This window comes from Bradyrhizobium sp. 25ACV (assembly GCF_054863005.1).
The window spans coordinates 283513-338919 of record NZ_JAVAYO010000003.1; the positions used below are offsets into that span (position 1 = coordinate 283513).

Below are 55407 nucleotides of genomic sequence, written 5' to 3' on the forward strand. Positions count from 1 at the left end.
TGAGCCGTGGTGTGAAACGGCGTGGGGCCCCGACGCTGATCGGCACGATAAGTCTCTGATTCACATCACATTGAAGGGGGCATGCTTTGGTGCCGATTCACATCCCGGCCTTCCGCCGACCTGCACGCTCGTCGGCCGGACGTGCCGGGTGGTCTCGGGTCTCGCCGAGCATGCTTCGTCGCCGGGCCGTCAGGCGGCCGCTGTGCGACCACCGCAAATCCCCTGCCGCTTCGCCGGCGTGGGCCGCATCGTGTTGCATTGAGCGCCAGTAGATTCGTCTGTTCGGCAAGCCTCGATGGAGCTTGGCTTGACCGTCTGTTTTGCGCGCCGAACCGGGCGAGCGCTACGCCCGGACCCGACTTTCGATTTCGCCGCGCTCGATCATCAGCGTCACGTCGGCGACGGTCTCGAGCAGCTTCGGGTTCGACTCCGTGATCAGAAGGGTAATGTCCCGGTCCTGCGAACGAAGCCGACGCAGCGCCTCGGCGTACCTCTGCGCCAGCACTGGGGCGAGGCCCTGGAACGGCTCGTCCAGAATGACGAGGCGGGTGCCTAGCATCAGGGCGCGCCCGAGGGCGACCATCTTGCCTTGGCCGCCCGAGACGGAGCCCGCCGGGCGACTCGCCAGTTCCGTGAGCTCCGGCAGGACGGAGTAGGCTCGCTCCAGCCGCCGGCGCGCCTCGACCGCGCTAAGTTTCGCGACGCGACCGGGCAAAAGAATGTTTTCTTCCACCGTAAAGGCCGAGAAGAGACGACGGTCCTCGGGGGCGTAGCCGATGCCTAAGAAGGGCCGTCGGTGCGGAGGAACATGTCCCAGGTCCTGACCGCCCAGGCGCACGGTGCCGCTCGCTTTCGTGAAGCCCATGATGGTCCGTACCGTCGTGGTCTTGCCGGCGCCGTTTCGCCCGATGAGCGCGGCGGTCGCGCCCGGCGGCAGCGAGAAGCTGACGCTGCGCAGCACCGGCGCATCGGCGATCGCGACGTTGACGTTCTCGAAGTCCAGCATCGCCGTCATATGCCGATCACCTGTTCGCGGACCTTGGGATCGGCCAGAACATCCGCCGGCGTGCCGACCTTTTGGATCTTCCCGACGTTCCACACCGCGACTCGGTGGGCATAGCGCTCCACCATGTCCATGTCGTGCTCGACGAAGACCGAAGTCACCTTCTCCTTGGCGAGCGCCGACGTCAGGATGTCCATGATCTCCAGCTTCTCGGCGGAGGCGACGCCCGAGGTAGGCTCGTCCATCAGCAGCAGTCTGGGCTTCAGCGCGAGCGCCAGAGCGATGTCGACCAACTTGCGTTGTCCCTCGGGAAGCTCCCTCGCCTTGCGAGACGCGTACAACTTGACGCCGACGAGATCCAGAAGGCGCTCCATTTCAGGCAGCTCAGGCAGGGCGGAAAGAGCCGTGAAGCCGGAAGGGCTACCCAGCCGCGAGGCCGCGGCGATCAGCATGTTCTCCATCACAGTCTGATCGAGAAAAAGCTGCGGTATCTGAAAGGCCCGCGCGATGCCGAGCTTGGTGATCGTGCGCGGGAGCTGCGCCGTGATTTCCTGGCCTAGGAAGGTGATGCTTCCGGCCTGCGGCCGCAGATAACCCGTCGAGATGTTGAGGAAGGTGGTCTTTCCGGCGCCGTTCGGTCCGATGATCGCGAGGTTCTCGCCTTGGAGCACGTCCAGATCGATACCGTCGGCGGCGACGACGCCACCGAACCGGATCTTGATGCCCTTCGCGGAAAGGAGGACGTTGGCCATCAATGTCCTCCCTGCTTCGCCTGGCCGTAGCGCTGCCTGAGACCTATCAGTCCGTTGGGCGCATAGAGAATGATGACGATCAAGACCACGCCGAGGATCAGCTGCCAAGTGTCGGCCAGGTGGGCTGCCGCATAGAAGCGCACGCACTCGAACATCGCCGCGCCGGCGAACGCTCCGAAGGCGTGGGCGCTGCCGCCGAGGATCGCGATAAAGACGAACTCGCCCGACTTCGTCCAGAACCCGAACTCGGGCGTGGCGATCTGCTGGATGATCGCCACCAGCGTGCCGCCGATGCCGCCGAGAAAAGCCGAAATCACGTAGCCTATCAGAAGCACGCGCCGTGCGGACGTCCCGAGGTACTCGAGCCGGGTCTCGTTCGATTTGATGGCACGCAGCATGTGTCCGAGCGGGCTATCGAGATAGCGCTGCACGCCGTAGAAGGCGACGACCGCGATCAAGAGGCTCACGTAAAGAATGACGTACTGGAAGGTTTCGGGCGTAAACGACAGCCCCAACAGGGCCGGACGAGGGACCCGGATGCCGTCGGCGCCGTTGGTGTAATGAAACATCTTCTCCAGCAGCGACCACAGCACCATCGAAAACGCCAGATTCAGCATTCCGAAAAAGATTTCCCGGTAGCGCACGACGAAGAGCCCGACGATGAGGCCGAAGACGGCGGAGGTTATGCCGCCCAGCGCGATGAAGAGCACGATGTCGCCGCCACCGACGTACTTGGCCCAGAACGCCGCGGTATACGCCCCGGTAGCGAAGAACATTGCATGTCCGAACGACACCTGCCCCGCCTGCAGCAGAAGAATGATACCAAGAACGACGATGCCCTTCGCGAGGATCAACGCGAACAAGGTCGCCCAGCTCGATACCAAAAGGGGCGCGACGGCGCTGACCAGAAAGAAGATGATCGCGATCGTGGTGACCGGCTTGATGCGACCGCTCATCATATTTTCCTTACCTGCACGGCGCCGAACAGGCCGAATGGACGCACCAGAAGCACCAGCACCATCAGCAGATACGGAACGAGAACTTCGAATTCCGGCTGGAGATAGATCACGAAGGCACGGGTCAGGCCGATCATCAGCGCGGTGAGCGCGGAGCCCTCGATCTGGCCGAGACCCGCGGTCGCAGCGACGGCAAAGGAAAGCACGATCATATCGGCGCCCATACCGGGGACCAGCGAGGTGGTCGGCGAGGCCAGCGCTCCTCCCAACGCGGCCAGACTCGCGCCGATGACGAAGGTGACGAAATATACGCGTTTTGCGTCAATCCCGATGGCCGTCGAAGCTTCGCGGTCCTCCGTGACCGCAAGGATCACCGCTCCCGACAGCGTCCTGCGCAGGAAGTAGCGGAGCCCGAACAGCGTCGCCAATGCGACGCCGGGCAGCAGAATGACCTGGTACGACGTGTAGCTGACACCGAACACGGCGACGTTGGGAAGTAGTCTCAACGGCTCCGCGGCGAAGATGGGCTGCACGCCCCAGATCAGACGCTGCAGGTTGTCCATGATCATGAAGGCGGCGAAAGTGATCAGAAGCTGGAGGACGTCCTCCTGTCCGGAGAGCGGTCGCAGCAGAAACCGTTCGATGAAACCGCCGCACACGACGCCGATCACGATGGAGGCGGCCAGCAGCGCGGGATAGGTGAGCCAAGGCGAGATCGGCGCGATTGCAAGGCTGAACGTCGCAGCCAGGTAGGCGCCGAACGCGTACAGCGAACCGTGCGCGACGTTGACCACGCGCAGCACGCCGAAAATCAGGCTGAGCCCGACCGAGACCAAGAACACCAGTGCGGCGTAGCTGATCCCATCGAGGATAGCCAAAATAGCGAGTGTCGAGTTCATGATGGCCTTAAAAGGTCCGTCCTCCGGGACGCGGCTCGGAGGACGGGGATCAAAAGTCGAGCGTGCCGTTACTGAGCTTTGAAGGTCGGCACGTCCACCTTGACGAAGTCCGGCTTGAGCGTCTTGAGCCACTCAACCGACCGTACGCCCGCCGGGTTGGTGATCATCTTCGGATCGAAGATCATAATGTTGTCGAGCAGCTTGAAGTCGTACCCCGGAACGGATTTGGTGACGCCGACCAGCTGAGCTTCGAGACCCTGGTTGTCCTCGGGCCGCAGCGTAATCGGACGGCCGAAGCCGGTGGCGAACTCGATGCCCGCCGTCGCGTCGACGACCTGTTCGCGCGTGGGCCAGTTGCCGCCGTTGGACTTGATCGCCTTGTCGTAGGCCGTCTGCAGGGCCTTGAACGCCTGCGCCATGTGATAGACCGGGTAGATCGGCCATGCACCGGTCTTCGCCTTGAAGGCTTCATTGAACGCCTTGAAGGCCGCGTCGTTCTTCTTCTCGGGATGCAGGAACCAGTGGTCTCCGCGCGCGCCGACGATCAGGCCTTCAGGCAAGTCCTTGCCCAACCGCTGGATCGATGATTCGCCGATCCCGAGCACGAAGGTCGACTGCTGCAACAGGCCGCGCTGACCGGCCTGGCGGACCAGCGTGTCGAGATCTCCGCCCCAAGACGTGGTCAGAACCACATCCGGCCGCAGCGCCAACAGACGGGAAACCTCAGTGGAGTAGTCCGGTGCGCCGAACTTCGGGAAGAGCTCCGCGACGACTTGCACGTCCGGCTTCATCGCCTTGAGCGCGGTCGAAAAGATCTCCCAGCTCTCCCGACCCCATGCATAATCCTGATTGACCACCGCGATCGTCTTAAAGTCGGGCTTGGTCTTGAGCAGGTAAAGGAGCACGGCCAGCATTTCCGGCGTGCCGTTCGCCTGAGTCCGGAAATTGTACCGGTACTTCTTGGTTTCGAGGATGGAGGCCGCACCGCAGTCCCACATGAAATTCATGACTTTGAGGTCTTCGGCGACCGGCACCAACTGGGTGCAGCTGCCCGACGAGATCGAAGCAAACGTGGCATCGACCTTTTCGTCCTGCACCACGCGTCGGTAGTTCGAGACGAGCGCTTCGCCTCCCGCGCCTTCGTCGATGAAGGAGAGCTTGACCGGCACGCCGCCGATGCCGCCCTTCTTGTTGAGGTCCTCCGCGATCATCTCCGCCGCGGCCTTCGCCGGCACACCGAAGACTGACGCAGGGCCCGACAGGAACGTGGTGATGCCGATTTTGAGCTCCGAGGGCTTGCTCTGCGCAAGCGAGGTGCCCGTAAAGGTCGCAGCTACAAGCCCGGCCGCAACCGCAGCCTTGAGAAATTGCATCGAAAGTCCTCCCTGTTCTATGTGTCGCGCCCGGCTTCAGCCGCCGTGCGCTTCTTCTTGCAACAACGCTACTATAATTGTCGCATGTTGCCAGCCCTCTTGGCCGCCTCTTCGCATCCCCCGGGACAACCACCCGACCAGATCGCAGGGGCAGGTGGCCGGCCGGCGCGCCAAAGTAGGGTGTTCCTTACACCGTCGTTTGCCGCGATCCTTGGGCCCGCCGCATCGACAGCCTTGATCGACTCGTCAGGCTCCATGACAGGATTGAACGCGGGGATCGCTTCGTGACGCTCCTGGCACCCCTTGAAGCGCCCGGACGATCTCACGTAGACTGCCCGTGCGGGATCAAGCAGACTCCCGGCGAGACTTCGGTCCAAGTTCTACGCAGCACGCAACACGTGGAGCTTGCGCATGGATACCGAAAAGCAACTCTCTCCCCGACCTACAGTTGCCATCCTCTCGCGAGGAGATGCCGTCGCACGTCGAGAAGCCACCTGGAAAGGCGGCCGCTTCGTCGACGTCTTCGAAGCGCTCGCCGCCGTCGGCGTCGAAGGCCGGCCCGCCATCTATGACGAAAGCTTCGCCGACGCCGTCCGCGAAGAACTTCTCGTAGTGGATGGCGTGCTCGTCTGGGTCAACCCGATTCAAGACGGCCGAAACCGCGCTGGCCTCGACGCCCTGCTGCGCGACGTCGCCGCGCAGGGCGTATGGGTGAGCGCTCATCCGGACGTCATTCTCAAGATGGGCACCAAGGAGGCCCTCTATCGTACCCGCTCGATGAGCTGGGGAAGCGACACGGCGCTGTATCAAACCGCAGCAGCCATGCGCGCCGAGCTACCGAGCAGGCTCGCAACCGGTCCGCGGGTGATCAAGCGCAACCGGGGCAACGGCGGCCAGGGCGTCTGGAAAGTCGAAAAGCTGCCGAGTTCCTCCATGATCAAAGTCCTGGGCGCGACCAAGGACGCGCCCGAGGAGCTCACGATCGATGATTTTCTCCGTCGCTGCGCGGAGTATTTCGAGAACGGCAGCGTGATCGACCAGGCATTCCAGCCTCGCCTGAGTGAGGGCGTGGTGCGCTGCTACATGGCGGGCCATCGCTGCGCCGGCTTTGGCCATCATAAGGTCAAAGCCCTGGTCGACTCGCCGGCCGCACGTTCCGAGTCCGGACCGCGGCTCTACAGTTCGAATGCAGACCCCCGCTTCCAGCGGCTGCGGCGGTTGATGGAGGACGAGTGGACGCCGCAGCTCACCTCGTTGCTGGACCTCGCGCGAAGCGACCTGCCCGCGATCTGGGACGCCGACTTCATGCTCGGCCCCGTCCAGGCCGACGGGAGCGACAGCTACGTGCTCGGCGAGATCAACGTCAGCTCGGTGCATCCCTACCCGGACCAGGCGCCGGCGGAGATCGCCAGGCGGGTCGCCGACCGGCTGCAGCTTAAGCTCTGACGCATGCTGACGGTCAGCGGGCTCAAGCGCCTGCACCTCTCCGTATCATTCGACCTGCAGGACGGCGAATGCGTCGCCCTGCAGGGGCCTTCCGGAGTCGGGAAAACCTTGCTGCTCCGCTCCATCGCGGATCTCGATCCCAACGAAGGAACGGTCAAGCTGGACGGCACCCTCAGAGAGGCGATGCCTGCCCCGGCCTGGCGAACGCGGGTGACCTACCTCGCCGCCGAGCCGGGCTGGTGGTCCGACACCGTGCAAGAGCACTTCACGGCCTGGGATGATGCCCTGCCGCTGGTCGCGCGCCTGGGGCTGCCGGACGGCTGCGGACCGTGGTCGATCCAAAGACTTTCGACAGGCGAGAGATTGCGCTTGGGACTTGTGCGGGCGCTCATGCTGCGATCGCGGGTACTTCTGCTGGACGAGCCGACCTCGGCCCTCGACCCGGCAGCCGCTGCAGCCGTGGAAGGTGTGATTGCCGAACGCGTCTCGGACGGAACAAGTGTCCTCTGGACTACCCACGACGGCGCCCAAGCGCGCCGCGTCGGTGCTAGGATTTTTGTGATGAGACCCGACGGCAGGATCGAGGAAAACCGGCCGTGACCTACATCCAGCTTTCGTACAGCGACCTGGTCCTACCCGCGCTCCTTGTCGTCATGGACGGCGTCTTCTCGCTTATTCTCCGCCTCGAGCTTGAGAAGCAACTCGCGATTGCGACCATACGCATGGTGGTCCAGCTCGTCCTCGTCGGATACGTGCTGACGTTCCTGTTTGCCGCGGTGTCGCCGCTCTGGACCGCTCTCGCCGCCCTGATCATGGTCCTCTTCGCCTCGCGGGAAATCGTCGCTCGGCAGAAGCGGCGCCTTCAGGGCGTTTGGAAGTACGGCCTGGGCGCGGGATGCACGCTGCTCGCCGCGGGTACGGTCACGATGTTCGCCCTCCTGACGGAGCTACGTCCCGATCCTTGGTATCATCCGCGCTATGCGCTGCCTTTGCTGGGCATGATGCTGGGCAACACCATGACCGGAATTAGCCTCGGCCTGGACGTGCTGACGAACAGCCTGGTGCGCGAGCGGGCCGCCGTGGAAGCGTGTCTCGCGCTCGGCGGCACCCGACATCAGGCACTGCTGCCTGTGATACGGGACGCCTTAAGAAGCGGCTTCATGCCGATCATGAATAGTATGGCGGCGATCGGCCTCGTCTCCTTGCCGGGGATGATGACCGGCCAGATTCTCGCGGGCGTCGAGCCGGTCGATGCAGTGAAATATCAACTGCTGATTATGTTCTTGATCGCCGGCGGGACCGCGCTAGGGACGCTGGCGGCTGTCCTGGGTGGCGCACGCCTCCTCACTGACCATCGGCATCGACTACGTCTCGATCGCATAGACGCCGGGAAGTCCGCATAGAACGGGCATGGCGGTGGGGAGCCTTCGATCGTCTCGAAATCGGCCGAGATTGACCTCCCGAATGGCGGGCCAGGTGGTACACAGCGGTGGTCACAAATTCCGACCGGGCTTTTCAGGAATCCTTGTTTTTCGGCGGTATGCGCGCATGCGGCGCTGTGAGGCAGAGAGTCCCACTCTCTCCGCCACCTCCGATTTCAGCGTAGCGCTCGCCGGATGACGCTTCTCGAAATGACGCGCTACCTCCGCCAGAAGCGGCGCTCGCTCGGCCTGGCCGCTTGACCTAATTTTGGTACCTTCTTAGCTGCATCTGCGTCGTAGGAACTTATCGCGAGATCGTGCGGCGCCTCTCGGGCGCCACTCAGGCCCCTAACAGCGACAAGCTATGGTCGCTTCAGTGCAACGTTGCCTCCAACCGTGACCAGCCAACCCGCCGCATCCCCTCGCGGATAGTGCGCAAGACCAGCGCGAGAGTTTCAGTCTCGGTCAGCACTTCCACTTCGCCGTTCGAACGAATACGAAAGCCGACGCGCGGCTCGCTCTCAAGCCACGTCGGAGATCTCATTTTCTTCTTTGTCATCATGATCGCCTTTATGGGTTTCGTCGAACTTGCTCACAAAGCCCGCAGCCGTCATGCGCGCAGCAGTCCAGGCAGGATCAGCAATTTCTTCGAGGGCCGCCCGAACAGCATCGTCTACGACCTGAAAGCATTCCTCCTGCCGACGCATGGCGAGCAAATAGGCTGTCTCGCCGGGTAAATTGAGCAGCCGATTGCGCATGCTGACGAGAGTTTCCTCCAGACAACGGCAGACGGATTCAAGCTCCACAAGTTGCCCGGCCTCGAAAGCATCCCGGCGCTCCTCGCGGCGACGTTTCGCGGCGACAAGGCGCGTGCGCTCCTCAGTTAGATTATTGCCCGCCGCCCCTCCCCGACCGGCCGCGACCGAACGCAGGTGTGCCAAAACCTCGCGACGCACTTGGTCGAGATCATATTTGCCGGAAGGCTGCCGGGTGATCACGCCCTCAGCCAGGTATGAATCAAACTGGGAGCGTGAACAGCAAATATGAGCTGCCGCTTGCGCTATCGTCGCCATTTTCCTACTGACCCCCTATTTTATACTATACGGTACAAATATGCTGAGCGCAAGTGCGATCCGCAGTGGCCGGGGCCTGGAAAGGACCCATTCGAGACCAGTTTTCCAGGCAGCGAATCCCGCGTACTGCACTTGGCTAAAACCTCGCTAGGTAGCATCGCGCAGCTGCTGCGCCATCGCTTCGGCTCTAGCTTTGGGCATCGTATGCAGGATCAGCTGCGGCTCCGGTCCTGCCTCCTCCACATCGGTAGAAGCGACTTTCCGGACGGCTTCCAGAGCCGCTTGAGCCGTCACCGATTCCGGGACGGACATGTGATAACGGCCGCCCTTGAGGATGAAGAAGCCGAATTCCACGAGGATCGCGAACTCCGTCCCGAAATTGCCTGTCAAGTCACCGATTTCAATGGCCAAAGCGATGTTCGGGTTGGTGGCATGGAAGGGCCAGACAGGATCATGCCGCAACGCGCTTACAACCTCCAAAGCGGCGGCTTCGATGGTCGGTTCAGTAGCCATGTTGGAAATGAGACGCGCGAACGTGGGATTCGACCGCATTTGAGAGACTAAGGCTGCCGCTTCTGCCACTCTGAGGAGCCACGATCCCACAAAACGACAATCGGGCGCTGGTGGCATTTCAACCACTATGTGAAACCGATCGAAAAATTCATCCATATTCATTCTGCCTCCAATAGCCGGGACTGCCTCGAACCGAGCGTGACGCGTCCCCTCGCCTGCGCCCGCCCACGCCGGGGAACCTGCCGCAGTTGAGTTTGGCCCCGTGGGCTGCGGCCCGATTTGAATCGCAATAGCTGCCCATCTGGGCGGGTCTCGGTTAAGGTTCATCGACGATCACCTCGAACGCGGCGAGCTCGCCGAGCGCCGCTTCAATCCGCTCGCGCGCGTCACCGATGCTGGCGGCGTCAACCATCGCAATCCGAGATTTCTGCCCCGGACCTTTGGGTTGATAGCGGATCAGAGGAGTGTGACTCTCCCTTATAAATCTATATTTATAAGGACCTGTCACACTCCTCCGGCCGGCAACGGCGCCGTCGTCTTTATCAGAGGCTGTCACAGTCCTCCTGCGATTGCGCGCCACGTTGAGGCCGTCGCGGCTGTAAGCCTTCCGGGCCGCCTGCGACGTCGGCCAGAGGTCGGGATAGAGCTTCGCCGCATCTGCCGAGAACGCGGGAACAACGCCGCGCTCGATCATGTCGTCGATCTTGTTCGGTTCCAAATCGGCGAACTCAGCCACGGCATCGAGCGCCAACGGCACAACCGTGTCGCTCAAGATCATCCAGATCTCGACCGGGTTCTCGGCCGACCGATTGACGCCGCGGGCTCTGCCGACGGCCTGCACGATCGCCGCCTCCGTCACGGCTTGTCTGATCAGCTCGACCTCGGGCTGCTCGAACACGCGGGCGGTCAGCATAACCTCCGTGCCGTTCTTCAGGCGCACGGCCCGCTCCTGCTCGATCATCGACTGAGGCCGGCCACCAGGGCGCTTCGGCGGCAGCGAGCGCAGCGATATCGGCTTGCCAGTCAGCGCTGCGGCCATGTGCTCGATTGCATCCGGCGCCGGCAGCGGTCTGCCGATCGTGATGAGACATTCGACATCGCGCCACCGGTCAATGCCTTCAACCGCGTTGAAATGCGCGGTTTCCATGTGGGGCACCGCCCGGTCGAATTGCTCCTCGAGCTCCTTGTTCGTAATCAGCAGCGTGCGACGGCCCGCAGCCAGTTTGCGGACAGTCTTGAGTAAACGCTCCCGCTTGTTGCCGACACGTTTCTCCTCTGCGGTGCTCCGCTTTCCGGGCTCCAATTTTGACAATGAACTCTTGCCAACCGGCAGCCCGATGACGTGCGTGATGTGCTCGTGGGGCGCCATAACCTTGAGATCGAGCGCCACCTCGATCCGCGGGAAGAAGTACTTCAGGATCTCCAAGTGGAGGGTCGCATCGAGTACAATGACCGGCAAAGCGCCGATCCGTTCATGGATCTCGCGACGACCGTTGATGCGCAAGCAGAGCACCGCGCCGTCCTTGGTGTTCTTCATAACGATGCGCAGCCGGCCCGTCGCATCGTCCGGGCCGGAGAGAACTTCCTCGACGGCACGCCACATCGCGGCACGCTTGCCGATCTGCCCAAGGAATCGGAATTCCTTGACACGCGCTTTTGCTGTCTCTTCACTGCTCTGGGGCGTCAGATCGACATCGACCTTGCGCCGCCACTCGAGCTTGGCCGCTACCGCACCCGAGCCTTCTTCATAGCTGTTGCTAGGGAGCAAGCCTGCCTCAAGAAGCGCGGCTTTCGTTAAATAGCCATCATCACGCGCGTAGTCGCCAACGCCACACACTTGCGCTCCTTGCGCCAATCCAATCGCCATCTTCAGCCGCTCGATCAGATCGGCCAGATGCGCCGTGTCGTCGATATTCTTCTCGTGTCCGTTGTTGCGGACCGGAAATGCCTGGAGTTCGGCGTCCAAGGCATCGACCGCAATATATGAGAACGAGAGACCGGCCTGCCAGAAGCTCTCATCAATCACCGCAAGCCCAACTTTCCTGGTCAGTTCCTTGGGCGGTGCAAACAAGTATTCATGCGCACAAAAGACCACGTCTGCCTTCTTCGCAGCTTCTTTTTGTGCCTGATAGCCGCACTGGTGATAGAATGGGCACAGGATCGGCTCCTGCCCCTTACGGCCTTTCCGGCATGCCGTTCGCTCAACATTGGCGCCAATCGCTTCTGCTGCGGCAACGGCTTGCAGGTTCAGGCACAACGGCTCACCGGTTGTGGGGTCGTTGGCTTTACGGGACTGCCAAAGCGCAGTTGTAATGCCGTCCGGCAGACGCTGCCGCGCCTCCTCCCCCAGTTTGTAGGTTGGGACGAAAACGACGACACGGTGCGGGATGCGCTTGCGTTTCGGCTTCTTCTTGCCGGACTTTTTTGCCGCATACGTCTTTTTTGCCTGCTCGATGTAATCGACGATACCAACGCGAGCAGCCTCGGACTTTCCGACGCCGGTCGGGACGCAGACCGCCTCCAGCACCGAACTACCGTCGCGCTCATGATGCTGAATTGCCATCGTCATCTGCCGATCGATTGCAGCGCTCAGTAAGTCGCGGGCAACCTCAACCGGCAGTGCGTCTGACTGCTTGGCCGCACCTGGTTCGAACTCATCGATGATCGCACCCCGGAGCTCACGCATGCTGCGAGTTCCCCGACTCGGCGAGCAGGAGATCGTTGATGTCGTGCCCCGGCGTGTCGGGCATGACCAGCCGGACGCGCTTGCCCGCAGCGAGCCAGCGGTGGCGGCATGCGGCAGCAGCCCGTTGGCCTGTCCCGCTCAAGTCGTGATCGACCAGGATCGTAAGGCGCTGCACATGCTCGAGGAGGGTGAAGTTGCTGATGCCGCCGGCATCGAGCACCGACCAGGTCGGTCCCAAACCGAGCATGATGCCGGAAAGGCTCGTTTCGACGCCCTCGCCGATCGCGAGGTCGGTCGAAATCGCTGGAGAAAGCCGGATGACGCCGCCGCTCTTGGGGCCAAGGCTCATCGGCGGCCCGGCGACGGCCGCATCGCGCGTCAACGGCCGGCGGTGAACACCGACCGGCTCGCCCGTGGTGGTGTCCTGGATCAGCGCGACAAGCGCCGGTGCTGTCGTGCCCCGGAATGGGCAACCTGGATGGAAGCCCAGGACATCCAGCGCTTCATCGGGAACGATGATGCCGCGATGGGCGAGATACCGCTCCGCCAACGAGCCGCGCAGCGGCAACACGCCATCCCAGATCTGGAGCGCACGACGAATGCGAACAGCATCGTCGGCTTCCTCGCGATGAACCGGGCGCGGAATCTGCTTGGTGACGCCGAACGAGGGGCTCAAATAACAAAGAGCGTAGACGATGGCGTCGCCAACGGAACAACCGAGCTGACGCTCGAGAAAGCTGATGATGTCGCCACCACAGCCGTTCTCGTGATCGAACCAGAGGCCGGCATTGGCGCCCTGCAGGCTCAGAGCGAATGAACCGCGATTGCCCCAGCGCAATTGACACTTGGTGCTAAGGCGGCGATTGGGCTGACCGAGGAACGACTGGACGATCTCAGCCGCACGGGCGCGCAGTTCCTGGCGCGCGCGATCGTCAAGACGGCGACAATCGTGGACAGCGCTATTGCGCATGTTCACAATCGGTGACCTGGCCGCCGAGGGCGGCAACGATCTGATGAACGCTGTGCGGGAAACGAGTGTGAACGTTCACGACTACGCCTCCGGATGATCGCGATGACGCATCAGGATCGCGTTACGTTCGACGCGGGCGCGGGCGCTCTCCTCGCGGCGCTTGGCCTCAGCCTCGACGGCGTAAGCCGAGCGACGAAGCTCCACCGCGATCTGGCGGATGGCCGCGATGCTCTTGCTGTCATCAGACTTCGTGCCGCACACCGCATGCCGCACGACAAACCTGATCTGCTTCAGGATCAGAGAGACATGGCGCGCAAGATCGATCGCCGGCGCGCTACGATGAGCACGATCTTGCAGACGATCGCCTTCACGAATATCATTTTTGCTGCCCATGACGGCCTCCTATGCCGTTCTGGTAACTGCTTGCAGAAAAAGCCGCCCCGGCCGGTCACCGGGGCGGCTTTGATGTGGCTAATCTTGAAAGAAACGAGCGCGTTCGCTATCGGGGATCAGCGTGATTCCGCAATAGTTGATCGTCTTGAGTTTGCCGTCCCGGATGGCCCGCCAGGTCGTGATGCGGCTCGTGCCGGTCAGGCGCGACCATTCCGAAATCCGGTAACCAAGCCGGCTCGACTTGGTGGACTTCTCCGAGCGGCGCATGGGGTTGTCGGTGCGCGTCACAGCAATGTTTCCCTCCGTTTAAACCAATATCGGAGGGTGTCGCGGCCTATATTGCTTTGGAAGGTTAAGTTGCTAACTATCTCGCCCGCCTACTTAACGCTGGCGGTTTCGCCGATCATAGACGGTTTGTCGAACAGAAGTCTCCAAAGGCGGCTCGATGCCGCAGGCCAGGTGCAAGGACCTGATCGTGTCGATCAGATCCTGGTGTTGGTCAAAGTCTTCAATCTTGAATTCGACTAAAAGGTTGAGCAGCGGCTCCCAGAGCAACGCCCGCGTCAGCGCTTTGTGATCCTGCTTCCCTGGAGGTTGCCAGAGTACAGCGCGATAATTTTGCTTGTTGCTCAACAGCTTTTCCGCACCTGCGATGATGAGCATTAGGCTCGCATCGAATGTCGCATCGTGGGTATAAAGGGTCTCCGGAAATGCGTCGCGATCCCCGACTGGTACCTCCCAGTCGCCGCCCTTGATTGGCACTTCCATGAGGTGGGCCCAGAAAATCGCAAATCGCAGTTCGGCATGCATGTCTTTTTGAATGCTTTTCCCTGCCTTGACGATGCGACTAAGGCGCTTGCGCGTTTCCGTGAAGGATAAAGTCGGCTCGTACTCGCGGGCTAACGCATGGGTCTTCGCCATGTGGTCAAGCGCGACGACGATACGTCGTCGGTCGGCCGGGCTCGGCTCGCCAAATGCTTTGAGAACCTTGGGAATGCGCTCGGGCGCGCGGATGAACGACGACAGTTCTAGGTCGCCCCGAATCGGGTCGCGCAAAGCGGCAAGCCAGTCAGGCAATTCGGTGGAGTCATCGACCATCCTCGCCATTGTGCGCATCGTTGCAACAAAGCGCAACAGCGAGAAGCGCGCATGTCGCGCAGTGACTAGGCGTTAAGTTGAGAGATGGTTTTCCATCCAAGTTAACCTTCTCGCTGGCGCTGTGCTGCGTCTAGAAATGCGGTCGCGCGGATTGCGGATCGATCGTTCGGTGTTCCGATCTGGGCGCCCCTCCACAGAAGACCGGAAATGTCGCGCGCGACTCCTATAATACCGCCGGATCGACCCGACGAGGCCGTCATGCGCTACGTGAGGGAGCTTGCCAAACGACTCGCGCGCGAGGATCATGAGGCCGAGATCGCGGCTAGCCTGGAAGCTCATCCCGCGATCAAAGAAAGCTCATGATCCGCGCTGCCGTCTACGCCCGCTATTCAAGCGACCGTCAGAACGACCGTTCTATCGACGACCAGATCGCCCTCTGTCGCGATGTTTGCACACGCGATGGCATGGCCGTGATCTCGACATTTGAGGATCGCGCGATCTCGGGTTCAGGCGCAATCAACCGCCCAGGTTTCCAGGCGTTGATGCGCGCCGCCGAGATGCGATTATTCGACGTCATCGTCGCCGAGGACATGGATCGTCTCTTCCGCGATCAAGCTGACTACCACACCACCCGCAAGCATCTCGATCACCTCGGCGTCGCAATCCACACCGCCACTGGGAAGGTTGGCAAGCTCGACGGCGCGTTGCGTGCACTAATGAGCGAGATGTTCATCGAAAACCTTGTGCTGCATACCCGACGTGGCCTCGAAGGCGTGATCCGCGACGGCAGGCACGCCGGTGGTCGCGCATATGGCTATCGTGCGATTGCCGGCAAGCCGGGCGAGCTACAGATCGTCGAGACCGAGGCCGAGATCGTGCGCGAGATTTTTGCCCGTTACGTGCAGGGCGAGACCCCGCGTGCGATCGCGCACGGTCTCAACAAGCTCAAGGTTCGTGCACCGCTTGGCAAGCTCTGGAACGCGTCGACGATCAACGGCAACGCGTCGCGCGGCGGTGGCATGATCCTCAATGATCTCTACGCCGGCCGCATCGTCTGGAATAAAGTTCGGATGGTCAAGGACCCGCTGACACGTAAGCGTCTCTCGCGCCCGAACCCGAGAGATCAGTACAAGATCGTTGAAGCGCCGCACCTGCGGATCGTGGATGATGCAACGTTCAGGGCGGCACAAGTCATTAAGGTCGAGCGCCGCCGTGAGGCGACGCCGGCATCGGCACAAAAGGCGCGCTCGCCGAAGCGAGTGTTCTCCGGATTGATCAAGTGCGGATCGTGCGGCGGCGGCATGTCGTCGATCGGCCGCGACCGCAAGGGGTTGCGGTTGCAGTGTTCAGCGCACCGGGAAAGCGGATCGTGCGATAACAGCCGACGCATCTATCTCGACGACATCGAGGGACTGGCGATCACGGGATTGCGCCAGAACCTCGCGTATCCCGAGGTGATCGCCGCATTCCTTGATAGCTACAATGGCGAGCGCAAACGCCTTAAGAAACAGGCGAGCACCGAACGCGCCCGCCTCGAACGGCGGCTCGGGGAGATCGAACGCGAGATCAAGCGGATTGTCGACTGCATCGTGGTCACGGGTATGCCGCCAGAGCAGTTCGTCGCCCGCATGCAGGAGCTGAAGGCCGAGAAGGTCCAGGTCATAGCCGGGCTTGAAAGCGCCAAAGAAAGCGACAACGTCGTCGCCCTGCACCCCAAGGCGCTCGACCGCTACAAGCGCGCTGTTGCGGAACTAGCTGACGAATTGAAGCGCGGCGCTCCGTCCGAGTTCGCGACCATCCGGGAATTGGTGACGGCAATCATCGTACACGCCAGCCCGAGCCGACCGGGCGGCGCCGGAACCAAAGCCGACGCTGAAGACGACCGGACTTTGCGGATCGATATCAAGGGGCGCCTCGCCGCGCTTTGCGGCAATCCAGCCCTATTTCCAAACACGGCTATGTCGGGGGGAATGTTGGTAGCGGGAGAGGGACTCGAACCCCCGACCCCAGGATTATGATTCCCGTGCTCTAACCAGCTGAGCTACCCCGCCACAGGGATCGCGAACGGCGGCTACGGCCGATCTCGCGAACGCGCGGCATATAAAGAAGGGGGCGGCGGGAAGTCAATCCGCCTTCGCCAAAAGCTTCGGCGCGACAAGGCGTTTGGGGGTGGAAAAGCGACCGGTTGTGGCGGCGGATCGCCCGTTTTTGGATATCTGATTCGGGGAGAGTCCCCCTCACCCGGAATCCGCGCGGATTCCGGCCTCTCCCCGCCAGCGGGGAGAGGCGAAGGAAGAAACAGGCCTATTTCGGCCTCACATTGGGGTTGCCGCCGGGGCTGCCGGGGGGCGGGATGACCGGAGTGTTGCCGCCGGCCTCGGGGGCCGGGGCGTGCATCTCGGGGTCGACGCCCGCGGGCGGGCAGAGCACGCCGTCGGACTTTGCCAATTTGTCGCCGAGCGGTTCCCGGGACTGGCCGGTGGTGGTGCCATCGGCCTGGCGGTTCGGGCGGTCCTGCGGGGTGCAATTGGCCGCATGTTGCGGGGATGGCGGCGCGGTCGCTTGCGGCGGCGTCGCCGGGGCGGGCGGGGCCTGCGCGATCGCGCTGCCGGATGCGGCGATCAGGAGGCTGGCCAGGATGATGTTTGATGTCGTGCGCATGGGAGGGAAACGCGCGGGGCGGGTGGGCTGTTCCCGGACAAAGCGCGATGTGATCGGGGGAACGATTGAGCAAGCGCCTCGTCCGTCGAGACGACCGCTTCTCGGTCACGTCAGGATGAGGCTCGACCAGTGTTGAAGCTGCTGCCGCGTCCCCTGCCCTCATCCTGAGGCCCGCCAAAAGCGGGCGTCTCGAAGGATGTGCCGCGGGGAAGCTGCTCTCGAATGCGATCGCACTGAGCGACACACGACCGCTGCGGTCGCGGTTATGACTTTACGTAGCGGATCAGCGAGAAATGGCCCATCGGCGGCATCGGCCTCCGCTCGGCGAGCGTGACGCCACCGTGCCTGGCGGCCCAGCCCTCGAGGCGGGCCCACGGGAATTCCGGGCGCCAGCCGAGGCGGCGGGCGACGGGCGCGAAGGCGAGCTCGAACAGTTTGCGCGGGCCGGTCTCGGCGCCGATATGGTTGACGAGGATCAGCTCGCCGCCGGGCTTGAGCACGCGCACGAACTCGTCGAGCGTGCCTTCGGGATCGGGCACGGCGGTGATGACATATTGCGCCACCACCGCGTCGAAGAAGTTTTCGGGGAAGGCGAGGTTTTTCGCATCCATCACCGAGAGCACTTCGACATTGGAAAGGCGTAGCGCACGCACGCGCGCCTGCGCCTTGCGCAGCATCGGCTCGGAGATGTCGACGCCGCAGATTTTCGTGGTGCGCGAATAGTCCGAGAGCGAGAGGCCGGTGCCGACGCCGACGTCGAGGATGCGGCCGCCGATGCGGTCGGCCTCCGCGATGGTCGACTGCCGTCCCGCGTCGAACACCTTGCCGAACACGAGATCATAGACCGGCGCCCAGCGGCCATAGGCCTTCTCGACCCCGGCCCGCGAGATGTCTGCTGCCATGCCCCCTGCCCTGCCCCAGATTAGCTTTTTGTCTTGCGCATGATCTTGTCGGAAAACCGCTTCAGACTTCTCCGGATCATGCGCTAGCCGCGCACCGCTTCGGCGAGCGGCCTCGCCGTGCCTGTCGCGACTTTCGCGGCGGCGCTTTGAATAAAGCCGCCGCCGAGCACGCGCGCCTGCCCACTGGGCGCGTCGTAGAACACGCAGGCCTGGCCGGGCGAGACACCCTCCTCGCCGGCGACGAGCTCGACCTCGTAATGGCCATCGCTGCCGCGCAGCCAGGCGGGCTGCGGCGCGCGGGTCGAACGCACGCGCACGAACAATTCGAGGCCGGCGCCGATGGCGCGGTCGATGTCGCCGCCGCCGATCCAGTTGACGTCGCGCAAGGCGATGCGGTGCATCTTCAGGGCCTCGCGCGGGCCGACGACGACGCGGCGGGTGGCAGCCTCCAGCCGCACCACGAACAGCGGCGCGTGGGCGGCGATGCCGAGGCCGCGGCGCTGGCCGACGGTGAAATTGGCGATGCCATTGTGCCGGCCGAGCACGCGTCCATCGAGATCGACGATGTCGCCGGGGTCCATCGCATTCGGACGCAGGCGCGTGATGATGTCGGTGTAGCGGCCCGTCGGCACGAAGCAGATGTCCTGGCTGTCGTGCTTGTCGGCGACGCTGAGGCCAAAGCGGCGCGCGAGCTCGCGCGTCTCGGGCTTGGTCATGTCGCCGAGCGGGAAGCGCAGGAAGTCGAGCTGTGACTGCGTGGTCGCAAACAGGAAATAGCTCTGGTCGCGGTCGGCATCGGCGGCGCAGACCAGCGCGCGCGAGCCGTCTTCGCGGCGGCGCGAGGCGACGTAATGGCCGGTGGCGAGCGCCTGCGCGCCGAGCTCGCGCGCGGTCTTCAGGAGGTCGCGGAATTTGACACTGCGGTTGCACTCGATGCACGGCACCGGCGTCTCGCCGAGCGCGTAGCTGTCGGCGAAATTGTCGATGACGGATTCGCGAAAGCGATCCTCATAGTCGAGCACGTAATGGGGAATGCCGAGCTTTGCCGCGACGTCGCGGGCGTCGTGGATGTCCTGGCCGGCGCAGCAGGCGCCCTTGCGGTGGGTCGCAGCGCCATGGTCGTAGAGCTGCAGCGTGATGCCGACGACGTCGTAGCCTTCCGCCTTCAGAAGCGCAGCCGTCGTCGAGGAATCGACGCCGCCCGACATGGCGACAACGACCCTGGTGTCCTCAGGACGGCCTTCGAGATCCAGACTGTTGAGCATGGGCCTTAAGGGTTGTGACGGCGGCGTGCGGCGATCCGCGATTCATGCTTCTCGCGGGACGTCGTCGATCCCCGGGAACTTTAGTTCCCGCAAGGCACGACTGCCCGGTCGAAAGCGGCTGAGAGTAACCTCTTTAATATAGGCGGCGTTCCGGTGAAGCAATCACGGGGGCGGCCAGCTTAGGGCAATTCTTGCCGGGGAGGCAGAAATGGCGGGGTCGCAGCGGGCCCTGCGGCGACGGGCTTGAATCCATAAGATATTGATTTTGCTATACAAATATTCCATGAAGGGCACTGGCCCGCTCCTTGCTCCCCTGATGCCGAAGATGTTTCCAAGGGGTCGCCTGTGGTCAGTCGTACGTCAGATGTCGTGGCCAGCGTGCAAGTTTCGCAGCAAAAGCCTGCGCGGTCGCAGAGCACCAGGGAGCCGTCCGCGAACGACTCCTTCGGGTCGCTGGTCGACAGCAACACCCAGGCGATCAACACCAATGCGACCTCGCAGGCCCAGGATAGCGCGCCGCGGCGGAACGATTCGTCCTCCGCGGACAAGGGCCCGCGCGACACCTCGTCCACCGATCAATCCTCGCAGAGCAGGGCGAGCGACGACACCGACACATCCGCGCCCGCCAGGAACGACAAGACGGACGACAAGTCGAACGACACGACCACGGATGCAGCCAAGGACGCCGGCACGGCCAAGGACAAGGTCAAGGACAAGTCCGAGGCGTCAGACGCCAAATCGGCTGATACATCCGAGAAATCCAAGGACGACCAGACCGAGGGCACCGACACGCTCACCGCCGCCGTCGATGCCGCGGCAACCGTACCGGCCGACGCGGCGCAGGCCATGCCCGATCCGAACGCGATCGTGGTTGCCGCGCCGGTCGTCCCGGCCGATCCCAACGCGGCTGCGAACCAGGCCGCCACCGCCTCGCCGCTGACGATCGCCGCCGCCGGCATCGCCGCCAGCGCTTCGACCGCGGCGCAGATCGCGGGCACCAAGACCGACACCGCCACGCCCGCCGACAAGAGCGCCAAGACCGCCGGCGCCAAGGTCGATGCCGACACCACCGCGACGCTGGCCGATGCCGCGACCGGAGCAACCGACGGGGCCACGACCGACGCCAAGCCGAACGGCGGGCTGATCCCCGTCAACCAGGGCACGCCGAAGACCTCGTTCCAGGCCGCCGTCGTCACCGCACAAGGACAGTCCGACGTCTCCAATATCGGCCAGGACGCCGGCGCGGCGAACGCCGCCCCGACGCAAGCGCCGGGCGCTGCGACCGCCAATGCTGCCGCGCATGCGCAAAGCGCCAAGCCGCAGGCAGATGGCAGCGCGACCGAGGCGAAGCCCGGCGCAGCGGACCGTACGCCCGACGCGATCCCGGCCGCACCGGCCGCCCAGGCCCATGCCAATGCGCAGGCAGCTTTCAACACCGCCGACACCAGCGCGCAGGCCGCCTCCGCGATGCAGGCGCCGCTGACCAACACGACCTCGACCGCGTCCGCTTCGACCGCGACGCTGACCGCGACCGCGGCCAGTGTGACGGCGGTGCCGATCAACGGCGTGCCGATCGAGATCGCGGCCGCCATCCGCTCCGGCAAGTCCCGCTTCGACATCAGCCTCGACCCGGCCGAGCTCGGCCGCATCGACGTCCGCATCAATGTTGACCGCAACGGCAACGTCACCTCGCATCTCACGGTGGAGAAGCCAGAGACGCTGCAGATGCTGCGCCAGGACGCGCCGCAATTGCAGCGCGCGCTCGACGATGCCGGCCTCAAGTCCGGCAGCAACGGGCTGTCCTTCAGCTTGCGCGACCAGAATTCATCGGGCCAGAACTCCGGCCAGAACAACGACAATGGCGGCAATGCCCGCCGGCTGATCATCAGCGAGGACGACACCGTTGCCGCCGCACCCGTCGGGCGCGGCTATGGCCGCATGTACGGGCCGAGCAGCGGCGTCGACATCAGAGTGTAAAGGAGTATCCGACATGACCACCACGACTGGCGCTACCGCTCCTGCTGTCGTCTCCGGGACGACCGACCTCCCGAAATCCTCCTCGTCGAACTCGCTGAGCTCGACCACGGGATCGACGCTCGCCGGCAACTTCCAGACCTTCCTGACGCTGCTGACCACGCAGCTGCAGAACCAGAACCCGCTGGATCCGCTCGACACCAACCAGTTCACCCAGCAGCTGGTGCAGTTCGCCGGCGTCGAGCAGCAGCTCAAGACCAACGATGCGTTGTCGCAGCTCGTCACCCTGCAGCAGACCACGCAGGCGACCCAGGCGCTGGGCTTCGTCGGCAAGACCGCCCTGGTCGACGGCTCGACCGCGTCCATGACCAAGTCGACAGCCACCTGGCATCTCAACGTGCCGACCGACTCCACCGTCGACATCACCGTCGCCAATGCCAGCGGCCAGACCGTGTTCACCGGCAAATATACCGCCGCCGCCGGCACCGACATTCCCTTCACCTGGAACGGCATGGGCAATGACGGCACGCAATGGCCCGACGGCAAGTATACGATCACGGCGACGGGCAAGGACGTGGCGAACAACAATGTCGGCATCGCCGCCCAGGTGCAGGGCGTCGTGTCGTCGGTCGACCTGACCCAGTCGCCGCCCCTGCTCACCATCGACGGCGCCAGCTACACCCTGAGCCAGGTGAAGAGCATCATCGCCACCAGCAGCAATTAAAGGGGCGCGCCGCTGCTATATACTCGCTGTCATCCCCGCGAATGCGGGGATCCATAGCCCCAGGGAGAAGTTTGGCGACCAGGGGTTAGGAAGTCATTCTTGGTACTGCTGCCCGCGTCTCATCGATGAATCACGCGGTATGGGTCCCTGCTTTCGCAGGGACGACATTGAGGGCCTTGCGGCGACGCGCCCCGGCTCCATTCCTTAGTAAAGTATTTACGAAGACCCCCTCGACCGGCCCGGATATCACCGTTCCGCCGGCCGACACGGCGCCGTTCCAGCCATTTTCAACGAGAATTGTATTGAAGCCTTAGGCTTAGCGGATTTTTAAGCCGCCGGGCGTAGGGTTATGGGCGTGAGTTCAGTGGTTGAGAGTTTGTGAGTACGCCATGACAGAACCCCATCGCCCGAGGGTAAAATACGTCATCGGGCCGGACGGCAGTCCGTTGACGATCGCGGATCTGCCTGCACCCGGCACCAAACGCTGGGTCATCCGCCGCAAGGCCGAAGTCGTCGCCGCCGTCCGTGGTGGACTTCTCTCGCTCGAGGAGGCCTGTAGCCGTTATACCCTAACGGTCGACGAATTCCTCTCCTGGCAGTTTTCCATCGACCAGCATGGTCTGGCGGGTCTTCGCACCACCCGCATCCAGCAATATCGCCAGTAGGCGATCCGGAAATTTGCGGCTTTTGACGAAAATCGGCCTCGCCCTGCGAGGCCGATTTTTTTCATATCCGCCCTTTGCGCGACTTTTGTCCGACCTCTTAACCTTCGTTAACCATATCGAAACCATCACCTAGGCAATAATTGCCCAGTCGGCCTTTCCGGTGAAAGCGGCCGAATCTGTTGGGGCGGTTGCTTGCAAGGTCTTGCGGACTTTTTGAAGAGTATCGGCGCCGCCCGGTTCGGGGCGATGATCGCGGTCACCGCCGCGCTCATCGGCTTCTTCGCGTTCGTCATCATGCGCGTCACCACGCCGCAGATGACGACGCTGTTCACCGACCTCAGCGTCGAGGATTCCTCCGGCATTATCAAGGACCTGGAGCGCCAGGGCATCCAGTTCGAGATCCGCAACGAGGGCAGCATCATCATGGTGCCCAAGGACAAGGTCACGCGCCTGCGGATGAAGCTCGCCGAGGGCGGCCTGCCCAAGGGCGGCGGCGTCGGCTACGAGGTGTTCGACAAGTCGGACGCGCTCGGCACCACCTCCTTCGTCCAGAACATCAATCACCTGCGCGCGCTGGAAGGCGAGCTCGCCCGCACCATCCGCGCCATCGACCGCATCCAGGCCGCCCGCGTCCATCTGGTGCTGCCCGAGCGCCCGCTGTTTGCGCGCGAGGCGCCGGAGCCGTCGGCCTCGATCGTGGTCCGCGTCCGCGGCTCGCTGGAAGCCCAGCAGATCCGCGCCATCCGCCACCTCGTCGCCTCCGCCGTCAACGGGTTGAAGCCGCAGCGGGTCTCGATCGTCGACGAGGCCGGCCAGCTGCTCGCCGACGGCGCCGCCACCGATCCGGAGCAGGCGGTCGGCGACGAACGCCGCATCTCCTTCGAGAAGCGGATGCGCAAGCAGGTCGAGGACATCGTCTCCTCCGTGGTCGGCTCCGGCCGCGCCCGCGTCCAGCTCTCCGCCGATTTCGACTTCAACAAGATCACCCAGACTTCGGACAAGTTCGATCCCGAGGGCCGCGTGCTGCGCTCGAGCCAGACCCGCGAAGAGCAGAGCATGACCGCCGACAACAACGGCCAGGTCACCGTCAACAACGAGCTGCCCGGCAACCAGCAGAACAACGGCGTCGCGGCCAAGGACCAGAGCAAGAAGTCCGAAGAGACCAACAATTACGAGATCTCCCGCACCACCAAGACCGAGGTGACCGAAGCCGGCCGGGTCAACCGCATCTCGGTCGCGGTGCTGGTCGACGGCATCTACTCCAAGAACGACAAGGGCGAGCTGGCCTATCAGGACCGCACCAAGGAGCAGCTCGACCGCATCGCCACGCTGGTGCGCTCGGCGATCGGCTTCGACCAGAAGCGCGGCGACCAGGTCGAGGTCGTCAATCTGCGCTTTGCGGATGCGCCCTCCACTGCCCCGATCGGCGAGCCCGGCGGCTTCCTCGGCATGCTCCAGTTCACCAAGGACGACGTCATGTACTTCGTCGAGCTCGGCGTGATGATGCTGCTCGGCCTGATCGTGCTGTTCCTGGTGATCCGCCCGCTGGTCAAGCGCATCCTGGCCTCCGACGAAGTCGCCGCCGCCATCTCCGGCGTTCTCTCCGGCCCGGCGGCCTCGGAAGAGACCGCGCCGGCCGGCCAGGCACTGCTGCCGAGCGGCGCCGCCAGCGCGATCGACGTCGCCACCATCCAGGGCCAGGTCCACGCCCAGTCCGTTCATCGCGTCGGCGAGCTCGCCGAGCGCAACCCCAACGAAACCGTCGCCATCATCCGCCAGTGGCTGACCGAACCAGCCAAGTAATCCACACCAAGTGATCCCTCGCCAAGTGAATCAAGAAGTGATCTGACATGGCCGCCAGTCTGCAAAACGCCAACTCGAACGACATCACCAGCGTCATTTCCACGCTCGGCCAGCGTGCCGGCAGCCGCGCGGGCGCGCCGGTCGAAACGGTGTCGGGGCCGAAGCGGGCCGCGATCCTGATGCTGGCGCTCGGCGAGCAATATGGCGGCAAGATCTGGGGACTGCTCGACGACGACGAGGTGCGCCAGCTCTCGCTGGAGATGTCGACGCTCGGCACCGTCGAGGTCGACACGGTCGAGGACATGCTGCTCGAATTCGTCTCGCGCATGTCGGCATCGGGCGCGCTGATGGGCAATTTCGACGCCACCGAGCGGCTGCTGCAGCAATATCTGGCACCCGAGCGCGTCAACGGCATCATGGACGAGATCCGCGGTCCTGCGGGGCGCAACATGTGGGAGAAGCTCTCCAACGTGCAGGAAGAGGTTCTCGCCAACTATCTCAAGAACGAATATCCGCAGACCATCGCGGTGGTGCTGTCGAAGCTGAAGCCGGAACACGCCGCGCGCGTTCTCGGCATCTTCCCCGAGGAGCTTGCGCTCGACGTCGTCAACCGCATGCTGAAGATGGAGGCTGTGCAGAAGGAGGTGATCGAGAGCGTGGAGAAGACCCTGCGCACCGAATTCATGTCCAACCTGTCCCAGACCCGGCGCCGCGACGCCCACGAGGTGATGGCGGAAATCTTCAACAATTTCGACCGCCAGACCGAGACCCGCTTCATCACCTCGCTGGAAGAGGACAACCGCGAATCGGCCGAGCGCATCAAGGCGCTGATGTTCACCTTCGACGACCTCGTGAAGCTGGATTCCGGCTCGGCCCAGACGCTGATGCGCAACGTCGACAAGGACAAGCTCGGCGTCGCGCTCAAGAGCGCCAACGAGGACGTCCGCAACTTCTTCTTCGGCAATATGTCCTCGCGGGCCGCCAAGATGCTCCAGGACGACATGGCGGCGATGGGCCCGGTCCGGCTGCGCGACGTCGACGAGGCCCAGGCACTGCTGGTCAACCTCGCCAAGGATCTCGCCGCCAAGGGCGAGATCATGCTGACCAAGAACCGCGCCGACGACGAGCTGGTGTATTGATGGCCGCTCCGGCAAAATTCCTGTTCGATACCGACTTCGCGGCGCCCGAGCGGACGACGCGCGAGAAGGCTGCGACCGCCGCGGAGATCGCCCAGAAGGTCGCGGAAGCCGAGGCGCGCGCCTATCAGGACGGCTTTGCCGCCGGCCAGCAGGAGGCCAAGGCCGAGAGCGACCGCCGCGTCGCGCTTGCCATGGAGGAGATCAACATCGGCATCCGCGGCATCGCATCCGGCATCGGCAACATCGAATCCAAGATGGAGACCGAGGCGGTCGACGTCGCGGTGGCGGTCGCACGCAAGCTGTGCGCCGACCTGGTCGCCGCCGAGCCGCTCGGCGAGATCGTCGCACTGGTCAAGGACTGCTTCTCGCATCTGGTCGCGACGCCGCATCTGGTGGTCCGCATCAACGACGCGCTCTACGACAGTGCTCGCGAGAAGATCGAGCGGCTCGCCAAGCAGAGCGGCTTCGAAGGACGGCTGGTGATCCTGGCCGAGCCGGAGATTGCGACCGGCGACTGCCGGATCGAATGGGCCGATGGCGGCGTCGTGCTGGAGCGCGGCGCCATCGCGGCCAAGATCGACGAAATGGTTGGACGCTATGTCGCGTCCCGCAGGGGGAGCTAAGCCATGAGCGACACCGACGGACAGGTCCCGCTGCCCGATCTCAACGGCCCGATGCCGCCCACCGGCACGGACGTCGGCTACAACGAGGACGAATACGCGGCACGTGCCGCCGCCGACCTCGAGGCGGTGTTCGACGTTCCCGTGCAGGTCTCGGCCGTGCTCGGCCGCTCGAAGATGGACGTCAGCGAGCTGTTGAAGCTCGGACCCGGCACCGTGCTCGAGCTCGACCGGCGCGTCGGCGAGGCCATCGACATCTACGTCAACAACAAGCTGGTCGCCCGCGGCGAAGTCGTCCTGGTCGAGGACAAGCTCGGCGTGACCATGACCGAAATCATCAAGACCGAACGCAGCTGATAGCGCGCGCGACCAGACGGACAGGAGACTGACATGCGGCTTCTCATCGTTGGCACATTGAAGGGCCAGCTCACCACCGCCACCAAGATCGCGATGGACAACGGCGCCACCGTGACCCATGCCGAGGACCACGAGCAGGCCATGCGCGTGCTGCGCGGCGGCAAGGGCGCCGACCTCCTGCTGGTCGACGTCGCCCTCGACATCCGCGACCTCGTGATGCGGCTCGAGGCCGAGCACATCCACGCCCCGATCGTCGCCTGCGGCATCACCAACGATGCCCGCGCCGCGGTCGCCGCGATCCACGCCGGCGCCAAGGAATACATCCCGCTGCCGCCGGAGCCGGAGCTGATCGCCGCGGTGCTGGCCGCGGTCGCCAATGATTCCCGCGAGCTTGTCTATCGCGACGAGGCGATGGCGAAGGTGATCAAGCTAGCGCAGCAGATCGCCGGCTCCGACGCTTCGGTGATGGTCACCGGCGAGTCCGGAACGGGCAAGGAAGTGCTGGCCCGCTACGTCCACACCCGCTCGGCCCGCGCCAAGCGCCCCTTCATCTCGATCAACTGCGCCGCGATTCCCGAGCATCTCCTGGAATCCGAGCTGTTCGGCCACGAAAAGGGCGCCTTCACCGGCGCGGTCGCCCGCCGCATCGGCAAGTTCGAGGAGGCGACCGGCGGCACGTTGCTGCTCGACGAAATCTCCGAGATGGACGTCCGCCTGCAATCCAAGCTCTTGCGCGCCATCCAGGAGCGCGTGATCGACCGCGTCGGCGGTACCAAGCCCGTGCCGGTCGACATCCGCATCATCGCGACCTCGAACCGCAATCTGGCGGAAGCGGTGCGCGAAGGCACGTTCCGCGAGGACCTCCTGTTCCGCCTCAACGTCGTGAACCTGAAGATCCCGCCGCTGCGCGAGCGCCCCGCCGACATTCTGGAGCTCGCCCAGCATTTCGTGAAGAAATATGCCGAGGCCAACGGCGTTCCGATGCGCCCGATCTCGGCGGACGCGCGCCGCGTGCTTTCCAGCAACCGCTGGCAGGGCAACGTCCGCGAGCTCGAGAACACCATGCACCGCGCGGTGCTGATGGCGCAGGGCGACGAGATCGGCCCCGACGCCATCATCACCCCGGACGGTGACCGCCTCGACCTCGCCAAGACCGCGCCGGCGGTGGCGCACGCCACGATGGCCGCCGAGCAGGTGACGCGGGCGCTGGTGGGGCGCACCGTCGCCGATGTCGAGCGCGACCTGATCTTGGAGACGCTGAAGCATTGCCTCGGCAACCGGACCCATGCCGCCAACATCCTGGGTATCTCGATCCGCACGCTGCGCAACAAGCTCAATGAATATTCCGACGGCGGCATCCCGATCACCCCCGCGGGGACGCCGGGTGAATATCCGCGGATGCCGATGATAGGAGCGTAAGGGCTTCTGACAAGATTGAGGATGCGATGCCCGGGCCAGCCCCGGGCATTTTCTTTGCGGAGTAAGGGTTGGTGCTATGCTGGCGCCGTCCCGGCCTCGTGCGCAACTGCGCAGGAGGCCGGACGACGCCGGGAGGTACGGCGCGTGAAGCAGTTCACAATCAACCCGCCGCGACATCGCTAGAGTCCGGGGCCGCTTGCCAGGATGCCGGCGAGGGGCCGCATCCGCGTTTTGCGAACCTCCTTCAACCGAAAGGGCACGCCATGAAATGCACTTCGTGGACGATTTCCCGCTTATCGCTGATTGCAACGCTGATCGCAGCCACGGCGCCGCTCGCACGCGCCGACGTGATCATGGACTGGAACGCAAAGGCCGACGCGATCGCCGCCGAGAAACAAATTCTTCCCGCGCCCCACAGCCGCGCCTTGTCCATGATGCACGTCGCAATGTTCGAGGCCGTCAACGCGATCGACCGCCGCTACGCGCCCTACAAGCTCGCATTGTCCGCGGAGCGTTCGACCTCGCGGGAAGCCGCGGCGGCGGCTGCGGCTCACGATGTGCTGCTGTCGATCTATCCGGATATCAAACCCGATCTGGATTCGGCGCTGACGAGCTCTCTGGCGCCGATTGCCGAGGGCGAGTCCAAGATCGCCGGCATCGCGCTCGGGAAGGACGCCGCGGTGCAGATCATCCAGCTTCGCGCCAACGACGGCAATAACGCTCCGGAGTCCTACCGCCCCCTCACCACAGCGGGCGTCTATGCTCCAACCGCCGTTCCGTTGTTCCAGACCACGGGCGCGACGACGCCCTGGGTCATGGCGTCGGGATCGCAATTCCGTCCCGGACCGCCACCGGCGCTCGATTCAGAGGTCTGGACCAAGGACGTCAACGAAATCCGCGAGGTCGGCGGCCGCGGCAGCCCGACCCGGACGCCTGAGCAAACGACGATCGGCCGCTTCTGGTTCTTCGTCGGCGCCCGCACCTACAATCCCATCGTCAGGCAGGCGGCATTGGCCAAGGGAATGGACCTCGTCGACTGCGCCCGCCTGTTCGCCCTGACGTCGATGACCGGCAACGATGCCATCGTCGCCGTGTTCGAGGCCAAGTATCACTACAATTTCTGGCGTCCGATCACGGCCATACGCAACGCCGATCTAACCTCGAATCCCGCGACGCCTCGCGATCCGTCCTGGCTGCCGCTCGGGGACACGCCGATGCATCCGGAATATCCCTGCGCGCACTGCATCGTCTCGGCCGCGATTTCGACCGTGCTCCAGACTGTCGTCGGAGATTTCGGCGAGTTCTCCCTGACCAGCCCGACGGCACCGGGGGTCACACGCAAATGGTTGCGGCTGCAGGACTACAGCGACGAAGTCGCCAATGCCCGCATCTACGCCGGCTTCCACTACCGGTTCTCGACCGAGGTCGGCAAGGACATGGGCCGAAAGATAGGTGCCCTAGTCGTCGCGACGCAGCTTCGCGGTGCCGAGGCGAAGGCCGAGCCGAGCCGGTAGTCCTGCCTCTTTGAACGCCGCAGCCCGCATGAGCGAAGCGACATGCGGGACGGCTCGCCCGCTTCCCGGATATCGCTTCGCTCATCCGGGCTACGGGAGCTACCGAACCGAACACATGGCCGCACCGCATCCAGCGACTAGGCCGCCCCTGCGCAAGGTCCTATAACCCCGCGTGAGAACCACGCGAGGAACCACATGTCTCAAGCTCAAATCACGGACTGGCTGGCGTCGCAGAAGCAGGCGATGATCGACCTGCTGCGCGATGTCGTGAACATCGATTCCGGATCCTATGACAAGGAAGGCGTCGATGCGGTCGGTGCGCGGTTCGAGCGGCATTTTGCCGAGCATGGCATTCCGTTCCGGCGCGAGGCCAACGCCACGTTCGGCGACGCCATCCATGCCGACGTCGCAAAACCCGGCAGCAACGAGAAGCCGGTGCTGTTGATGGGACATCGCGACACCGTGTTCGGCAAGGGCGAAGCGGAGCGGCGCCCGTTCACGATCAGGGACGGCCGCGCCTATGGGCCTGGCGTCGCCGACATGAAGTCCGGCGTCGTGATGAACATCTTCGTCGCGACCGCCTTCCACAAATTCGGCGGCAACCCGCATCCGATCAAGCTGCTGATCACCTCGGACGAGGAGATCGGCTCGCCCTCCTCCCGGCCCGTGATCGAGCGCGAAGGCCGCACCGCCCGCGCCGTGTTCAATTCCGAGCCGGGCCGCCCCACCGGCAACATCGTGACGGGGCGCAAGGGCGGCATCTTCATGCATCTCGCCATCACCGGCAAAGCCGCGCATTCCGGCGCCAATTTCGCCGCCGGCATCAGCGCGATCGGCGAGCTCGCGCACAAGATCGTGCAGATCCACGCATTGACCGATCTCGACAAGGGCATCACGCTCAATGTCGGCCTGGTCTCGGGCGGACAGTCGGTCAACACCACGGCGCCCTACTCCGAGGGCCAGATCGACCTGCGCTATGTCGATCCGGCGGATCGTGCGCGGGTGATGGACGCGATCGAAACCATCGTCGCGAAATCTTTCGTGCCGGGCACGCGTGCGACGCTGACGATCAAGGGCGAGTTCGTGCCGGTGGTGCAGAGCGCGGATTCAAAGGCGCTGTTCGAAAACTATCAGGCGGCAGCAAGGCAGGTCGGCCTCACCACGCTGCAGGGCGAGTTCTCCGGCGGCTGCGCCGATTCCGGCTTCACCGCCGCGGTGGGTACGCCGACCATCTGCGGCCTCGGCCCGGTCGGCGGGCTCGCGCACACGCCGGAGGAGTATCTCGATATCGACAGCATCGTGCCGCGCGCGCAAGCGCTGGCGCTGGCGATTTTGCGGGGGTAGCCGCGGCACACACCGCCGTCATGCCCGGGCTTGACCCGGGCATCCACGTTTCTCCGAAATCGCCGGTGCACGTGGATGGCCGGGTCAAGCCCGGCCATGACGAGGAGAGAGTGTCCTCACGAATAACTCGGCGCGTCCGGCTTGCGGAAGATGTGGATGGGATCGCCGGGGATGATCACGGGCTGGCCGGAGAACATCGCGTAGGCGTAGAGCGCGAGATAGGCGATCGCCAGCGCGCCGATGGCATAGAACGCGAAAGTCGCGACGCGCTTCATCGATCCGCTCCATTGCCGTCCCGGCGGGAGGCTTTGGGCGCTTCTAGAGCGATGAGGGGGAAAAGGCCAGCCTTCCGCCTGCCCGCGCGATCAAAGGCCGCGTCGGCCGTGCGCGGGAACGCTCACTTCCGCAAGCCTCGCGGCGTCCTCGTCCTGGTCGACCGCCACGTACTGGCCGTGCCAATAGGCCAGCGCCGCGGTCCGCATCGAGCTCCTGATGCCCCTGACACGCCCGATGACGATGCCGTGCGAATGCCGCTCCACGATCTCCTCGACCTCGCAATCGAAGGCCGACAGCGCGCCGACGAGCAGCGGAACGCCCGAGACCGCCGTCACCCATTTGGCGCCTTTGAAACGGTCAGCGCCCTTCAGCCCGCCCCTGCCGGCAAAACGCTCGGCGACATCGAGCTGGTCTGCATTGAGGATGTTCACGCCGAAGGCGCCGTGCCGCCGGATCAGGGGGAACGAGGAGGCATCGCGGTTGATGCTGACCAGCAGCGTCGGCGGCTCTACCGACAGCGAGGTGACCGAGGTCACCGTCATGCCGGTAACGTCCTTGCCCCGCCCGGCCGTGATGACGCTGACGCCACCGGTGAGATGGCGCATGGCGCCGCGGAAATCGGCGGACGAGACGGGGATTTCAGTCATGAGATCGCGGGGCACTACATTCATGGCATGGTCCCCGAGGCGGGGTTCCCTTGTATTTAGGTACGATCGTCCGCTGACAACAGGTGGCTCAGGATCGAGCCTTCCAGACCTGCAAGCTCGGCCGAGCCGCGCTGGCGCGGCCGGGCCGCATGAATCACGACATCATGGGCGATGCGGCCCTCTTCGATCACCAGCACCCGGTCCGCCAGCGCCACGGCTTCGGCGACGTCATGGGTCACCAAAATCGCGGTAAAACCCTGGTCGCGCCAGACGCGCTCCAAAAGGCGCTGCATCGAGATCCGGGTCAGTGCATCCAGCGCCCCGAGCGGCTCGTCGAAGGCCAGCACACGGGGACGGGAGACCAGCGCGCGGCCGAGCGCGACGCGCTGCTTCTGTCCGCCCGACAGCACCGAGGGCCACTGGTCGCGCTTGTCGGCGAGACCGACCTCGGTCAGTGCCTTCTCGGCGCGCGCATGCGCATCGCCGGAAGTGCGATCGCGGCCGAGACCGACCTCGACATTGCCCAGCACGCGGGCCCAGGGCAACAGCCGCGGCTCCTGGAACATCACGCGGATGTCCTCGGGCTGGATGCCTTTTGGCTGAATGTCCTGGCCGAAGCTGATGCTGCCGGCGTCGATCTTGTCGAGGCCCGCGATCAAGCGCAGCAGCGTGCTCTTGCCGCAACCGCTTTTTCCCACGATGGCGACGAACTGGCCGGCGGGAATGTGCAAATCGATGCCGCGCAGCACCTCGTTGCTACCGAAGGATTTGCGCAAGCCCCGGATGCTGAGCGGCAGGCCGCTGCTCTGCGACTCGCGCACGACGCGGGCGTGAGGCGCAAAATTGGCGCGGCTGGCGAGCTCGGTTTCCAGAAGGGAGCTACGAACGGCTGTCTGCATGTGATTCCCAGTACCTCTGCTCAATTTTTCTGGAAGGCGGGATGCCAGGAGAGCGTCAAACGCTCCAGCACGCGGGAGGCGCTGTCGGCGAGCTTGCCGAGCAGGGCGTAGATCAGGATCGAGAGCACGACGACGTCGATCAGCATGAACTCGCGCGCCTGCATCGCCATGTAGCCGAGGCCTGAGGACGCCGCGATGGTCTCGGCAACGATCAGGGTCAGCCACATGATGCCGAGCGCGAAGCGGATGCCGACGAAGATCGACGGCAGCGCGCCCGGGAAGATGACACGGCGGAACAATTCGCCGTCGGTCATGCCGTAGATGCGGCCCATCTCGATCAGCTGCGGATCGACGGTGCGGATGCCGTGCAGCGTGTTGAGGTAGATCGGGAAGAACACGCCCAGCGCCACCAGGAACAGTTTTGCGCTCTCGTCGATGCCGAACCAGAGAATGACGAGCGGGATCAGCGCCAGATGCGGCACGTTGCGCACCATCTGCAACGTGGTGTCGGTAAGCTTTGCCGAGAGCTGCGACAGGCCGTTGGCAAGCCCGAACGCGAAGCCGATGCTGCCACCGATCAGGAAACCGATCGAAGCGCGCCAGAACGAAACCCAGATGTTGCGGACGAGTTCGCCGGAGAGCAACAGCTTCCAGCCGGAGAGCAGGACGTCGCTCGGGGCCGGCAGCACCCGCGTCGGCACGAAGCCGGTCACGCTGGCGACCTGCCAGAGCGCGATGATCGCGAGCGGCACGATCCACTGGATCAGGCCGTCGACCCGCGGCAAACGAAAGCTGCGCGGAAGTGAAACGCTGTCGATCAGGCTCATGACTGCGACACCCTGTGCTGCGGACGGAAGTCGCTGCCGACCGTCTCGCCGAACGGACCGCCGTTGAAATGCAGCTTGGTCACGTTGCTCGGCTGCCCCAGCGCGAGCAGCGGGAACACCAGCTCGGCGAAGCGATAGGCCTCCTCCAGATGCGGATAGCCCGACATGATGAATGTATCGATGCCGATGTCCTGATACTCCCTGATGCGGGCCGCGACGGTCTCGGCATCGCCAACCAGCGCCGTACCGGCACCGCCGCGCACGAGGCCGACGCCGGCCCAGAGGTTCGGGGCGATCTCGAGCTTGTCGCGCTTGCCGCCGTGAAGCTGCGCCATGCGCTGCTGGCCGACGGAATCCATGCGGGCAAAGTTCTTCTGCGCCTTGGCGATGGTGTCGTCGTCGACATGCTTGATCAGATCGTTGGCGGCTCGCCAGGCCTCCTCGTTGGTTTCACGGACGATCACGTGGAGGCGGATGCCGAAGGACAGCTTGCGGCCACGCGCGCTCGCGACCTCCCTCACCTTCGCGATCTTCTCGGCAACCAGGGCCGGCGGCTCGCCCCAGGTGAGATATTTGTCGACGGTATCGACGGCGACATCGATGCCGGCATCGGACGAGCCGCCGAAATAGAGCGGCGGACGCGGCGACTGCACCGGCGGAAACAGCAGCTTGCCGCCCTCGATCTGGATGTGCTTGCCCTCGACATTGACGGTCTTGCCGGCCAGCAGGTCGCTATAGACGTTGAGAAACTCGCGGGTGACCTCGTAGCGCTCGTCATGGCCGAGGAAGATGCCGTCGCCCTTGTTCTCGACGGGATCGCCGCCGGTGACGACGTTGACGAGCAGCCGACCACTTGTGACGCGATCTAGCGTCGCAGTCATGCGCGCGGCAACACCAGGCGATTGCAGGCCGGGGCGGACAGCGACGAGGTAGCGCAGCCGTTCGGTGAACGGCGCGACTGAGGAGGCGACGATCCAGGAATCCTCGCAGGATCGCCCGGTCGGCAACAGTACGCCGAAATAGCCAAGCTGGTCGGCGGCCTGCGCGATCTGGCGCAGATAGTTGAAGTTGACTTCGCGGCCGCCGATTCCGGTGCCGAGATAGCGGCCGTCGCCGTGGGTTGGCAGGAACCAGAACATGTTGGCGTTCGGTTGCTTGCTCATGACTTTGCTCACGATCCTGACTTCCGAGCGACGTCGGAGATCTTGATGGATTTGGGAACCAGGCCCAGCGCGAAGAACGCGTCGGCCACCTGCTGCTGGTCGGCGATGACGGCATCGGTGATCGGCTTGATGCCGTAGGACTGCCGCCTCAACGCCACCTCGACCACGGAGACCGGGAGGCCGATCGACGGCGCCAGTTGCTCGGCCACCGCATGGATGTCGCCTTTGGCCCAATCGTCGACCGCGCCGAGTTCGGCGAGCACGGCGTCGACGATCTCAGGATTGGCGTCGAGGAATTTCTTCGAGGAGAAATAGAACTGGTAGTTGGCGACGACGTCGGTGCCGTCGGCCAGCGTGCGCGCGCCGGTGGCCGCTTCAGCCGCGGCCTGGAACGGATCCCAGATCACCCAGGCATCGACCGCGCCGCGCTCGAAGGCGGCGCGCGCATCGGCCGGCGCCAGGAACACCGGCTCGATCTCCGAATACTTCACGCCCGCCTTCTCCAGCGCCTTGACCAGGAGGTAGTGGACGTTGGAGCCCTTGTTCAGCGCGACCTTCTTGCCCTTGAGGTCCGCGACCGATTTCAGCGGGCTGTCCTTCGGCACGAGGATCGCCTCGCCCTTCGGCGCCGGCGGTTCATAAGCGACATACTGAATCGGCGCGCCGGCGGCCTGCGCGAAGATCGGCGGGGCCTCACCGGTGTTGCCGAAATCGATCGCGCCGACGTTGAGCGCTTCGAGCAGCGGCGGGCCGGAGGGGAATTCGGTCCACACCACCTTGTAGCCGTCCGCGGCGAGCTTCGGCTCCAGCGTGCCCTTGCTCTTGAGCAGCACCAGCTTGCCGTATTTCTGGTAGCCGATGCGGACCACCTTGTCCTGGCCATAGGACGTGCCGACCGCGGCGGCGACGATGCCGATCGACAGCACGACGGCCGCGATCAGACGCTGGATGATACGCCTCATGTTCAAACCCCTGTGTGTGGGAAGGCTGGTCGGCACGATCAGGCTGCCGGATTGCGCCAGACGATGTCGCGGATCGCGATCGGCTTGGGGATCAGGCCGAGCTTGTAGAAGCGATCGGCGACGCCCTGCTGGGTCGCGACGATGTCGTCGGTGACGGGGCCGACGACGAAGGACGACCGGTTCGCCGCGATGGTCTGGATCTCCAGCGGAATGCCGGTCACCGCGGCGAGAGACTTCGCGACCTCGTCGCGATGCTGCTCGGCCCATCTGGCGGTCGCGGTGGTGACGTCGACGATCTGCTGCAGGATCGCGCCGTGATTCTTCGCGAAGTCGCGGTTGGCGATGTAGAAGGAATTGGTCTTGGTGACCTCGCGCGCGTTGATCAGGATGCGGCCGTTCTGCCTGGTCTCGCCGATCGCGAAATACGGATCCCAGATCGCCCAGGCCTCGATGCTGCCATTGGCGAAGGCGGGGCCTGCGTCCGGCGGCGTCAGATAGACCGGACTGATGTCGGCATAGGTGAGGCCCGCCTTCTCCAGCGTCTGCACCACGATGTTATGCGCGCTGGAGCCCTTGGTGAAACCGATGCGCTTGCCTTTCAGCTCAGCGATGGCGCGGATCGGCGAATCCTTGGGCACCAGAATGCCCTGGCCGTTGGTGATGGGCTGGCCCGCGGCATAGACAATCGCGGCGCCAGCGGCCTGCGTGAATACCGGCGGGGAATCGCCGACCGCGCCGTAATCGACGCTGCCGACATTCATCGCTTCCATCATCGGCGGGCCCGAGGAGAACTCGACCCATTTCACCTCGATGCCCAGCGGCGCGAAATGTTTTTCCAGCGCGGCCTGCTGGCGCGTGATGACCAGCACGCCGTTCTTCTGGTAGCCGATACGAATTTCCTTCACCGCGCCTTGCGCGATTGCGGGCGAGGCGAACGCAGCGGCGGCCGCAGTTCCGATGGAGAGCTTGAGAAAGTCACGACGCTGCATTCCACACTCCCGGCCGCGTGCGGCCGTCATTCATTCCAGTTCGGGAATGATGGTGCGGGTTGTCGGAGGTGTCGAGACGGCCGGAAAAATAGCGATGCGCGCACTGCGCGCGCGGCAGCGCGCATGATTAATCTTTCAAGCGGCCGCGATGATGCAGAGGGATTTTTTCTGCACGCGAATGTGAGAAGCGCGCGCGCCACCCCCGAGACTCAAAAAGTCCGAAAACAACCCCATGCACAGTAGCCGGCAATAGCGGGATCAATGACTTACGTGGCAGGCGACTTGCGCGGCAGGCGATACCGATTGCTCCGTCGGGCAAAACAGGAGCATGATGGCATGATCGCGGAGTAGGAGCTGTCGTGGCGTGAAGCTCCCGCCACCACCTCCGCTGTCATTCCCCGCGTAGGCGGGGAATCCAGTATTCCAGAGACGTCAATACATCACATGACTGCCGCGGCGTACTGGACCGCCCGCTCCAGTGCGCAATTGCGCACAAGGCCGAGCGATGACACCGTCCTTGCGGCGAGAGTTCGCGCTGCAAGCTAATGCCATGTTACCGGCAGATTCTGCAGCCCGCGAAACGCCCAGCCGCCTACCCGCACCGGCTCGTCGGCGGCGATCTCGAGCTGCTTCGCCCGCGCGAACAATGTCGGCAGCGCGACGTCGGCGATCATGGCGCGGGAGGCCCACGCGCCGGCGCAAAAATGCGGGCCGGCGCCGAAGGCGACGCTCTTGGTCGTATCACGCCGCACGTCGAACTGGTCGGCGCGGTCGAAATGCATCTCATCGCGATTGGCGGAGCCGAACATCAGGAACACGCGCTCGTCCGTCTCGAAGGCGACGTCGCGGATGCTCCACGGCTTGGCGATGCGGCGCGGCGACATGCCGATCGGCGAGATCCAGCGGGCATATTCCTCGAACGCCTCGAGCCAGGTCACCTCGCCCTTGCGCACCAGATCGAGCTGCTCGGGATGGGTCAGCAGCGCCCACACCGTGCCAGCGATCGCCTTGCGCGGCTCGTTCTGGCCGCCTGAGATCGCGAGTTTGACGTTCGCGCGCACGCTCTCCATCGGCATGCCGGAGGCGAGCAGCACGCCCAAAATGCTCTGGTCGGGATGCTTGCGCATCGCCGGCAGGATGTCGTCGATCGCGGCATCGATGCCCGACGTCGCCGCGTGGCAGCGCGCCTCGACCTCAGGGTCGCCGGCATAGTTGGCGATGCCCTCGATCATGCCCTGCGACCACGCGTCCATGTCGCCAAAGCCGATATTGGTGAGGCCAGTGATCGACTTCAGGCATTCGCCGGAGAACGGCAGCGCGAAATCGCGCATGAAGTCGATCCGCCCCGGCTCGATCGCATCGAGGATGCGGTCGGCATGCGCCTGGAACAGCGCAGTCCAATGCGCCTTCACCGTCTTCGGCGACACCGTCGGGAACATCGCGCGGCGCTCGACCTGGTGCGCCTCGCCGTCCTTGCGCATCATGTTGTGGCCCATCAGCCGGTTCATCAGGCCGGCGGGCTGATGCGAAGAGAACACGTCGATCTGCTTCTCGGAGATCGAGATGTCGTCGCGGCTGGTCAGCAGCGTCGAGCCGAGCTGCGGCACGAACGCGATCGGCGCTTCTTTCCGCATTTTCGCAAGCATCGGATAGGGATCGGCCCAGAATGCGGCCGGGTCGATGTCGATGCGCGGCGCGGTGCTCAAAGCGGCCTCCCCGGATTGTCGTATCCTTGAGGCCAGACTAGCGAACTCCGCGGCCGGCGTCTGTCCCTAGCGATGGGGACGGATCGAGCTACCGGGCCTCGGCGATCTTCGCTCCAGATGGCAGCATCTGCGCGTTGGCCGCCAAGGGCCGCTTCGATGGCGATGCTGGGTCCGGCAACCGGAACGCGGCGTCGGCCGGCGTGCCCTGGGATGGTCTGCGGGCAACGCTTGCCGGAAGCACGATCACTTTCGCTCCGACCTTCACCCGCTCATAGAGGTCCATGACATCCTCGTTGGTCAGCCGGATACAGCCGGACGACACCCGCTTGCCGATCGTATCGGGCTTGTTGGTGCCGTGAATTCGATATTCGGTCTCGCCCAGATACATCGCCCGGGCGCCGAGCGGATTGCCGGGGCCACCTGCCATGAACCGCGGCAGATAAGGCTGACGCGAGACCATCTCGGTAGGCGGATGCCAATCCGGCCATTCCGCCTTACGGGCCACAGTCTGCTCGCCGGACCAGGTGAAACCTTCGCGGCCGACACCGATGCCGTAGCGCAACGCCTGGGTGTTGTTCAGTACCAAATAGAGGAATGTGTTCCTGGTATCGATGATCACGGTGCCCGGCGTCTGGCGGCTGGCGTAGTCAACCACCTGCCGAACCAATGCTCCGGGACCATCAGCGTCGGCTTTTGGTGGTTCGACCAGAGGCGCCGGGGCCGGGGCCGGAATCGGAGCCGGAGCGGGAGCCGGCGCTGCTGCATGAACCGGAGGTGCGACGTAAACCGGACTTGACGATGCCTTGGCTTCCTGTGCGGACGGCTTGCGTGCCGGCTGCACGCTCGTCGGGCCGGACAGCAAACCGTAACCCAATGCGGCGACAGCCACGGCGCCAATTGCAACTCTCGCGGCCATGGGTATTGCGAGCGTCTCCGCCTTTCCACGTTTCGCCCGCTTACCCATACTGTTTCCCCAGGTCACTGTGCCCTGAAGAGGTACCCAGCAAAATTTAAGAAACTTCGAAGCGATGCCGCTCAGGCGGGAACCCTCGGCGATGGTTAACGCCGAACTCTCGTTCGATGGCATCAAAATTGGGAGCACCGCTTGATATTGAGCTAGCGACGCGGACAACGCGCCTCTCATCGCGGAGCGAGCGAGGTCTGAATAGTCTGGCGGAGCGGACAGGCTCAGACCTTGACCGCTCCCAGCCCGACCGCCGACATTCTGACGCCTGGGGGCACGCTAGTCGGGGCTCCACCAACGTCCTATTTTAGGAAACAGCCGCGCGAAAATGAACAGCCCGAAAGCCGTCAGGAGCACAGCCGTGACGAGAGCCGATACAAAGTGGACTGGATCGCTCTCAAAGCTTATGAGCCTTGACCAGCCGACGTAACCCGGGCCGTATCCGCGCGAGTACAATTCTCCTGTTGTGAACACGCGACATAGTTGGGCTAGCCCCAGCCACGTCGTGAACGCAATCAAAGGCAGACCAACGACGAATGTGGCGATCGTCTTCACAAGCGCCAGCAGTTTCCTTGTTTTTCCTATTTTTGTGCCGCCCATTTTTGGAGAACTCTTAGCCATAGAAGCTCCGCTCTTCGGTCGCGGAGAACATGATGCGCGTTAGCAACTGACCGACGAAGATAATGGCCGCGCTCACGATAATGAGCAGCGCGACATAAGTAGACAAGAACGACACCGCGGACTCCGGCCAAACTCGGTCTCCTTGGGAGAACAAGCCACGACAGACAGGCTGCTAGTAGCAAGTAGAAAAGACTGCGGCTTTGCAGAGAGGGATCACGCCATTCTCGGTTCTGACCGAAGGGCAAAAAGGGCCACACCAACATCACACGTTTTGGTCGCACTCCAATATCGCATCAACCGATACCGCGACAGATGCTCAATTTTTCATGATGAGGAAGTCTGCTCAGGGACAAAAGGCGACGATCCCCGTGGGTGTGGACTGCGTGTCCGCTTTGCTCTCGGAAGCAGGCACGCGGGCTTAGAGTCTCGTCAGTTCAGGCCGCGCGGCCCCGCCAGCAGGCGCAGCACGATTCCGAACAATTCGTTCTGCGCGGAGATGCCGAGCCGCTGATAGGCGCGCTTGCGGTAGGTCAGGGTCGAATGCAGGCTGATGCCGAGTACTTGCGAGATTGCTTCGGAGCTGAAACCGAGCAGGATGCGGCGGCAGACCTCCTGCTCACGCGGTGTCAGTGCGGAGAGCGGCGCGCGCGTCGCGAACAGTGTCGAGAGATCGGGCGCCAGCTTCTCCTGAAAATGACGCGCGATGCTCGCACCGATCGCGGGCGCGATCGCCTGGAGCCGCTCGCGTTGCGCGGCGCTGAATCGGCCCTGGGCTGTGATGCGATAGAAATTGACGTAGAAGCAGGTCTCGCCGGTCCAGATCGCAGTGGCGCATTTGTCGACGATGCCGGAATCGTGGAAGAAGATCTTGCGGTAGCGCGCGCCGTACATGCGGGGCGCGAAGGCCGGCAGCATGATCGGCGCAGTGCCCTCGCCTTCGAACAGCGCATCGCGGTTGGGATCGGATTCATGGAACTGGCCGGCATAGGCGGCGCCGAGATCGCCGCCGATCGGGATGTTGCCGGCATCGAGCAGGCAGGTCGCGGCACCTGCACGGCTCAGCGCGAACACCATGCAATGACCGACATCGGCCTGGCGACGCAGCGTGTCGATGAGGACTTTGGGGAAATCGGAGCGGCCGATGGCGAGCACTGCGGGCGTGATATCGCAAGCCGCTGGAGTTGGGGCCATCGCGTGGGGCCGCATGGGTTTCCTCCGTCAGACGCTGTTTTGCGGAAGGATAGCAGCAACGATCGGGCGCCGAAAGCCGGCAACGCGTGTGACGCGCCGCAGAGCCGGGGCCCATGCCGGATGCAGATCCCCTACCCCGCCGCCTTCGCCGGGGCGACGTTGATCGCGAGCTTGCCGTAGCGATCCGTGAAAGCCTCGGTGTCGATCTCCTCCAGCTTGATCTCGCCGCTCATGACGCCCTGCTTCCAGGCCTCCTGCGCCGGATCGTTCTGGAACTCCGGCATTACCTCGCGGCCGAACAGCTCCAGCGATTCGCAGATGTGCTCGTGGCTGTTCTTGCCGGCCTGGTTGAGCAGGATGACCTGGTCGATATGCGAGGACTGGAAGCGCTTCAGCTTCTTGCGGATGGTCTCGGGCGAGCCGATCAGGCCGCCCCGCAAGGCCGCTTCCTGTGCCTCGGGATTGTCGCGCTTCCACTTGTTGTACTCGTCCCACATGTTGACGGTGTAGGGCGCGGGCCGCCGGCGGTTCTGCGAGGCGCCGTAGAAGCGCAGCGCGAACTGGAAGAAGGTGGCGCCGTCGGCGCGGGCGCGCGCCTCTTCATCCGTTTTGGCGCACATGAAGAACGAGACCAGCGCCATGTTCGGGTTGATCTGGTAGTCGGCCAGTTTATGCAGCCGCTTGGTCATCGCGTTGTAATAGGCGTGCACCCAGGCATGCGCGGCGTCCGCACTGACGAACTGGAAGCCGAGCGCGCCAAAGCCGTGGCGGCCGGCACGCTCGATGGTCGGCAGCTGCGAGCATGCCATCCACAGCGGCGGATGCGGCTTCTGCACCGGCTTGGGCACGACGTTGCGCAGGGGAATGTCGAAATGCTTGCCGTGATACTCGCTGCCCGCGTCCTTGAACATCGGGAAGATCGCGGCAACGGCTTCCTCAAACACTTCCTTCTTGGTCTCCATGTCGCGGCCGAACGGCGTGAGCTCGGTGATCGAGGCGCTCTCGCCCATGCCGAACTCGCAGCGGCCGTTCGAGAGCAGATCGAGCACCGCGACACGCTCGGCAACGCGCGCCGGGTGATTGGTGGTGAGCTGCAGGATGCCGTGCCCGAGGCGGATGTTTCTGGTGCGCTGGCTTGCGGCGGCGAGGAAGGATTCCGGTGACGGCGAGTGCGAATATTCCTCGAGGAAATGATGCTCGACCACCCAGGCATGGTCGTAGCCGAGCTGGTCGGCGAGTTCCATCTGCGAGAGGGCATTCTGGTAGAGAGCGAGCTCGTCGCCGGCCACCCAGGGCCGCGGCAGCTGCAGCTCGTAGAAGATGCCGAACTTCATGGCGTCGCTCTCCCGCTTTATTGTTGTTAAGCTCATCTTTAGGTGTGAGGCGGAGCTGTCTACGGAGCAGCAATTCCGCCGCGCGGGAGACTGATCCCGAGCCCGGCATGGCGACGCCTCCCCGCCTCGGCGTCGCTGCTGCGACATCCGCGCAAGTCGACAGGTTGATCCAGATCAACGCCACCGCGGCGCGATTGCAGCAAAAGGGCTGCAAGGCAACGGCCCGGATGCCGTCCCGCTTCCCATACCATCCCGAAGAGACCGAATATGTCGGCCCCTGACGACACGACTTCGCGCGTGCGCCGCAAGCGCATGGAGATTTTCGCTTTCCTGTTCCTGACCGCGATCGTGATGCCCGTCCTCGCGGTCGGAACCGTCGGCTCCTATGGGCTCGGTGTCTGGATCTACCAGATGTTTGCCGGTCCTCCCGGCCCGCCGCCCTCCCCGCATTGATCTCCTCCAAGCGAAAGACAGGCATCATGGCCCAAGCCTCACTCAACCGCCGCGCATTGATCACCGGCCGGGTCCTCAGCGCCGAGCGCGTCATCTCTCCGCCAGGCTGCGAGATCGCCAGCATCATCGTGCAGGCGCGCCCCGAGCGCCTCGCCGAACTCGAAGCTAAGATCGCCGCGCTGCCCGGCTGCGAGATCCATGGCCGCGATGCGCGCGGCAAGCTCGTCGTCGTCACTGAGGCGCCGGACGCCGGCAGCCTTGGCACCCTGCTCAACACCATCCAGTCGCTGCCCAACGTCTATTCCGCAGCGCTGGTCTTCCACGCCATCGAAACCGCCTAAGGGCCGGGAGAGCCATCATGACATCGCCAAAGCTCGACCGCCGCCAGATGCTCAAGCTCGAGGCCGCCGCGATTGCGGCCGCCGCAGCAGGCATGCCGGCTCCGGCGCTCGCCGCCAATCTCGTCACCGAGCGCGACAACAACGAAATGAAATGGGACAAGGCCGCCTGCCGCTTCTGCGGCACCGGCTGCTCGGTGATGGTCGCGACGAAGGACAATCGCGTCGTCGCCACCCACGGCGACATCAAGGCCGAGGTCAACCGCGGCCTCAACTGCGTCAAGGGCTACTTCCTCTCCAAGATCATGTACGGCCATGACCGCCTGACCCAGCCGATGCTGCGCAAGACGGGCGGCAAATACGACAAGAACGGCGAGTTCACGCCCGTGTCCTGGACCGAAGCCTTCGACATCATGGAGGTGAAGTGGAAGGAGGCGTTCAAGAAGCGCGGGCCCAACGGCGTCGCCATGTTCGGCTCCGGCCAGTGGACGATCTGGGAAGGCTATGCGGCCTCGAAGCTGTTCAAGGCCGGCTTCCGCACCAACAACATCGATCCCAATGCGCGGCACTGCATGGCTTCCGCCGTCGCCGGCATGATGCGCACTTTCGGCATCGACGAGCCGCCCGGCTGCTACGACGACATCGAGGCGACCGACGCCTTCGTGCTGTGGGGCTCCAACATGGCGGAGATGCACCCGATCCTGTGGACGCGCCTCGCCGACCGCCGGTTGTCCGCGCCGCATGTCCGCGTCGCCGTGCTCTCGACCTTCGAGCACCGCTCATTCGACCTCGCCGACATCGGCATGGTGTTCAAGCCGCAGACCGACCTCTACATCCTCAACGCCATCGCCAACCACATCATCAAGACCGGCCGGGTCGACAAGGACTTCGTCGCCGCGCATACGATTTTCAGGCGGGGGCAGACCGATATCGGCTACGGCTTGAGGCCGGAGCATCCGCTTCAGAAAAAGGCAACGGGTGCAGCGAAGGCCAACGACTCCACCGACATGAGCTATGACGAATTCGTAAAATTCGTCTCAGAGTACACGTTGGAGAAGGCCGCGGAGATGTCCGGCGTGCCGCTCAATCGCCTTGAGGCGCTGGCCGAGCTCTATGCCGATCCGAAAACAAAAGTGGTCTCGTTCTGGACCATGGGCTTCAACCAGCACACCCGCGGCGTCTGGTGTAACAACCTCGTCTACAACATCCATCTGTTGACCGGAAAGATCTCCTCGCCCGGCAACAGCCCGTTCTCGCTGACCGGCCAGCCCTCTGCCTGCGGCACCGCGCGCGAGGTCGGCACCTTCTCGCACCGGCTGCCGGCCGACATGGTCGTGACCAACAAGGCGCATCGCGACCACGCCGAGCACATCTGGCAGCTGCCCGAAGGCACCATTCCCGACAAGAACGGCGCGCACGCCGTGCTGCAAAGCCGGATGTTGAAGGACGGCCTGATCAATGCCTATTGGGTGCAGGTCAACAACAACCTCCAGGCCGGCCCCAACGTCAACGAGGAGACCTATCCCGGCTTCCGCAACCCCGACAATTTCATCGTGGTCTCGGATGCCTATCCGACCGTGACGGCGCTCGCCGCCGATCTGATCCTGCCGACTGCGATGTGGGTGGAGAAGGAGGGCGCCTACGGCAATGCCGAGCGGCGCACCCAGTTCTGGCACCAGCTCGTCACCGCGCCCGGCGAAGCCAGGTCGGACCTCTGGCAACTCATGGAATTTTCAAAACGTTTCAAGATCGAAGAGGTCTGGCCCGAGGAGCTGATCGCCAAGAAGCCGGACGTTCGCGGCAAGACGCTGTTCGATGTGCTCTACAAGAACGGCCAGGTCGACAAATTCCCTGTTACGGAGATCGAACAAGGCTACGCCAACGAGGAAGCCAAGGCGTTCGGCTTCTACGTGCAGAAGGGCCTGTTCGAGGAATATGCCCAGTTCGGCCGTGGCCATGGCCACGACCTCGCGCCGTTCGAGACCTATCATCGCGAGCGCGGCCTGCGCTGGCCCGTCGTCAACGGCCAGGAGACGAAGTGGCGCTTCCGCGAGGGCAGTGACCCCTACGTCAAGCAGGGCACCGACGTGCAGTTCTACGGCTATCCCGACGGCAAGGCGCGCATCTTCGCGTTGCCGTTCGAGCCGGCGGCGGAATCGCCGGACAACGAATATCCCTACTGGCTCTCGACCGGCCGCGTGCTGGAGCACTGGCATTCCGGCACCATGACGCGCCGCGTGCCCGAGCTGTACAAGGCCTTCCCCGAAGCCGTGTGCTTCATGCATCCGGACGACGCGGCGGATGCCAAGCTCCGTCGCGGGGACGAGGTGAAGGTGGTCTCCCGCCGCGGCTTCATCCGCGCCCGGGTCGAAACGCGCGGTCGCGACCGGCCGCCGAAGGGCCTCGTTTTCGTGCCGTGGTTCGACGAGTCCAAGCTCATCAACAAGGTGACGCTGGACGCGACCGATCCGATTTCGCTGCAGACCGACTTCAAGAAATGCGCCGTGCGCATCGAGCGGGTGAACCTGTCATGATGAAACGATCTGCAATCGCCTTGCTCGCCTTCGCGATCGCCGCGGCCTCGAGCTCGCTGACCGCACAGACCGTCACCTCGGGCCTGCGCGGTCCGGCCCCACTCAATGACGAGGGTCCGGCGCCACCGATGCTGCCGAACCGCAACACGTCCGAGAAGGAGGTGCGCAATTATCCGGAGCAGCCGCCGGTGATTCCGCACACGATCGACGGCTATCAGATCGACCTCAACGGCAACAAATGCCTGTCCTGCCATGCGCGGGCACGCACGGCGGAATCTCAGGCGCCGATGGTCTCGATCACGCATTTCATGGACCGCGACGGCCAGTTCCTTGCCTCGATCTCGCCGCGGCGCTTCTTTTGCACGGAATGCCACGTGCCGCAGAACACCGCCAATCCGCCCGTGAGCAACGACTTCGTCGATATCGACACGCTGCTGTCGCGCGCAAGCCCGGGTGGCCGCCGATGACGACGACTGCTGACGAGCCCAATGCAGAGCTGAAAACCAAGCGCGGCTTCATCGCGCGAAGCTGGGGCTTTGCGCTGGAGCTCTGGCGGGTGCTGACCCGGCCGAGCTCGGTGTTCGCCCTCGGCACCCTGGTGCTGGCCGGCTTCATCGCCGGCGTGATCTTCTGGGGCGGCTTCAACACCGCGCTGGAATTGACCAACACCGAAAAGTTCTGCACCGGCTGTCACGAGATGAAGGACAACGTCTTCGCCGAGCTGAAATCGACCATCCACTTCAGCAATCGCTCCGGGGTGCGCGCGACCTGCCCTGATTGCCACGTCCCGCACAACTGGACCGACAAGATCGCCCGCAAGATGCAGGCCTCCAAGGAGGTCTGGGGCAAGATCTTCGGCACGATCAACACGCGAGAAAAATTCCTGGACCACCGGCTGGAGCTCGCCGCGCACGAATGGGCGCGTTTCAAGGCCAACGATTCCCTGGAATGCCGCAACTGCCACAGTGCCGATTCCATGGACATCACCAAGCAGTCGCCGCGGGCCTCGGTGGCGCACCAGCGCTTCCTGTTCACGAAGGAAAAGACCTGCATCGACTGCCACAAGGGCATCGCCCACCAGCTGCCCGACATGCGCGGCGTTCCCGGCTGGCAGTAAGACCAAAAGCAACCCGATTCGCCCCGCTTGAACCGGCGGGGCGAATGGTTAGTTTTGGGGGATGGCGAATCGCCTCGTTTCGCCCTTCCTCAAGACAGATATGGCCAGTTTCACACCGCATCAGGATGCCGCTCTCAAGGCCGTCGGCGACTGGCTGAAGGCCAGGCCGGGCCGCAATGGCACGCCGCCGATCTTCCGCCTGTTCGGCTTTGCCGGCACAGGCAAGACCACCTTGGCGCGGCACATCGCCGAAGGCGTCGACGGCGAGGTGAAATTCGCCGCCTTCACCGGCAAGGCCGCCCTCGTCATGCGCAACAAGGGGTGCGACGACGCTTCGACCATCCACTCGCTGATCTACCGCGCCCGCGAATCCGGCGAGGAGCAGCCGAGCTTCGAATTGTGGGACGACGCGCCGGCCTCGAAGGCGAAGCTGATCGTGATCGACGAATGCTCGATGGTCGACGCCGAATTGGGCCGCGACCTGATGTCGTTCGACTGCCCCCTGCTCGTGCTCGGCGATCCCGCACAGCTGCCGCCGATCCAGGGCGGCGGCTTCTTCACCAACACCGAGCCCGACGCGATGCTGACCGAGGTGCACCGCCAGGCGCAGGACGATCCGATCGTACGGATGTCGATGGACGTCCGCGAGGGACGCGAGCTCGACATCGGCCGCTACGGCGAGAGCGAGGTGGTGTCGCGCAAGGAGCTCGATCCCGACCGCGTCATGGGCGCCGACCAGGTGCTGGTCGGCCGCAACAACACAAGGCGCGCGTACAATATGCGGGTGCGCCAGCGCCAGAACATCGAGGACGCCTTTCCGGTCGCCGGCGACAAGCTGGTGTGCCTGCGCAACAACCGCAAGAAGGGCCTGTTCAACGGCGGGCTGTGGCGCGTGAAGTCGCGTAACACCTCGCGCTCGAAATCGCGCATCCTCTCGATGCGGCTGTCGCCGGACGAGGATTTCGGCCACAAGGTGACCAAGGTCTCGGTGCGCGCCGATTGCTTCGAGGGCGGCGTCGAGCAGATCGCCTGGGAGCAGCGCAAGCCCTATGACGAGTTCGATTACGGCTACGTGCTCACCGTGCACAAGTCGCAGGGCTCGCAATGGGACGACGTCGTGCTGTTCGACGAGAGCTTTGCGTTCCAGGACTCAAGGGCGCGGTGGCTGTACACGGGCATCACGCGGGCGGCGAAAAGGTTGAGTATTGTGGTGTAAGGCTGTCTACCGTGTCATTCCGGGGCGGCTCGAAGAGCCGACCCGGAATCTCGAGATTCCGGGTTCGATGCTTCGCATCGCCCCGGAATGACGAATTAAGTTGCTCCGCAACTCAATTCATCACTTCCCCGCCACAAAGTAAAAATCCTCGCGTCCCGGCGGCGAGCCGTAGGTGAACGGCTGCTGCTCGTGCCTGGTGGCGGCCCAGACGTCGTCGCGGATGATGTCGAACAGTTTTCGGATCTCGATGCGGGGCTGCTTGATCTCGCGGGCGAGCGCGGTGGCGAACGGGCTGTTGGCGCTGCCGTCGCCGTCCATCGCGGTCTCGCCGTGCTTGGCGGCGTAGACCACCATGAAGCCGGCGCCGGGCTCGATGTTGGAAAAGCCCTTGTCGACCAGCTTCAGCGACAGCGTGCGCTGCATGCTCGGCGCGAACGGATTGTCGCGGCAGGCATCCAGGACCACGAGGCGCATTTTTCGCGCGGCACCGACCGCGGCGATCACCTGCTCGAGGGCGACCGCCTGGGTCTCGGCGTCCTTGTCGGCGGCGAGCTTGGCGTCGACGGGAACGAGATAGTTCACCCCGCCGATCTCGAAGCCGTGGCCGGCGTAATAGACCACGGCCCAGTCGGCCTTCTCCGCTTCCTCCGCGAAGGCCTTCAGCGCGTCAAAGAACTTGTCGCGGGTGAGATCATTGACGGAAATCACGCTCTGGAAGCCGACGTCGCGCAGCACGCTCGCGATCAGTTTGGAATCGCGCGGCGGATTGGGCAAGGCATGGACGTTCTTGTAGGCGCCGTTGCCGATCACCAGCGCCACGCGGCGCCCGGTTACTCCGGCCGGCGCCTGCAGCGTCAGCGCGGCGAGCCGCTCCTGCGCGACGGCACGGGCGCGGGCGACGTCGGGCTCGTCGAACTTCGTCAGCGAATAGGCGGCCGCGCGGTAATCGGCGCGCGCCTGGGCGAGGTCTTTCTTCCGCTCGTAGATCTGGCCGCGGCCGGAATGCGCGCGGATGTTGTTCGGATTGATCTGGATGGCGGTGTTGTAATCCTTCAGCGCGGCGTCGAGGTCGCCCTTCATCATGCTGACGTCGGCGCGGTTGTTGATCGCGAACACGTTTTTCGGCTGCCGCTCAATCAGGCCGTTGCAGTCGGCAAGGGCCTGCGCGTACTTGCCCATCATGCCGTAAGTGATGCAGCGGTTGCTGGCGATCTGCGGCGCGGCCGGGTCGATCTTCTCGGCCTCCGCGAAATCGGTAATCGCGCCGTCGAAATCCTTCATCAGCGTCCGTGCGCGGGCGCGATTGGTCCAGCCCAGCAGGAATTTGGGCGTGTATTTGATCGACAGGCTGAAATCGTCGATCGCGCTTTGCAACGCGCCGCGGCGCGCGTAGATGACGCCCCGATTGTTGTAGGGGACACCATAGGTGGGGCGCTTCTGAAGGGCGAGGTTGTAGTCCGCCATGGCGAGGTCATCCTGGCCCTTGCGCTCATAGGCGAGGCCGCGCAGGTTGAGGGCGATGACGTAATCCGGATCGAGATCGATCGCGATGGACAGGGTCTCGATCGCGCGGTCGTAGTCGCGCTTGTTGATCAGCGTGTTGCCGCGCACGGAGAGCGCGATGGCCTTGTCCTTGCCGCCGAGCTTGTCGGCCTTCAGCAGATTGTCGCAGGCGCTCGCGCGGGCCTGGGCCTCCGCCTGGCGGTCGCGGCAGAGGGTGAGATCGTCGGCCTGCGGGTCGGCCGCCGCACTGAACAGGCCGGCGGTCAGGATGACGAGGGTCAGGGAAACGACGCGCAGCATGGGTCAGGCCTGCTCCAGCCAGATTCTTCTTAAGTCGATCATCGATCGCACCGGTTCATCTAGCGCGGAGTTCCCGGTCTCGCCAAGCCGCTGTCGCCCGGCTATCCCCGCGCGGCTCATTTCACAGACTCGTGTCCGTCCCGCCGTAACAATCGGCGGCCGCGTCCGTACCTCGGATGATGCGAAAACGCAGCCGGGCAACTGTTCGTCCGGCCCCGACCGCCCTAGACTGTCAGACCTTCCGAAAGAGGATCCGCCATGCGCCGACCTGCCCTCGCCTCCCTGCTCGCCGCAACCACCGCCCTTTCGCTAACCTTTGCGATGGCCTTTGCCGCGCCGTCCCGGGCTGCGGAGGATGCGGTCGTGATCCCCGCCCCCGCCATGGATGCGGCACCTGCGAGCGGGATCCAGACCGCCGTGATCGCCGGGGGCTGCTTCTGGGGCGTGCAAGGCGTCTTCCAGCACACCGCCGGCGTCGTCAACGCGGTCTCCGGGTATGCCGGCGGCACCAAGGCGACCGCCGACTACCAGACGGTCTCGAGCGGCCGGACCGGCCATGCCGAGGCGGTCGAGATCAAGTACGACCCGAAGAAGATCTCCTACGGAAAAATCCTCCAGATCTACTTCTCGGTGGCGCACGACCCGACCCAGCTCAACCGCCAGGGCCCCGACGTCGGCACGCAATATCGCTCGGCCGTCTTCACCACCTCGGACGAGCAGAAGAAGGTGGTGGAGGCCTACATCGCCCAGCTCAACGGCGCCAAGGTCTTCAGCAAGCCGATCGTGACCAAGGTCGGCGCGCTGGAGGCGTTCTACCCGGCGGAGGCCTACCACCAGGACTATCTGACGCTGCACCCGAACCAGCCTTACATCGCCTATAACGACCTGCCCAAGGTCGAGAACCTGAAAAAGCTGTTCGCGGATAACTACATTGAAAAGCCGACGCTGGTGAGTACCAGCAAGGCCACCAACTGATCGCGAGATCACCGAAACAAACGGGAGACCCATGCCCGACACCAAAATGAAAACCACGGACGACAAGGTCATCAAGAGCGAAGGGCAGTGGCGGCGCGAATTGTCGCCGATGCAGTACGCGGTGCTGCGCGAGAAGGCGACCGAGCGTCCCTTCTCGGGCGAGTATGAGCACGACCACCGCGCCGGCACCTACACGTGCGCCGGCTGCGGCAATGTGCTGTTCGAGTCAGACGCCAAGTTCGATTCCGGCTGCGGCTGGCCGAGCTTCACCCAGCCCGCCGTCGAGAGCCATATCGACGAGGAGCGGGACGTGAGCCACGGCATGATCCGCACCGAGGTGCTCTGCTCCAAATGCAGCGGCCATCTCGGCCACGTCTTCCCCGACGGCCCCGGGCCGACCGGCCTCCGCTACTGCATCAACTCGGCCGCGCTGAAGCTGGAGCCCAAATAACGTTCCCGCGGCCGGGTTCCTTCATGGAACCCGACCGCGCGATGTGCTTTTCTCCTCTGGCGGTGCGGCCGATCAACGCATTTGGCGGCCGCCAGGGAGGATGCCATGCGACTCGGGACCGTCCTGATCATCCTGGTGATCATCTATCTGATCGGCGGCCTGTCCGGCCGCGTCGGCGGCTACGGCTATGGCATGGGCCATTCCGGCATGGGCATCGGAGGCGTCGTCTTGGTCGTACTGGTCGTCCTACTGCTTCTTGGCAAATTGTAAGGCATATAAGCCATTGAAATTATTAAGTTAATTTCGTCCGCGGAGCTGCCATGCGCGGATTCATCATCTCCCATCGCAGGGGTCGCATTTTTGTCAAAACGGCCTATATTAGTGGGCGAAAATGGCATGTGCGGCGGGCCCGCTCGATTGCGGCCCCTGCCCTCCCAAACCCCACGCGCTTAAAGCCCCAGAGAGATCACGAGGTCTTTGACCATGCGTCCACTGCGTCCGTTCAACTTCAACACGTCTGCCGAACTCTTCCCCGCCGCGATCCGCAAGAAGAAGCGCGCAGGCTTCACCTATCGCCGGTTCGGCACCGCGGCCGAAGCCGTGCAGTTCGCGATGGAGCAATTGCCGACGGATTCGCTGAACGGCGCCTATCTCCAGGTCGAGGAAGCGCGTTTCGACCAGAACGGCATCCGCTCGCTCTATGAGAGCGAAGCCTTCCCGTTGCCCCGCCGTCCCAAGCCGGCGCCGGCCGAGACCGACGCCGCCGACGCGGCGTAAGTTTTCGCTGAGCCTTACGATGTGCGCAGAAAGCGCGACGGCCAAAAGGCTGTCGCGCTTTTTGCGTTTGGGGGGTCTCCCGCAGCGGCGCATCGTCGACCAGATGGACTCGCGGCGAGAGCTCCCAGCCGCCGCGCTAGATCCGCGGCTGCTTGTCGAGCCAGCGGCGCAAAAGGCGCACATTGCGCATGTTGGCGCGGAACATGACGTCGAAAGCGTCGCCCGCGAATGGGACCATGCCGACCACGCCGTCGACCGCGACATTGCCGAGCATGCGGGCGGTGAGGTACCAGGGCGCGCCCAGCGCGCGGGCCTCGCGCACCAGCCACAGCGAGATCGCCGTGGTGATGATGTCGCCGACGACGGGGATCAGGCCGATCAGCCCGTCGATGCCGTAGCGGATGTTGGTGCCGGGCAGGATAAAGGCGACGTCGAGCAGCTTGGCGATCGCCTCGATCCGCGCGATCCGCTGCTCGCGCGTGAGATTGCCGAACGGGCTCCCGGCGAACGGATTGTCCTTGCCCAGCTCGAAACCGAACTCGCGAAAGCCCTGCTCCAGCGTTTCGGGGCGGATTTCCCGGCCGTCCTGGTCGATGATCGGCCCGCGTGCCTCGCTACCGGAAGAGGTCGCGCGCGAGCTCCCCGAACGGGATCTGCGTGGAGCAAGGATATCGTCGTCGGACATGGTCATGGCCTTCAGGGAACGCGCTAGCGCGGCGGAGGTTGCTGCGCCGCGCCCGAACGTCGCGCTCAGGTCGGCGCCGCCACCGGCTGCGGCTCCTTGATGTATTTATGCACGAGCCAGGACGAAATCACCGCCGGCACGAACCCGACGAGGCCATACAGGATGAACTGCACCGCGCCCGAATCCGGCCCGCGCGAGCTGTAGGTGAGCGAGGCCAGGACGAAGGCGAACAGGCCGACCAGGAGCATCCGCAAGCCCGGGCCGATCCGCCTGACATGGGTCAGGATGTCATCCACCGCGCCGATCATCAGCGAAGGCAGAAAGCCGAACAGGTAGCTGTATTGCAGGGTCTTGAAGAACACCGCGAACAGCTTGCCGACCTCGCCGAGACTGGTCTGGGCCCAATAGCCTGACTGATAGGTTGTCGTCAGCAGCAGCAGGAACCCGCCGACGAACGGGCCAACCAGCGCAAACACCAGATAGCGTTTCATCAAACACCCTTTCACTTCGCCGGTGTTATAGCAGCGCCGCGGGAACCTTGAATAGCGCGGCCAACTCCGCCTTTGGGGGAACAAGTGGCAAGGCGACGAGTTCAGACAGGACCTGAAATATCCCTGTCAGATTGGAGCCGCCGATGGCCCGCAAATTTCTCCTGGCGACGATCACGCTGGCAGCCCTGAGTGGCCTGTCGAACGCACCCGCTCTTGCGCAGGGCCACATGGGCTCGCCGCAGGAACAGCAGGCCTGCTCGCGCGACGCCTCGCGCTTCTGCCGCAAGGACCTCGGCAATGACGGCGCCGTGCAGGGCTGCCTGCAAGCCAACCGGGCCAAGCTGTCGCGCTCTTGCAGCAAGGTGTTTCAGAGCCACGGCATGTGAGGACCGCGACCATCCCCAGCGAACGGAGAGTGAAGCCATGTTGCGCGACGAACAGCTCTCGATCCTGCGGGACATCAGCCAGTCCGTTGCCTTCGCCGACGATCGCCACGGCAAGATCGGCGAGCTCATCGCCGACGGCTATGTGATGAAGGACGGCGATCTGTTCGAGCTGACGGCCAAAGGCGTCACCGCCGTCGAGGAACACGCCGCCGCGCTCGGCGCGAGCGATGTGGAACAAGCGAGCGCCTCCTTCGATCGGATGATCTGATCGCGCGCACGCATTGTGCGTGACGTCCACGCAACAATTGCAAATTCCTTTGCGTCTGCCATTGCAGCCGCGTGACAATGGCGCATACTTCGCTCGGGCGGCGCAGCACTTTTCGATTCGAACATCATGAAATCGAGCGACCACATGCGGGACTAGAGTTCCCGACGTGAAGGCTGTGACATGCGGCAGATCAAGCCGTGTGCGGCGCCCCAAAAACCAAGTGGCTCAAGCCCACGGAACTCGGGGACGCATGCTGCATGACACGCTATCAGACCATCGCTTCGCTGCTTAAGACCACCGCTTCGCTGTTGGCCGTAGCAACCACCGCCATCGCACTCCAAACCTCACCCGGCCTCGCCTTCTCAGCCGAAGCGCAGCAGATGTGCACGGGTGACGCGATGCGGCTGTGCTCCAGTGAGATCCCCGACATTCCCAGGGTCAGGGCCTGCATGGTGCGCAACAAGGCCCAGGTCAGCCCCGGCTGCCGCGCCGTGATGGACCGCGAGGCGGTCGCATCGCGCAAGCGGGAAGCAGCGGCGCAGTAGTCGCCCATCCAGGATGTCATTCCGGGGCGGTGCGCAGCACCGAACCCGGAATCCATTTCTCCACATCACCCGCTGCTGCACGGGTTCGCGCTGCGCGCGCCCCGGAATGACGAAGGTAGCGCGCTCTTGTCTCAGTCGCCCCACTGCGCGAAGGCGTCGTTGAAGGCGCGTTCGCCGGGGGCGCCCTTCTCGATGGCGATGATGGCGCGGCGCTGGTTGGCATAGACCAGCGGCACGTCGAACCACGACCGCTCCTTCAGGAGCTGGACGTTGCGGGAGCGGTCGGCGTCGACATTGGACAGGCCGACCAGGAAGAAGCCGTCGGTGACCTTGACCGCGAGGCCGGCGAGCGGTGTGCCGCGCGCCTGCTCGTTCGACTTCATCAGGATGCCCGGCACGTTGGAGACGCTGCCGCCCGGGAAATCCGGCGGCAGGATGAAGGTCAGTTCCGCCGTGTGGCTCGCCGGCAGCGAGGAATCGGTGTTGCGGCGGAACGACATCGTCATCTTGAACTTGCGGTCGGGGATCTCGATGTCGGCGCGCACGGCGACGTCGGCCTTCTGGGCGCCCGAGGCCTTGATCGGCTCGAGCCGCCACACCACCGAGCCGACATATTGCTTGCCCTTCGGATCGGACGGATCCTCGTCATAGAGCACGACCTTCTGCGCCACCGGCGCGACCGGCTGGTCGCTGGCCGAGGGCTGGCCGACGCGATCCGGAATCTTGGGCTTGCTCTGCGGCTGGGACGGATCCTTCGGCGCCTCCACCACCTGGGTCGGCGAGGACTTCATCAGGTTGGTCGCGATCTGGACCAGCTGC

The 55407-nt window shown here is 64.1% G+C and carries 60 protein-coding genes and 1 tRNA gene (1 of these 61 only partly in view); 29 read left to right on the forward strand and 32 right to left on the reverse strand.

Going from position 1 to position 55407, the window contains the following annotated elements:
• Nucleotides 1–343: 343 nt before the first annotated feature.
• The 5 genes from RAD04_RS08425 to RAD04_RS08445 form a co-directional block, all read right to left on the reverse strand.
• Nucleotides 344–1015: an ABC transporter ATP-binding protein gene (locus tag RAD04_RS08425; RefSeq protein ID WP_461623401.1), complete on the reverse strand. Its 672-nt coding sequence runs from the start codon at nt 1013–1015 to the stop codon at nt 344–346.
• Entirely contained in the window at nt 1012–1755 is a 744-nt protein-coding gene (locus tag RAD04_RS08430; protein WP_461623402.1) for an ABC transporter ATP-binding protein, read from the reverse strand. Before RAD04_RS08430 ends, RAD04_RS08425 begins: the two co-directional genes overlap by 4 nt.
• Entirely contained in the window at nt 1755–2711 is a 957-nt protein-coding gene (locus RAD04_RS08435; protein WP_461623403.1) for a branched-chain amino acid ABC transporter permease, read from the reverse strand. Before RAD04_RS08435 ends, RAD04_RS08430 begins: the two co-directional genes overlap by 1 nt.
• On the reverse strand, nt 2711–3610 hold the full coding sequence (locus RAD04_RS08440) for a branched-chain amino acid ABC transporter permease (protein ID WP_461623404.1): 900 nt from the start codon (nt 3608–3610) through the stop codon (nt 2711–2713). Before RAD04_RS08440 ends, RAD04_RS08435 begins: the two co-directional genes overlap by 1 nt.
• Nucleotides 3611–3678: 68 nt before the next feature.
• Nucleotides 3679–4983, reverse strand: a complete 1305-nt coding sequence (locus tag RAD04_RS08445) for an ABC transporter substrate-binding protein (protein ID WP_461623405.1) — start codon at nt 4981–4983, stop codon at nt 3679–3681.
• Nucleotides 4984–5394: 411 nt separating this feature from the next.
• Between RAD04_RS08445 and RAD04_RS08450 the strand changes: the two genes are divergently transcribed.
• From RAD04_RS08450 to RAD04_RS08460, 3 genes are read left to right on the forward strand one after another with little or no spacing between them, the layout of a single operon-like run.
• A complete protein-coding gene (locus tag RAD04_RS08450) occupies nt 5395–6429 on the forward strand; it encodes a Cj0069 family protein (RefSeq protein WP_461623406.1) in 1035 nt (344 codons plus the stop codon).
• 3 nt (nt 6430–6432) lie between these two features.
• Nucleotides 6433–7029 (forward strand): ABC transporter ATP-binding protein, encoded by a 597-nt coding sequence (locus RAD04_RS08455; RefSeq protein WP_461623407.1) that lies wholly within the window; start codon nt 6433–6435, stop codon nt 7027–7029.
• Nucleotides 7026–7832 carry an ABC transporter permease gene (locus tag RAD04_RS08460; protein ID WP_461623408.1) on the forward strand — a complete coding sequence of 269 codons (807 nt, stop codon included), beginning with the start codon at nt 7026–7028 and terminating at the stop codon, nt 7830–7832. The genes RAD04_RS08455 and RAD04_RS08460 overlap by 4 nt, the downstream gene beginning before the upstream one ends.
• Nucleotides 7833–8371: 539 nt before the next feature.
• On the opposite strand, the gene RAD04_RS08465 is transcribed toward RAD04_RS08460, so the two are convergent.
• From RAD04_RS08465 to RAD04_RS08475, 3 genes are all read right to left on the reverse strand, one after another.
• Nucleotides 8372–8923, reverse strand: a complete 552-nt coding sequence (locus tag RAD04_RS08465) for a hypothetical protein (RefSeq protein WP_461623409.1) — start codon at nt 8921–8923, stop codon at nt 8372–8374.
• Nucleotides 8924–9070: 147 nt separating this feature from the next.
• The gene (locus RAD04_RS08470; RefSeq protein ID WP_461623410.1) at nt 9071–9598 is read right to left on the reverse strand and encodes a hypothetical protein; all 528 of its coding nucleotides are present in this window, start codon (nt 9596–9598) and stop codon (nt 9071–9073) included.
• A 154-nt stretch (nt 9599–9752) separates the two neighbouring features.
• The gene (locus RAD04_RS08475) at nt 9753–11402 is read right to left on the reverse strand and encodes a hypothetical protein (protein WP_461623411.1); all 1650 of its coding nucleotides are present in this window, start codon (nt 11400–11402) and stop codon (nt 9753–9755) included.
• A 111-nt stretch (nt 11403–11513) separates the two neighbouring features.
• On the opposite strand from RAD04_RS08475, the gene RAD04_RS08480 reads away from it, so the two are divergent.
• Nucleotides 11514–12032: a hypothetical protein gene (locus tag RAD04_RS08480; protein ID WP_461623412.1), complete on the forward strand. Its 519-nt coding sequence runs from the start codon at nt 11514–11516 to the stop codon at nt 12030–12032.
• Between the two features lie 82 nt (nt 12033–12114).
• On the opposite strand, the gene RAD04_RS08485 is transcribed toward RAD04_RS08480, so the two are convergent.
• The 4 genes from RAD04_RS08485 to RAD04_RS08500 all read right to left on the reverse strand — a co-directional run bounded on the left by RAD04_RS08485 (nt 12115) and on the right by RAD04_RS08500 (nt 14592).
• A complete protein-coding gene (locus RAD04_RS08485; protein WP_461623663.1) occupies nt 12115–13092 on the reverse strand; it encodes a DUF7146 domain-containing protein in 978 nt (325 codons plus the stop codon).
• An 81-nt stretch (nt 13093–13173) separates the two neighbouring features.
• Nucleotides 13174–13485: a hypothetical protein gene (locus RAD04_RS08490; RefSeq protein ID WP_461623413.1), complete on the reverse strand. Its 312-nt coding sequence runs from the start codon at nt 13483–13485 to the stop codon at nt 13174–13176.
• A 78-nt stretch (nt 13486–13563) separates the two neighbouring features.
• Entirely contained in the window at nt 13564–13773 is a 210-nt protein-coding gene (locus RAD04_RS08495; protein WP_461623414.1) for a hypothetical protein, read from the reverse strand.
• 93 nt (nt 13774–13866) lie between these two features.
• Complete coding sequence (locus RAD04_RS08500) at nt 13867–14592, reverse strand: hypothetical protein (protein ID WP_461623415.1); 726 nt, start codon at nt 14590–14592, stop codon at nt 13867–13869.
• A gap of 350 nt (nt 14593–14942) precedes the next feature.
• On the opposite strand from RAD04_RS08500, the gene RAD04_RS08505 reads away from it, so the two are divergent.
• Nucleotides 14943–16601, forward strand: a complete 1659-nt coding sequence (locus RAD04_RS08505; protein ID WP_461623664.1) for a recombinase family protein — start codon at nt 14943–14945, stop codon at nt 16599–16601.
• Here RAD04_RS08505 and RAD04_RS08510 read toward each other — a convergent pair.
• From RAD04_RS08510 to mnmA, 4 genes are all read right to left on the reverse strand, one after another.
• Nucleotides 16558–16634: transfer RNA gene (locus RAD04_RS08510), tRNA-Met, on the reverse strand. The genes RAD04_RS08505 and RAD04_RS08510 overlap by 44 nt on opposite strands.
• Nucleotides 16635–16887: 253 nt before the next feature.
• On the reverse strand, nt 16888–17244 hold the full coding sequence (locus tag RAD04_RS08515; protein ID WP_091956524.1) for a hypothetical protein: 357 nt from the start codon (nt 17242–17244) through the stop codon (nt 16888–16890).
• A gap of 263 nt (nt 17245–17507) precedes the next feature.
• Nucleotides 17508–18146, reverse strand: a complete 639-nt coding sequence (locus RAD04_RS08520; RefSeq protein ID WP_104462615.1) for a class I SAM-dependent methyltransferase — start codon at nt 18144–18146, stop codon at nt 17508–17510.
• A gap of 83 nt (nt 18147–18229) precedes the next feature.
• Nucleotides 18230–19411, reverse strand: coding sequence for a tRNA 2-thiouridine(34) synthase MnmA (gene mnmA, locus RAD04_RS08525; protein WP_461623416.1), 1182 nt, complete (start codon nt 19409–19411; stop codon nt 18230–18232).
• 345 nt (nt 19412–19756) lie between these two features.
• Between mnmA and RAD04_RS08530 the strand changes: the two genes are divergently transcribed.
• The 10 genes from RAD04_RS08530 to RAD04_RS08575 all read left to right on the forward strand — a co-directional run bounded on the left by RAD04_RS08530 (nt 19757) and on the right by RAD04_RS08575 (nt 30970).
• Nucleotides 19757–21388 carry a flagellar hook-length control protein FliK gene (locus tag RAD04_RS08530; protein ID WP_461623417.1) on the forward strand — a complete coding sequence of 544 codons (1632 nt, stop codon included), beginning with the start codon at nt 19757–19759 and terminating at the stop codon, nt 21386–21388.
• 13 nt (nt 21389–21401) lie between these two features.
• On the forward strand, nt 21402–22109 hold the full coding sequence (locus RAD04_RS08535) for a flagellar hook assembly protein FlgD (protein ID WP_091956520.1): 708 nt from the start codon (nt 21402–21404) through the stop codon (nt 22107–22109).
• Between the two features lie 389 nt (nt 22110–22498).
• Nucleotides 22499–22774, forward strand: a complete 276-nt coding sequence (sciP, locus tag RAD04_RS08540) for a CtrA inhibitor SciP (RefSeq protein WP_002714638.1) — start codon at nt 22499–22501, stop codon at nt 22772–22774.
• Between the two features lie 192 nt (nt 22775–22966).
• Nucleotides 22967–24577: a flagellar basal-body MS-ring/collar protein FliF gene (gene fliF / locus RAD04_RS08545; RefSeq protein ID WP_461623418.1), complete on the forward strand. Its 1611-nt coding sequence runs from the start codon at nt 22967–22969 to the stop codon at nt 24575–24577.
• A gap of 47 nt (nt 24578–24624) precedes the next feature.
• Nucleotides 24625–25716 carry a flagellar motor switch protein FliG gene (fliG, locus tag RAD04_RS08550; protein ID WP_461616988.1) on the forward strand — a complete coding sequence of 364 codons (1092 nt, stop codon included), beginning with the start codon at nt 24625–24627 and terminating at the stop codon, nt 25714–25716.
• The gene (locus RAD04_RS08555) at nt 25716–26339 is read left to right on the forward strand and encodes a FliH/SctL family protein (protein WP_018318402.1); all 624 of its coding nucleotides are present in this window, start codon (nt 25716–25718) and stop codon (nt 26337–26339) included. Before fliG ends, RAD04_RS08555 begins: the two co-directional genes overlap by 1 nt.
• A 3-nt stretch (nt 26340–26342) precedes the next feature.
• Nucleotides 26343–26693: a flagellar motor switch protein FliN gene (gene fliN, locus RAD04_RS08560; protein ID WP_018318401.1), complete on the forward strand. Its 351-nt coding sequence runs from the start codon at nt 26343–26345 to the stop codon at nt 26691–26693.
• Nucleotides 26694–26726: 33 nt separating this feature from the next.
• The gene (flbD, locus tag RAD04_RS08565; protein ID WP_461623419.1) at nt 26727–28112 is read left to right on the forward strand and encodes a sigma-54-dependent transcriptional regulator FlbD; all 1386 of its coding nucleotides are present in this window, start codon (nt 26727–26729) and stop codon (nt 28110–28112) included.
• Between the two features lie 263 nt (nt 28113–28375).
• Nucleotides 28376–29626: a vanadium-dependent haloperoxidase gene (locus RAD04_RS08570; protein ID WP_461623420.1), complete on the forward strand. Its 1251-nt coding sequence runs from the start codon at nt 28376–28378 to the stop codon at nt 29624–29626.
• A gap of 195 nt (nt 29627–29821) precedes the next feature.
• On the forward strand, nt 29822–30970 hold the full coding sequence (locus tag RAD04_RS08575; RefSeq protein WP_461623421.1) for a M20 family metallopeptidase: 1149 nt from the start codon (nt 29822–29824) through the stop codon (nt 30968–30970).
• Between the two features lie 116 nt (nt 30971–31086).
• Here RAD04_RS08575 and RAD04_RS08580 read toward each other — a convergent pair whose 3' ends face one another.
• The 12 genes from RAD04_RS08580 to RAD04_RS08635 all read right to left on the reverse strand — a co-directional run bounded on the left by RAD04_RS08580 (nt 31087) and on the right by RAD04_RS08635 (nt 42549).
• The gene (locus RAD04_RS08580) at nt 31087–31245 is read right to left on the reverse strand and encodes a hypothetical protein (RefSeq protein WP_212248823.1); all 159 of its coding nucleotides are present in this window, start codon (nt 31243–31245) and stop codon (nt 31087–31089) included.
• A 90-nt stretch (nt 31246–31335) separates the two neighbouring features.
• Nucleotides 31336–31917, reverse strand: coding sequence for a flavin reductase family protein (locus tag RAD04_RS08585; RefSeq protein WP_461623422.1), 582 nt, complete (start codon nt 31915–31917; stop codon nt 31336–31338).
• Between the two features lie 32 nt (nt 31918–31949).
• Nucleotides 31950–32792, reverse strand: a complete 843-nt coding sequence (locus RAD04_RS08590) for an ATP-binding cassette domain-containing protein (RefSeq protein ID WP_461623423.1) — start codon at nt 32790–32792, stop codon at nt 31950–31952.
• 20 nt (nt 32793–32812) lie between these two features.
• On the reverse strand, nt 32813–33619 hold the full coding sequence (gene ssuC, locus RAD04_RS08595; RefSeq protein WP_461623424.1) for an aliphatic sulfonate ABC transporter permease SsuC: 807 nt from the start codon (nt 33617–33619) through the stop codon (nt 32813–32815).
• Nucleotides 33616–34782 (reverse strand): FMNH2-dependent alkanesulfonate monooxygenase, encoded by a 1167-nt coding sequence (ssuD, locus tag RAD04_RS08600; RefSeq protein ID WP_461623425.1) that lies wholly within the window; start codon nt 34780–34782, stop codon nt 33616–33618. The genes ssuC and ssuD overlap by 4 nt, the downstream gene beginning before the upstream one ends.
• A gap of 8 nt (nt 34783–34790) precedes the next feature.
• Nucleotides 34791–35744 carry a sulfonate ABC transporter substrate-binding protein gene (locus tag RAD04_RS08605; RefSeq protein ID WP_461623426.1) on the reverse strand — a complete coding sequence of 318 codons (954 nt, stop codon included), beginning with the start codon at nt 35742–35744 and terminating at the stop codon, nt 34791–34793.
• A 38-nt stretch (nt 35745–35782) separates the two neighbouring features.
• Complete coding sequence (locus RAD04_RS08610; protein ID WP_461623427.1) at nt 35783–36733, reverse strand: sulfonate ABC transporter substrate-binding protein; 951 nt, start codon at nt 36731–36733, stop codon at nt 35783–35785.
• 542 nt (nt 36734–37275) lie between these two features.
• On the reverse strand, nt 37276–38439 hold the full coding sequence (locus RAD04_RS08615; protein WP_461623428.1) for a cytochrome P450: 1164 nt from the start codon (nt 38437–38439) through the stop codon (nt 37276–37278).
• Between the two features lie 88 nt (nt 38440–38527).
• Complete coding sequence (locus RAD04_RS08620; RefSeq protein ID WP_461623665.1) at nt 38528–39403, reverse strand: L,D-transpeptidase; 876 nt, start codon at nt 39401–39403, stop codon at nt 38528–38530.
• A 613-nt stretch (nt 39404–40016) separates the two neighbouring features.
• Nucleotides 40017–40139: a hypothetical protein gene (locus RAD04_RS08625; protein WP_461623429.1), complete on the reverse strand. Its 123-nt coding sequence runs from the start codon at nt 40137–40139 to the stop codon at nt 40017–40019.
• A 314-nt stretch (nt 40140–40453) separates the two neighbouring features.
• The gene (locus tag RAD04_RS08630; RefSeq protein ID WP_461623430.1) at nt 40454–41230 is read right to left on the reverse strand and encodes a helix-turn-helix transcriptional regulator; all 777 of its coding nucleotides are present in this window, start codon (nt 41228–41230) and stop codon (nt 40454–40456) included.
• Nucleotides 41231–41346: 116 nt separating this feature from the next.
• Complete coding sequence (locus RAD04_RS08635) at nt 41347–42549, reverse strand: LLM class flavin-dependent oxidoreductase (protein WP_461623431.1); 1203 nt, start codon at nt 42547–42549, stop codon at nt 41347–41349.
• A 107-nt stretch (nt 42550–42656) separates the two neighbouring features.
• Between RAD04_RS08635 and RAD04_RS08640 the strand changes: the two genes are divergently transcribed.
• The 7 genes from RAD04_RS08640 to RAD04_RS08670 all read left to right on the forward strand — a co-directional run bounded on the left by RAD04_RS08640 (nt 42657) and on the right by RAD04_RS08670 (nt 48207).
• Entirely contained in the window at nt 42657–42830 is a 174-nt protein-coding gene (locus RAD04_RS08640) for a hypothetical protein (RefSeq protein WP_461623432.1), read from the forward strand.
• Entirely contained in the window at nt 42817–43002 is a 186-nt protein-coding gene (napE, locus tag RAD04_RS08645) for a periplasmic nitrate reductase, NapE protein (protein WP_018318384.1), read from the forward strand. Before RAD04_RS08640 ends, napE begins: the two co-directional genes overlap by 14 nt.
• A gap of 26 nt (nt 43003–43028) precedes the next feature.
• Complete coding sequence (locus tag RAD04_RS08650) at nt 43029–43343, forward strand: chaperone NapD (RefSeq protein ID WP_461623433.1); 315 nt, start codon at nt 43029–43031, stop codon at nt 43341–43343.
• Nucleotides 43344–43360: 17 nt separating this feature from the next.
• Nucleotides 43361–45874, forward strand: a complete 2514-nt coding sequence (gene napA / locus RAD04_RS08655; protein ID WP_461623434.1) for a nitrate reductase catalytic subunit NapA — start codon at nt 43361–43363, stop codon at nt 45872–45874.
• Nucleotides 45871–46341 (forward strand): nitrate reductase cytochrome c-type subunit, encoded by a 471-nt coding sequence (locus tag RAD04_RS08660; protein WP_026202010.1) that lies wholly within the window; start codon nt 45871–45873, stop codon nt 46339–46341. The genes napA and RAD04_RS08660 overlap by 4 nt, the downstream gene beginning before the upstream one ends.
• A complete protein-coding gene (locus tag RAD04_RS08665; RefSeq protein WP_461616970.1) occupies nt 46338–46991 on the forward strand; it encodes a NapC/NirT family cytochrome c in 654 nt (217 codons plus the stop codon). Before RAD04_RS08660 ends, RAD04_RS08665 begins: the two co-directional genes overlap by 4 nt.
• 100 nt (nt 46992–47091) lie before the next feature.
• The gene (locus RAD04_RS08670; RefSeq protein WP_461623435.1) at nt 47092–48207 is read left to right on the forward strand and encodes an ATP-dependent DNA helicase; all 1116 of its coding nucleotides are present in this window, start codon (nt 47092–47094) and stop codon (nt 48205–48207) included.
• Between the two features lie 120 nt (nt 48208–48327).
• Here the strand turns inward: RAD04_RS08670 and RAD04_RS08675 are convergent, their stop codons facing one another.
• Entirely contained in the window at nt 48328–50010 is a 1683-nt protein-coding gene (locus RAD04_RS08675; RefSeq protein ID WP_461623436.1) for a tetratricopeptide repeat protein, read from the reverse strand.
• A 258-nt stretch (nt 50011–50268) separates the two neighbouring features.
• Between RAD04_RS08675 and msrA the strand changes: the two genes are divergently transcribed.
• From msrA to RAD04_RS08695, 4 genes are all read left to right on the forward strand, one after another.
• Nucleotides 50269–50985 (forward strand): peptide-methionine (S)-S-oxide reductase MsrA, encoded by a 717-nt coding sequence (msrA, locus tag RAD04_RS08680; RefSeq protein WP_461623437.1) that lies wholly within the window; start codon nt 50269–50271, stop codon nt 50983–50985.
• 31 nt (nt 50986–51016) lie between these two features.
• On the forward strand, nt 51017–51436 hold the full coding sequence (gene msrB, locus RAD04_RS08685) for a peptide-methionine (R)-S-oxide reductase MsrB (protein WP_461623438.1): 420 nt from the start codon (nt 51017–51019) through the stop codon (nt 51434–51436).
• A gap of 105 nt (nt 51437–51541) precedes the next feature.
• On the forward strand, nt 51542–51706 hold the full coding sequence (locus RAD04_RS08690; RefSeq protein WP_461623439.1) for a DUF3309 family protein: 165 nt from the start codon (nt 51542–51544) through the stop codon (nt 51704–51706).
• A gap of 213 nt (nt 51707–51919) precedes the next feature.
• Nucleotides 51920–52213: a hypothetical protein gene (locus RAD04_RS08695; protein ID WP_018318374.1), complete on the forward strand. Its 294-nt coding sequence runs from the start codon at nt 51920–51922 to the stop codon at nt 52211–52213.
• A gap of 136 nt (nt 52214–52349) precedes the next feature.
• On the opposite strand, the gene RAD04_RS08700 is transcribed toward RAD04_RS08695, so the two are convergent.
• Together RAD04_RS08700 and RAD04_RS08705 are read right to left on the reverse strand one after the other, a co-directional pair.
• Nucleotides 52350–52904 carry a DUF4112 domain-containing protein gene (locus RAD04_RS08700; RefSeq protein WP_461623440.1) on the reverse strand — a complete coding sequence of 185 codons (555 nt, stop codon included), beginning with the start codon at nt 52902–52904 and terminating at the stop codon, nt 52350–52352.
• 59 nt (nt 52905–52963) lie between these two features.
• Entirely contained in the window at nt 52964–53389 is a 426-nt protein-coding gene (locus RAD04_RS08705) for a DUF5413 family protein (RefSeq protein ID WP_461623441.1), read from the reverse strand.
• Nucleotides 53390–53532: 143 nt separating this feature from the next.
• On the opposite strand from RAD04_RS08705, the gene RAD04_RS08710 reads away from it, so the two are divergent.
• From RAD04_RS08710 to RAD04_RS08720, 3 genes are all read left to right on the forward strand, one after another.
• Nucleotides 53533–53775, forward strand: a complete 243-nt coding sequence (locus RAD04_RS08710; RefSeq protein ID WP_018318371.1) for a hypothetical protein — start codon at nt 53533–53535, stop codon at nt 53773–53775.
• A 37-nt stretch (nt 53776–53812) separates the two neighbouring features.
• Nucleotides 53813–54043, forward strand: coding sequence for a hypothetical protein (locus RAD04_RS08715; RefSeq protein ID WP_026202008.1), 231 nt, complete (start codon nt 53813–53815; stop codon nt 54041–54043).
• Between the two features lie 257 nt (nt 54044–54300).
• The gene (locus RAD04_RS08720; RefSeq protein ID WP_461623442.1) at nt 54301–54588 is read left to right on the forward strand and encodes a hypothetical protein; all 288 of its coding nucleotides are present in this window, start codon (nt 54301–54303) and stop codon (nt 54586–54588) included.
• Between the two features lie 131 nt (nt 54589–54719).
• Here the strand turns inward: RAD04_RS08720 and RAD04_RS08725 are convergent, their stop codons facing one another.
• Nucleotides 54720–55407, reverse strand: partial view of a hypothetical protein gene (locus RAD04_RS08725; RefSeq protein WP_461623443.1) — the 3' portion only. Its footprint extends 920 nt past the window's final position; 688 of the gene's 1608 nt are visible here — the last part of the coding sequence; the start codon falls outside the window, past its right edge; it ends in the stop codon at nt 54720–54722.

Coding starts and splice junctions, on each gene's coding strand:
- RAD04_RS08425 (WP_461623401.1), bottom strand. CDS start 1,015: ATGACGGCGATGCTGGACTTCGAGAACGTCAACGTCGCGATCGCCGAT.
- RAD04_RS08430 (WP_461623402.1), bottom strand. CDS start 1,755: ATGGCCAACGTCCTCCTTTCCGCGAAGGGCATCAAGATCCGGTTCGGT.
- RAD04_RS08435 (WP_461623403.1), bottom strand. CDS start 2,711: ATGAGCGGTCGCATCAAGCCGGTCACCACGATCGCGATCATCTTCTTT.
- RAD04_RS08440 (WP_461623404.1), bottom strand. CDS start 3,610: ATGAACTCGACACTCGCTATTTTGGCTATCCTCGATGGGATCAGCTAC.
- RAD04_RS08445 (WP_461623405.1), bottom strand. CDS start 4,983: ATGCAATTTCTCAAGGCTGCGGTTGCGGCCGGGCTTGTAGCTGCGACC.
- RAD04_RS08450 (WP_461623406.1), top strand. CDS start 5,395: ATGGATACCGAAAAGCAACTCTCTCCCCGACCTACAGTTGCCATCCTC.
- RAD04_RS08455 (WP_461623407.1), top strand. CDS start 6,433: ATGCTGACGGTCAGCGGGCTCAAGCGCCTGCACCTCTCCGTATCATTC.
- RAD04_RS08465 (WP_461623409.1), bottom strand. CDS start 8,923: ATGGCGACGATAGCGCAAGCGGCAGCTCATATTTGCTGTTCACGCTCC.
- RAD04_RS08470 (WP_461623410.1), bottom strand. CDS start 9,598: ATGAATATGGATGAATTTTTCGATCGGTTTCACATAGTGGTTGAAATG.
- RAD04_RS08480 (WP_461623412.1), top strand. CDS start 11,514: ATGCGCACAAAAGACCACGTCTGCCTTCTTCGCAGCTTCTTTTTGTGC.
- RAD04_RS08485 (WP_461623663.1), bottom strand. CDS start 13,092: ATGCGCAATAGCGCTGTCCACGATTGTCGCCGTCTTGACGATCGCGCG.
- RAD04_RS08490 (WP_461623413.1), bottom strand. CDS start 13,485: ATGGGCAGCAAAAATGATATTCGTGAAGGCGATCGTCTGCAAGATCGT.
- RAD04_RS08500 (WP_461623415.1), bottom strand. CDS start 14,592: ATGGCGAGGATGGTCGATGACTCCACCGAATTGCCTGACTGGCTTGCC.
- RAD04_RS08505 (WP_461623664.1), top strand. CDS start 14,943: ATGATCCGCGCTGCCGTCTACGCCCGCTATTCAAGCGACCGTCAGAAC.
- RAD04_RS08515 (WP_091956524.1), bottom strand. CDS start 17,244: ATGCGCACGACATCAAACATCATCCTGGCCAGCCTCCTGATCGCCGCA.
- RAD04_RS08520 (WP_104462615.1), bottom strand. CDS start 18,146: ATGGCAGCAGACATCTCGCGGGCCGGGGTCGAGAAGGCCTATGGCCGC.
- mnmA (WP_461623416.1), bottom strand. CDS start 19,411: ATGCTCAACAGTCTGGATCTCGAAGGCCGTCCTGAGGACACCAGGGTC.
- RAD04_RS08535 (WP_091956520.1), top strand. CDS start 21,402: ATGACCACCACGACTGGCGCTACCGCTCCTGCTGTCGTCTCCGGGACG.
- sciP (WP_002714638.1), top strand. CDS start 22,499: ATGACAGAACCCCATCGCCCGAGGGTAAAATACGTCATCGGGCCGGAC.
- fliG (WP_461616988.1), top strand. CDS start 24,625: ATGGCCGCCAGTCTGCAAAACGCCAACTCGAACGACATCACCAGCGTC.
- RAD04_RS08555 (WP_018318402.1), top strand. CDS start 25,716: ATGGCCGCTCCGGCAAAATTCCTGTTCGATACCGACTTCGCGGCGCCC.
- fliN (WP_018318401.1), top strand. CDS start 26,343: ATGAGCGACACCGACGGACAGGTCCCGCTGCCCGATCTCAACGGCCCG.
- flbD (WP_461623419.1), top strand. CDS start 26,727: ATGCGGCTTCTCATCGTTGGCACATTGAAGGGCCAGCTCACCACCGCC.
- RAD04_RS08570 (WP_461623420.1), top strand. CDS start 28,376: ATGAAATGCACTTCGTGGACGATTTCCCGCTTATCGCTGATTGCAACG.
- RAD04_RS08575 (WP_461623421.1), top strand. CDS start 29,822: ATGTCTCAAGCTCAAATCACGGACTGGCTGGCGTCGCAGAAGCAGGCG.
- RAD04_RS08580 (WP_212248823.1), bottom strand. CDS start 31,245: ATGAAGCGCGTCGCGACTTTCGCGTTCTATGCCATCGGCGCGCTGGCG.
- RAD04_RS08585 (WP_461623422.1), bottom strand. CDS start 31,917: ATGAATGTAGTGCCCCGCGATCTCATGACTGAAATCCCCGTCTCGTCC.
- RAD04_RS08590 (WP_461623423.1), bottom strand. CDS start 32,792: ATGCAGACAGCCGTTCGTAGCTCCCTTCTGGAAACCGAGCTCGCCAGC.
- ssuC (WP_461623424.1), bottom strand. CDS start 33,619: ATGAGCCTGATCGACAGCGTTTCACTTCCGCGCAGCTTTCGTTTGCCG.
- ssuD (WP_461623425.1), bottom strand. CDS start 34,782: ATGAGCAAGCAACCGAACGCCAACATGTTCTGGTTCCTGCCAACCCAC.
- RAD04_RS08605 (WP_461623426.1), bottom strand. CDS start 35,744: ATGAGGCGTATCATCCAGCGTCTGATCGCGGCCGTCGTGCTGTCGATC.
- RAD04_RS08610 (WP_461623427.1), bottom strand. CDS start 36,733: ATGCAGCGTCGTGACTTTCTCAAGCTCTCCATCGGAACTGCGGCCGCC.
- RAD04_RS08620 (WP_461623665.1), bottom strand. CDS start 39,403: ATGGGTAAGCGGGCGAAACGTGGAAAGGCGGAGACGCTCGCAATACCC.
- RAD04_RS08630 (WP_461623430.1), bottom strand. CDS start 41,230: ATGCGGCCCCACGCGATGGCCCCAACTCCAGCGGCTTGCGATATCACG.
- RAD04_RS08635 (WP_461623431.1), bottom strand. CDS start 42,549: ATGAAGTTCGGCATCTTCTACGAGCTGCAGCTGCCGCGGCCCTGGGTG.
- RAD04_RS08640 (WP_461623432.1), top strand. CDS start 42,657: ATGGCGACGCCTCCCCGCCTCGGCGTCGCTGCTGCGACATCCGCGCAA.
- napE (WP_018318384.1), top strand. CDS start 42,817: ATGTCGGCCCCTGACGACACGACTTCGCGCGTGCGCCGCAAGCGCATG.
- RAD04_RS08650 (WP_461623433.1), top strand. CDS start 43,029: ATGGCCCAAGCCTCACTCAACCGCCGCGCATTGATCACCGGCCGGGTC.
- napA (WP_461623434.1), top strand. CDS start 43,361: ATGACATCGCCAAAGCTCGACCGCCGCCAGATGCTCAAGCTCGAGGCC.
- RAD04_RS08660 (WP_026202010.1), top strand. CDS start 45,871: ATGATGAAACGATCTGCAATCGCCTTGCTCGCCTTCGCGATCGCCGCG.
- RAD04_RS08665 (WP_461616970.1), top strand. CDS start 46,338: ATGACGACGACTGCTGACGAGCCCAATGCAGAGCTGAAAACCAAGCGC.
- RAD04_RS08670 (WP_461623435.1), top strand. CDS start 47,092: ATGGCCAGTTTCACACCGCATCAGGATGCCGCTCTCAAGGCCGTCGGC.
- RAD04_RS08675 (WP_461623436.1), bottom strand. CDS start 50,010: ATGCTGCGCGTCGTTTCCCTGACCCTCGTCATCCTGACCGCCGGCCTG.
- msrA (WP_461623437.1), top strand. CDS start 50,269: ATGCGCCGACCTGCCCTCGCCTCCCTGCTCGCCGCAACCACCGCCCTT.
- msrB (WP_461623438.1), top strand. CDS start 51,017: ATGCCCGACACCAAAATGAAAACCACGGACGACAAGGTCATCAAGAGC.
- RAD04_RS08690 (WP_461623439.1), top strand. CDS start 51,542: ATGCGACTCGGGACCGTCCTGATCATCCTGGTGATCATCTATCTGATC.
- RAD04_RS08695 (WP_018318374.1), top strand. CDS start 51,920: ATGCGTCCACTGCGTCCGTTCAACTTCAACACGTCTGCCGAACTCTTC.
- RAD04_RS08700 (WP_461623440.1), bottom strand. CDS start 52,904: ATGACCATGTCCGACGACGATATCCTTGCTCCACGCAGATCCCGTTCG.
- RAD04_RS08705 (WP_461623441.1), bottom strand. CDS start 53,389: ATGAAACGCTATCTGGTGTTTGCGCTGGTTGGCCCGTTCGTCGGCGGG.
- RAD04_RS08710 (WP_018318371.1), top strand. CDS start 53,533: ATGGCCCGCAAATTTCTCCTGGCGACGATCACGCTGGCAGCCCTGAGT.
- RAD04_RS08715 (WP_026202008.1), top strand. CDS start 53,813: ATGTTGCGCGACGAACAGCTCTCGATCCTGCGGGACATCAGCCAGTCC.
- RAD04_RS08720 (WP_461623442.1), top strand. CDS start 54,301: ATGACACGCTATCAGACCATCGCTTCGCTGCTTAAGACCACCGCTTCG.